The sequence below is a fragment of the Sporichthya brevicatena genome, from assembly GCF_039525035.1.
GTDB lineage: Bacteria > Actinomycetota > Actinomycetes > Sporichthyales > Sporichthyaceae > Sporichthya > Sporichthya brevicatena.
In genome coordinates this window covers 1-56,920 of sequence record NZ_BAAAHE010000026.1, presented here as the reverse complement: position 1 = coordinate 56,920, position 56,920 = coordinate 1, and the positions used below count along the sequence as shown (strand labels likewise).

Genomic DNA, 56,920 nt, shown 5'->3' with positions numbered 1-56,920 from the left:
CGCGTACACGGATCCGGGCAGGGTCATCCTCCGGTAGGGCGTGTTGGAACTCTTGGATGCGAGGGCGTGCGGGTCGACCGTCCAGGTGGTGCTCGGGTCGACGAGGGTGACGTTCGCCGGGGCACCGACCTCCAGGCCGCGGCCGTGGCCGTCGACCCGGCCGATGCGGGCCGGACGGGTGGACATGCGGTCCGCGACGTCGGCCCAGGACATCAGGCCGGTGTCGACCATGACCTGCTGCACGACCGACAGCGCGGTCTGCAGACCGAGCATGCCCATCGCGGCGGCGGCCCACTCACAGTCCTTGGCCTCGTCCGGGTGCGGGGCGTGGTCGGTCGCGACGGCGTCGATGGTGCCGTCGGCCAGACCGGCGCGCAGCGCCTCCACGTCGGCGGCGGTGCGCAGCGGCGGGTTCACCTTGTAGATCGGGTCGTAGCTGCTGACCAGGTCGTCGGTCAGGAGCAGGTGATGCGGCGTCACCTCGGCGGTGACGTCCCAGCCCTTGCTCTTCGCCCAGCGGATCAGCTCGACCGAGCCGGCCGTCGAGACATGGCAGACGTGCAACCGCGAGCCGACGTGCGCGGCCAGCAGGCAGTCGCGGGCGATGATCGCCTCCTCGGCCACCGCGGGCCAACCGCCGAGGCCGAGCATCGCGGACATCTCGCCCTCGTTCATCTGCGCACCCTCGGTGAGCCGGGGCTCCTGCGCGTGCTGGGCGATGACGCCGTCGAAGGCCTTCACGTACTCCAGCGCCCGGCGCATCAGGACCGCGTCGGAGACGCAGTGACCGTCGTCGGAGAAAACCCGCACGCCGGCGGGGCAGTCGGCCATCGCGCCGAGTTCCGCGAGCTGCTCCCCCGCGATCCCGACGGTGACGGCGCCGACCGGGCGCACGTCCGCATGGCCGTACTGCTGGCCGAGCCGCCAGACCTGCTCGACGACGCCGGCGGTGTCGGCGACCGGCGAGGTGTTCGCCATCGCGTGCACCGCGGTGAAGCCCCCGAGCGCCGCGGCCTGGGTGCCGGTCTCGACGGTCTCGGCGTCCTCGCGGCCGGGCTCGCGCAGGTGCGTGTGCAGGTCGACCAGACCCGGCAGGGCGATCAGCCCGTCGGCGTCGACCGTGTGGGCGCCGGCGACGGAGCCGACCACTCCCACGTCGGCGATTCGCCCGTCGGAGAGCAGCAGGTCGACCGGGTCGCCGCCGAGGGGCCGAACCCCCCGCAGCAGGAACGAACTCACGCCGACTCTCCTTCGATCGAACCGATTGCTGACTCGCTACCCGAGAGCAGCAGGTAGAGCACCGCCATCCGGACGCTGACGCCGTTGGTCACCTGCTCGACGATCGTCGAGCGCGGGGAGTCGGCGACCTCGGCGGTGATCTCCATGCCGCGGTTCATCGGGCCGGGGTGCATGACGATGGCGTGCTCGGGCATCGCCGCGAAGCGGCGGCCGTCGAGGCCGTAGCGGCGGCTGTACTCGCGCGCGCTCGGGAAGAACGCCGCATTCATCCGCTCGTGCTGGACGCGCAGCATCATCACCACGTCGCTCTTCGCCACCTCGGCGTCGAGGTCGTAGGAGACCGCGCACGGCCAGGTCTGCACCCCGACCGGCAGCAGCGTCGGCGGGGCGACCAGCGTCACCTGCGCGCCCAGGGTGTGCAGCAGCCGCACGTTCGAGCGGGCCACACGGCTGTGCAGGATGTCGCCGACGATTGTGACCCGGCGGCCGTCGAAGGAACCGAGCCGGCGGCGCATCGTGAACGCGTCGAGCAGCGCCTGCGTGGGGTGCTCGTGCGTGCCGTCACCGGCATTGACGACCGACCCGCGGATCCAGCCCGAGGTCGCGAGCCGGTGGGGCGCGCCCGAGGCCGAGTGGCGGACGACGACCGCGTCGGTGCCCATGGCTTCGAGCGTCAGCGCGGTGTCCTTCAGGCTCTCGCCCTTGGAGACCGAGGACCCCTTCGCGGAGAAGTTGATGACGTCCGCCGAGAGGCGCTTGGCCGCGGCCTCGAACGAGGTCCGGGTGCGCGTGGAGTCCTCGTAGAAGAGGTTGACCACGGTGCGACCGCGCAGCGTCGGCAGCTTCTTGATGGGGCGGTCGGCGAGCCGGGCGAGCTCCTCCGCGGTGTCGAGGATGAGCAGCGCCTCGTCGCGGGACAGGTCCGCCGCCGAGAGCAGGTGACGCTTCATGCGCGGTCCCCCTTCTTCGCACTCGCCGGCTTCGGTTCCTTCGAACCCAGCAGCACGACGTCGAGCCCGTCGAGCTCGGCGAGACGGACCGCGACGGTCTCGGACAGCGAGGTCGGCAGGTTCTTGCCGACGAAGTCGGCGCGGATCGGCAGCTCGCGGTGACCGCGGTCGACGAGGACCGCGAGCTGTACCGCGCGGGGCCGGCCGAGGTCCTTGATGGCGTCGAGGGCGGAGCTGATCGTGCGACCGGACATCAGGACGTCGTCGACCAGGACCACGACCCGGTCCCCGATGTCGCCCGGGATGTCGGTGCGGCCCAGACCCCGGGCGGGGCGCAGCGCGAGGTCGTCCCGGTACATCGTGACGTCGAGCGAGCCGGCGGGCGGCGTGACGCCCTCGACCTCACCGATGCGCGCGGCGAGCCGCTGCGCGAGGTGGACGCCGCGCGTCGGGATGCCGAGCAGGACCAGGTCCCGCGCACCCTTGTTGCGCTCGACGATCTCGTGCGCGATGCGCGTCAGCGCGCGGCGGACGTCGGAGGCCTCCAGCACGGGGCGACCGGGCGCGGTGGATTCGCCGGGGAGACTTGCGGGGACATCTGACGAGTTTTCGGACGTGTTCATACGCCGATCTCGGACCTCCTTACCCGCCTCTCGGGACGGGTGTTAAAGGACGCCTGGACGCTGCCGACATTAGCAGTGAGACCGACGTGCGCCGTGGGCGGCCACGCGCTCTCGAGCAAGCCCACGATCGGGTGATGGATATTGACTCACATTCTCACTCTGCGTAACGTTACACTGCGTAGTTCTCTCAGCAGACGCCCGGTACGCCCCGTGACGACCGGGGTGACCGTCCGTCCCGGTCAGGAGTAGCCCGTGCCCACCGAGTACGCGAAGGCCCTGGGTGCGCGGTTGCGCGCGATCCGCACCCAGCAGGGTCTGTCCCTGCACGGGGTCGAGGAGAAGTCCAAGGGCCGCTGGAAGGCGGTCGTGGTCGGCTCGTACGAGCGCGGCGACCGTGCCGTGACCGTCCAGAAGCTCGCCGAGCTCGCCAGCTTCTACGGCGTCCCCGTCGCCGAACTGCTGCCCGGCGGCGCCCCCAGCGGCGCGGCCGAGCCCCCGCCGCGCCTGGTCATCGACCTGGAGCGCCTCCAGCAGGTCCCGACCGAGAAGGCCGGCCCGCTGATGCGCTACGCCGCGACGATCCAGTCCCAGCGCGGCGACTACAACGGCAAGGTCCTCTCGATCCGCCAGGACGACCTGCGGACCCTCGCCGTCATCTACGACCAGCCGCCGTCGAGCCTGACCGAGGAGCTCATCAACTGGGGCGTCCTCGGCTCCGACGCCCGCGGCGCCCTCGACGTCTGAGGCCGCGCCTCTCTGTCAACAAAGGGTGACACCCCTTACTGCGCAGTAAGGGGTGTCACCCTTTTTTGACGTGGGCCTGGCAGGTCAGAGGGCGAGGGTCGGCTTGAGGTCGAGGATGCGGCCGAGGAGGCCGTTGACGAAGCCGGGTGACTCGTCGGTCGAGAGGTCGCGGGCGAGCTCGACGGCCTCGCTGACCGCGACCGCGTCCGGGACGTCGGGGGCGAAGAGCAGTTCGTAGACCCCGACACGCAGGACGTTCCGGTCCACCGCCGGCATGCGCTCGAGCGGCCAGCCGACCGAGTAGGTGGCGAGCAGTTCGTCGATGCGGGCGCGGTGCTCGGTGACGCCCTCGACGAGTGTCCGCGTGTACTCCGCCACCGGCGGGTCGCCGACGGTGACGCGTTCGGTCAGCGTCTCCAGGACGCCGCGACCGCGGAGCTCGGCCTCGAAGAGGATGTCGACCGCGCGTTTACGGGCTTTGCTTCTGGCGCTCAAGAACGGCTCAGTTGTTGATGCGGCCCAGGTACTCGCCGCTACGCGTGTCCACCTTGACCTTCTCGCCGGTGGTGATGAACAGCGGGACCTGGATCGAGGCGCCGGTCTCCAGCGTCGCCGGCTTGGTGCCGCCGGTGGAACGGTCGCCCTGCATGCCGGGCTCGGTGTAGGAGATGACGAGCTCGACCGCGGCGGGGAGCTCGACGTAGAGCGGCGCGCCCTCGTGGGTCGCGACGACGGCGACCTGGTTCTCCAGCATGAAGTTCGCGGCGTCACCGACGGTCGCGGCCGGCACGTGGATCTGGTCGTAGGTCTGCGTGTCCATGAACACGAAGTCCTCGCCGTCCTTGTACAGGTACTGCATGTCGCGCTTGTCGACGTTCGCTGTCTCGACCTTGATGCCGGCGTTGAAGGTCTTGTCGACGGTCTTGCCGGACAGGACGTTCTTCAGCTTGGTCCGCACGAAGGCCGGGCCCTTGCCGGGCTTGACGTGCTGGAACTCGACGACGGTCCACAGCTGGCCCTCGATGTTGAGGACCAGGCCGTTCTTCAGGTCGTTCGTGGTCGCCACGGCGGAATCTCCCCGGTTCTTCCTTGGTCGAGCGCCGCAGTCAGTCCAGGACCAGCAGCTCTTTGGTCGTCACGGTCAGTAGCTCAGGGCCGCCGTCAGCGGCGTCCCGGACGACGAGGGTGTCCTCGATGCGGATCCCGCCGACCCCGTCCAGGTAGACCCCGGGTTCGATCGTGACCGGCGTGAGCGCACGAAGTCTACCGGTGGCCGTGGCGGCGATCAGCGGTGCCTCGTGGATCTGCAGGCCCACGCCGTGCCCGAGTCCGTGCGGGAAATGCGGTCCGGAACCGGCCGCCTCGATCACCGAGCGTGCCGCCGCGTCCACCGCGGCGATCTCGACGCCGGGTGTCAGCGCCTCCCGGCCGGCCCGCTGAGCGGCGAACACGAGGTCGTAGAGCTCGACCTGCCAGGACGCAGGCTCGGAACCGACCACGAAGGTCCGGGTCATGTCCGAGTGGTACCCGGCGACACGGGCGCCGAAGTCGATCTTGAGCAGGTCGCCGTAGGCGATGCGCCGGTCGGTGGGCCGGTGGTGCGGGACGGCGGAGTTCTCCCCCGCCGCGACGATCGTCTCGAACGCCGGCGCCTCGGCGCCCTTGTCGAGCATGCGCCGTTCCAGCTCGCGGGCGACGTGCCGCTCGGTCCGTCCCATCACCAGGCCTTCGAGGATCTCGGCCAGCGCCGCGTCCGCGATCGCGGCGGCCTCACGCAGCGCGGAGATCTCGATCTCGTCCTTGACGGTGCGGAGTTCCTCGACGACCGGCCCGAGCGAGACCAGCTCGGCCTGGCCGCCCAGCTGGCCGTGCAGGTCCACGGTCACGTGGTGGGACTCGAACCCGAGCCGGCGCACGCGCAGCTTGTCGGCGCGGTTCGCCAGCGCGACCGCGCACGCCCGCTCCACGACGAGCTCGACGTCCGGCGCCTGCGCCCCGGCCTGGTTGACGTAGCGACCGTCGGTCGCGAGGAGGACCCCGGACGTCCGCGCGTCGGCGGTGAGCAGCAACGCCGCGTTCGACCCGGTGAACCCCGTCAGGTACCGGACGTTGACCAGGTTCGTGATCAGCGCCGCGTCGATGTCCGCCGCCCGGATCGACTCCCGCAACCGTTCCCGGCGAGCCTCGTGGATCTCCGGCATGTCTGCCAGCGTAGGCCGATCTCCCCCGCCCGATCCGGCGATCGGCCCAGTCGGCCGAATCGTGACCCGGGTCAGCGGCTCGCGAGGGCCCGGAGGGCGAGGCGGTAGGAGTCGATGCCGAAGCCGGCGATCGTGCCGGTGGCGACGCCGGCGACGACGGAGGTGTGGCGGAACGCCTCGCGGGTCGCCGGGTTGGAGATGTGCACCTCGATCAGCGGGGCGCGCAGCTGGGCGCAGGCGTCGCGGACCGCGTACGAGTAGTGGGTGAACGCGGCCGGGTTGAGGATCACCGGGATCGCGGCGTCGGCGGCCTCGTGGAGCCAGCGGACCAGCTCGGCCTCGTCGTCGGTCTGGCGGACCTCCACCGAGAGGCCGAGCTCCTTGCCCGTCTCCTGACAGGCCGTCACCAGGCCGGCGTGGTCCATCGACCCGTACACGTCGGGCTCGCGCGAACCCAGCCGGCCCAGGTTCGGCCCGTTCAGGACCCAGACCGCGCTCACGCCGACACCCGCCGGAACGCCTCGGTCAGCTCCTCCGGCGTCGGGGACTCCGCGATGACGGGGACGCCGAGGTCGTCGAGCACGACGAACCGCAGCCGGTCGCCGCGGGCCTTCTTGTCGACGCGCATCGCGGCCTGCAGCACGTCCCAGCGGTCGGCGCGGTACTGCGTCGGCAGGCCGAGTGCGGAGAACACCGAGCGGTGTCGCGCGACGAGGTCGGCGGAGATCCGGCCCTGGACGTGGGCGAGCTCCGCCACGAAGACCATGCCGACCGCGATGGCCTCGCCGTGGCGCCAGTGGTAGTCCTCGACCTTCTCGATCGCGTGGCCGAGGGTGTGGCCGTAGTTCAGCATCTCCCGGCCGATCGAACCGCCGGCACCGGTCTCCTTCAGGTCGACCGCGACCACGTCGGCCTTCACCTGGATCGCGCGGGTGATGAGCTCGCGCGTGTGCGGGCCCGACGCCACGGCAGCGCCGGCCGGATCGGACTCGACGAGGTCGAGGATCGTCGGGTCGGCGATGAAGCCGGCCTTCACGACCTCGGCCATGCCGGAGATCCACTCCGGCCCCGGCAGGGTGTCGAGCGCGGCGAGGCCGCAGAGGACACCCGCCGGCGGATGGAAGCTGCCGACCAGGTTCTTCCCCGCCGCGGTGTTGATGCCGGTCTTGCCCCCGACGGCGGCGTCGACCATCGCGAGCAGCGTCGTGGGGACGTGGACGACCTTCACCCCGCGCAGCCAGGTCGCGGCGACGAAGCCCGCCAGGTCGGTGGTCGCTCCCCCGCCGACGGAGACGATCGCGTCGGAGCGGGTGAAGTTGGCCTCGCCGAGGGCCTCCCAACAGGCGGCGGCGACACCGGCCGTCTTGGCCTCCTCGCCGTCGGGGACCTCCATGAGGCGCACCGCGTAACCCGCCTCGGTCAACTTCTCCGCGACCCCGGCGCCGAAGTCGTTCAACGACTGCGACGCGATCACCCCGACCTGGGCCACGCCCGGCCCGAGCAGGTCGGCGAGCTCGCGGGTGACCGCGTGGCCGACGAGGACGTCGTAGGGAGCCGGGCCGCCCACGGTGATGCGGGCCGCGGCCGCGTGCGCACCGCCGCTCACGCGCCCGCCTCCGGTCCGCTCGTCGGTCCGGACTGACGAGCCGTCAGTTCAGCGAGCACGGCGTCGGCGACGTCGTCCGCGGCGCCGTCGGCGGGAACGGTCACGGTGGCCACCTCGAGGTAGAAGGAGCGGCGGGCGTCCATCAGCTGCATCAGCTGGGCGCGGGGGTTGCCCAGCAGCAACGGCCGGTCGCGGTTGAAGCCGACGCGACGGGTCGCCGAGGCGAGCCCGACGTCGAGGAAGACGACTGCCCCGCCGGCGTCGGCGTACTCCCCCAGCCGCGCCCGCGTGTCCTCGGCGAGGATCGCGCCGCCCCCGAGAGCCAGCACACCGTCGTGGGTGGTCAGCGCGGTGGCCACGGCCGCGCGCTCGAGCGCGCGGAACGCGGCCTCACCGTCGTCGACGAAGATCTCGCTGATCGGCTTGCCGGCCGTGGCCTCGACGTCCGCGTCGGTGTCCCGCAACGGCAGGGCGAGGCGCTCGGCCACGAGCCGCCCCACGGTGGACTTCCCCGCGCCCGGTGGTCCGACCAGGACGACGCGGGGACGGACCCCGCTCACGCGAGCCCGCGCCGAGCCAGCTCGTCCCGGTACGCAGCGACGTTGCGGGCGGTCTCGGCGACGGAGTCTCCACCGAACTTCTCCAGCACCGCGTCGGCGAGGACGAGCGCGACCATCGCCTCGGCGACGACACCGGCGGCGGGGACCGCACAGGCGTCCGAGCGCTGGGCGATCGCGGTGGCCGGTTCGAGCGACCGGACGTCGACGGTGTCAAGGGCGCGCGGCACGGTCGAGATCGGCTTCATCGCCGCGCGGACGCGCAACGCCTCGCCGGTGCTCATGCCGCCCTCGGTGCCGCCGGCGCGGCCGGTGCGGCGACGGACGCCGTCGGGACCGGTCTCGATCTCGTCGTGGGCGGCCGAACCGCGGGTGGCGGCCAGGGCGAAGCCGTCGCCGACCTCGACGCCCTTGATCGCCTGAATGCCCATCAGCGCCCCGGCCAGCCGCGCGTCGAGGCGCCGGTCACCGTGCACGTGCGAGCCCAGGCCCGGCGGCAGGCCGTGGACGACGACCTCGACGATCCCGCCGAGCGTGTCGCCGTCGGTCTTCGCGGCGTCGATCTCGGCCACCATCGCGGCCGAGGCCTCGGGGTCGAGACAGCGCACGGGGTCGTTGTCGACGCGCTCGGAGTCGTCGGGGCCCGGGATCACGCCGTCCGGCGCCGCGGCGGTGCCGATCCGCACCACGTGGCTGATCACCACGGCCTCGACGGTCTGGGCGAGGAAGGCCTTCGCGACGGTGCCGAGCGCGACCCGGGCCGCGGTCTCCCGGGCGCTCGCGCGCTCCAGGACCGGGCGCGCGTCGTCGAAGCCGTACTTCTGCATGCCGGCCAGGTCCGCGTGACCGGGGCGCGGCCGGGTCAGGGGCGCGTTCCGGCCCGAGGTCCCGAGCGCGTCGAGCTCGTCGGCGCCCAGCGGGTCCGCGGCCATGACGCGCTCCCACTTCGGCCACTCGGTGTTGCCGACGCGGATCGCGACGGGGCCGCCCAGCGTGCTGCCGTGCCGCAGCCCGCCGAGGAACTCCACCTCGTCGGCCTCGAACTTCATGCGCGCGCCGCGTCCGTACCCGAGCCGGCGGCGCGCGAGTTCCGCGGCCACCTCCTTGGTGGAGGTGCGCACGCCGGCGGGCAGCCCCTCGAGAATCGCGACGAGGGCGGGGCCGTGGGACTCCCCGGCGGTCAACCAGCGCAACATGGGCCGAATTCTCCCACGGCGCCGTCGGCGCCCCGTCCACGTGCCGGTCCGGGCGTCACTCCACGTACCAGTCCGCCAGGTCCCCGCCCGCGACGATGCCGATCACCGCCCCGACCAGCATGAACGGCCCGAACGCGATCGACGAGGAGAGCCGGGCCCGCCGCGTGGCGAGCAGCACGAGGCCGGCCAGCGCGCCGGTGCTGAAGGCCGCCAGCGTCCCGACGACGAGGGCGTCCCACCCCGCCCAGCCCAGGTACAGGCCCAGGACGCCGGCGAACTTCACGTCGCCGTAGCCCATGCCGGCGGGGTTGATCCGGACGACGAGGTCGTAGAACGCGATGAGGATCGCCATCCCGGCGAGCGCGCGCCAGGCGGCGGCGGAGTCGTCCTCCGCGATCGAGGCCAGCCCCAGCAGGGCACCCGCGACGGGGTAGGCGGGCAGCGTCAGCCAGTTCGGGAGCCGGTGCTCGGCGAGATCGATGACGACCAGGGGCGCCCCCACGGCCGCCAGGAACAGGTGCGCAGGCAACGCCGCCGAGTTGCCGAGATGCCCCCAGAAGATGAGCGCGAGCGCCACCGCTCCGGCCGCTGCGGTGTCCCACCGGAAACGGGACGTCACGGTGTGGTGGCAAATCTCGAGTCAGGACCGTTCAATTTAGTCCCATCCGTAACTCGCGCCTCTTCCGTATTCACAGGTTCGCCAGAGATAGTGATCAAGGAGGCTCGTGCGGATACTGGGTCAGAGAACCCGACAATTGCTGACGATTCGGACCGGCTCCGCTCCGGCGGTGCCCGGTTGAACTGTGAGGACTGTCAGGTTCTGCCGACCCGTCAACCGCACATCGGGGGTCGGCGTCTTTTGTACGCGGCAACGGGGGCCGCGGAACAGGGCGCTACGAGGGTCGAGGACGGACCGCACCATGAATGAGATCTCGCGACGGACGGCACTGCTGGGCGCCGCGCTGCTGGCACTCACGGCCTGCGGGGGCAAGGAGGACAAACTCGCCCCGGTGGCCGCGCAGCGGACCATGGGTATCACGGTCTTCCCGGCCTACGGCGCCACCGACGTCAAGCCGGACAGCATCGTGACCGTCACCGGCACCTACGGGCGCCTCGACGACGTGCAGGTCTTCGACTCCGAGGGCACCGTCATCACGGGCGCCTTCAGCGACGACCGCACCGCCTGGGTCGCCGACCGTCGCCTCGCGCCGAGCGAGAAGTACACGGTCATCGTCCGCGCGACGAGCGAGCGGGGCGCCGCGGTCAGCCAGACCAGCAAGTTCTCCACGCTCGAGGTCACCGGCAAGAACGCCGTCGGCAGCACGCTGATCAGCCCGCCCGACGGCAGCACCGTCGGCGTCGCGCAGCCGATCGTCATCGCCTTCAACCAGCCGGTGATCAACCGCGAGGCCGCGCTCGCGGCGTTCAAGGTCGAGACCTCCGAGCCCGTCGAGGGCGGCTGGTACTGGATCGACTCCCGCGAGGTCCACTGGCGGCCCAAGGAGTTCTGGCCCTCAGGCGTGGAGGTCAAGGTCTCCGAGAGCCTCGTCGGCATGGACCTCGGTGACGGGCGCTGGGGCGTCAGCCGCCGCGAGAACAGCTTCACGGTCGGCCGCGAGCAGATCATCAAGGTCGACGTCCGCAAGCACCGCCTGCAGGTCGTCCGCAACGGCAAGGTGATCAAGACCTTCTCGGTCTCGACCGGCAAGCCGGGCTGGGAGACCCGCAACGGCATCAAGGTGATCATGGAGAAGGTCACCAACAAGAAGTGGACCAACACCGCGATCGACGCGCCGGAGAGCTACACGCTCTACTCCTCCTACGCGATGCGGATGACGAACTCCGGCGAGTTCATCCACGACGCCACCTGGAACGGCCGGATCGGGTCCGCGAACACCAGCCACGGCTGCGTCGGGATGCGCCTGTCGGACATGCGCTGGATGTTCAACAACACGATCATGGGCGACCCGGTCGTCACCACCGGCTCCCCGCGCAAGTTCCGCGAGCTGTGGAACCGCTACCAGGACTGGAACGTGGACTGGGACCAGTGGCAGACCGGGAACTTCGACCTGTCCGACGGCTGATCAGCGGGCGCTGAGGGCCGCCTCGCCGGCCGCGGTCATCGCACGGACGACCGCGGCCCGGTCGACGCTCTGACCCGTCATCAGTTCCACCTGGAGCAGGGCCTGGTGGACGAGCAGGTCCAGGCCGCCGAGGACCCGGCCGCCGGCCGAGGACCAGGCGGCGGCCAGCGGCGTCGGCCACGGGTCGTAGAGGACGTCGAACAGGACCCCGGGGGTCTCCGGCAGTTTCGACCCGAGCGCGTCCGCGGCGCCCTTGGGGGTCGTCGCGACGACGAGCGGGGCGGCGAGGGCGTGCGCGGCGTCGTCCCAGGCGCGGACCTCCAGCCGCAGGCCGTAGTGGTCCGCCACGGGGCGCAGTTCGGCGGCGCGGTCCGGGGTCCGGACGTACACCTCGACGGTGCCGCGGCACAGCGACCCGAGCGCGGCGACCGCGGCCGCGGCCGTCGCTCCCCCGCCGAGGACGGCCGCGCGCTCGACTCCTCCGACGCCCGCCGCGGCGAGCGCGTTGCGCATCCCGGGGACGTCGGTGTTCGCGCCGTGCACCTCGCCGGGCGCCGGGAAGGTCAGCGTGTTGGCCGCGGTGGTCACCCGGGCGACCTCGTCGAGCTCGGTGCACAGCGGGATCGCGGCGCGCTTGAGCGGCATCGTCAACGACAGGCCCGCCCAGGCCCCCGGGAGCTCCGGTCCGCCCAGCCGGGCCAGGAACTCGCCCAGGCCGTCCTCGGCGACCTCGTGGGCGTCGTAGGTCCAGTCCAGGCCGAGGACGCCGTACGCGGCGGCGTGCAGCACGGGCGAGAGCGAGTGGCGGATCGGCGAGCCGAGTACGGCCGCGCGGCGAACCGGAGCGGGAGGGCGGGACAGCACGGTCACCGGCCGGGGTTCGCCCGGAGCCAGGCGCGGAACTCCTCGACGTTCCGGGCGTGGTCGGCGGCCGTGACGCCGTACTTGGTCTCCCCGGTGTCGGGGTTCACCGCGACGAAGTAGATCCACGGCCCCTCGGCGGGGCTGAGCGCCGCCTCGATGGCCGCCTCGCCCGGCGAGGCGATCGGACCCGGCGGGAGCCCTTCGTAGCGGTAGGTGTTGTACGGGGAGTCGACCGCGCGCTGCTCCGCCGTCGTCGTGACGACCTCGGCCCCGCCGACGGCGTAGTGGACGGTGGAGTCGAGCTGCAGGCGCATGTTCTTCTCGAGGCGGTTGTAGATCACCCGCGCGACCTTGGGCTGGTCGTCGGCGAGCTTCGCCTCCTTCTCGATCAGGCTCGCGATCGTGAGCACCTCGAGCGGCGTCCTCCCGACGATCGCCGAGCGGGCGACCAGGTCGGTGGCCGTCGCGGCCACGTTGAAGCGCGTCACCATCTGCTTGAGGATCGACTCGGCCGTCGCGTTCGGCTCGACGTCGTAGGTCGCCGGGAACAGGAAGCCCTCGACCTTGTTCCGCGCCCACCCGGGCAGGCCCAGCCCCTTCGGGTTGGCGAGGACCTTCTCGAAGTCCTCCTGGGGGATGCCGGACTCCTTGCTCAGCTTGGCGACCGCCTGGGCGGCACTGCGGCCCTCGGGGATCGCGATCCGCGCCAGGATGCGGGAGGTGGGATCGAGCATCTTCGCCAGCGCCTCGCGGGCCGGCATGTTCAGGTTCAGCCGGTAGAAGCCGGGCTGCAGGGACGCGGCCCGGGAGTCCTTGCGCGCCGCGGCGACGAAGGAGCCCTCGGTGCGGACCACGCCGGCCTCCTCGAGCATCCGGCCGATCGCGCGGATGCTGGAGCCCTGCGTGACCTGGACGACCTTCTCCGCCCCGGGCGGGCCGGAGAAGTCGGCCGTGCCCTCGGTGAGGCGTTCGTAGATCCGGTTGATGCCGACCGTCGCGCCGATGCCGATCGACCCGAGCACGACCAGCGAGATCACCACCGCGATCAGCGCCTTGCGGCGGGTGCGGCGGTGCGCCTTCCGGGGTCGGCGCGCGGGCCCCGGGACCGGCTCGTCGGCAGGGGGGTACGGGGGCGGGCTGGTGTCACTCACTGGTTCAGCATTATCCCAGACCGGAGGGGACAACCGGCTCTCCCGGCGCGCCGCCCGTCGCCCGTTCGGAGTCCAGGGCCGCCTGCAGGAACACCACGGCGGCCGCCTGGTCGATCGCGGAGCGGCCCTTCCGGCTGTTCACCCCGGCGGCGCGCATCTGCGACCCGGCCGCCACCGTGCTCAACCGCTCGTCGACCAGCCGCAGCGGGCAGGGCAGGGCCGTCGCCAGTCGCTCGGCGAACTCCCGCACGATCCGGGCCGCCTCCCCCTCGCGCCCGGACAGCCCCCGGGGCAGCCCGAGGAGGACCTCCAGCACGTCGTGCTCCACCGCGAGCGCGGCGAGCCGCTCGACGTCCCCGGCCCCCCGGCGGACGGTCTCCACCGGGAACGCCAGCAGCCCGGACGGGTCCGACGCCGCCACCCCGATCCGGACCGACCCCAGGTCGACCGCGAGCCGAACTCCGGTCCGCACCTTCACCCCTCCCCGGGATGACGTCCCGCCGAGGGGCGTGTCAGCCCTCCGGCGGGCCGACAGGCGCCCGTGCGGGACGTCATCCCGCGGTGTCGGCGACGGCCTTGGCGACCGCGGCGAGGGCGTCGTCGATCTTCGAGGCGTCCTGGCCACCGCCCTGGGCGACGTCGTCCTTGCCGCCACCGCCGCCGCCGAGGACCCCGGCGGCGACCTTGACCAGCGCGCCGGCCTTGAGCCCGCGGGCCCGGCCGGCCTCGTTGGTGGCGATCACCAGCGCCGGCCGGCCGTTCGCGGCCGCGACGGCGACCACGACCGACGGACGGGACTCGCCGATGCGGCCGCGGACGTCGAGGACGAGCTTGCGCAGGTCGTCGGCCTTGGTCTCGTCGGGCAGGCGGGTGCCGACGTAGGCGACGCCGTTGACGTCGGTCGGGTTCGCCGCGAGCTCCCCGGCCGCGGCCAGCACGGCCCCGGCGCGGACGCCCTCGAGCTCCTTCTCGACTTCCTTAAGGCGGGCGAGCACGCCGGCGATCCGGTCGGGCAGTTCCTCGGGCCGGGCCTTGAACGTGTCCGCCAGCTGCGAGACCAGCACGTGCTCGCGGGCGAGGAACCGGTAGGCGTCGGTGCCGACCAGCGCCTCGACGCGGCGCACGCCGGCGCCGATCGAGGACTCGCCGAGCAGTTTGATCAGGCCGAGCTGGCCCGAGCGCGCGACGTGGGTACCACCGCAGAGCTCGCGGGAGTAGTCGCCGACCGAGACGACGCGGACGGTGTCGCCGTACTTCTCGCCGAACATGGCGATGGCGCCGGAGCGCTTCGCCTCCTCCTGGCTCATCAGCTCCGCGACGACCGGGTGGTCCTCGATCAGGACCTGGTTCACGCGGTCCTCGACGTCGGCGAGGACGGACGAGGGCACCGCGGTCGGCGAGGAGAAGTCGAAGCGGAACCGGCCGGCGGAGTTCTCGGAACCCGCCTGCGCCGCGGTCTCCCCCAGCGCCTCGCGCAGACCCTTGTGGACCAGGTGCGTCGCGGTGTGGGAGCGGGAGATCGCGCCACGGCGCGCCACGTCGACCTCGGCACGGACGCTCTCACCGACCGTCACCTGACCCGCAATCACGCGGGCCCGGTGCACGATCAGGCCGGTGAGCGGCGACTGCACGTCGTGCACCGCGATGCGCGCACCGTTGGCGGTCACAATCACGCCCTGGTCGGCGAGCTGGCCACCGCCCTCGGCGTAGAACGGGGTGCGGTTGAGGACGACCTCGACCTCGTCGCCCTCGCTCGCGGCCGGCACCGGGGTGCCGCCGGCGATCAGGCCGAGGACGCTCGCCTCGGAGACGACCTCCGTGTAACCGAGGAAGTCGACCGGCGAGCCGGCCGCCGCCAGCGCGTCCCGGTAGACCGAGACGTCGACGTGGCCGGTCTTCTTGGCCTTCGCGTCCGCCTTGCCGCGGGCGCGCTGCTCGGCCATCAGACGCGTGAACGCCTCGCGGTCGACCTCGATGCCCTGCTCCGCCGCCATCTCCAGCGTCAGGTCGATCGGGAAGCCGTAGGTGTCGTGCAGTGTGAACGCCTGCTCGCCGGAGAGCTTGGTCGATCCGGCCTTCTTCGTCTCGGCGACCGCGGTGTCGAGGATCGTCGTCCCCGCGCGCAGCGTCCGCAGGAACGCCGCCTCCTCGGCCTCCGCAACCGCGTGGATGCGGCTCGCCTCGGTCAGCAGCTCGGGGTACTGCGGCGCCATCGCCGCGATCGTCGCGTCGATCAGCTCGCGCATGTTGGTCTCGGGCCCGCCGAGGATCCGCATGTTCCGCGTGACGCGGCGCATGATCCGGCGCAGCACGTAGCCGCGGCCCTCGTTGCCCGGGGTGACGCCGTCACCGATGAGCATCGCCGCGGTCCGCGAGTGGTCCGCGATGACGCGCAGCGAGACGTCCTTGCGCTCGTCCTGGCCGTACTTGACGCCGGTGAGTTCGGTGGCGCGGTCGAGGATCTTCCGCGTCGTGTCGATCTCGTAGATGTTCTCGACGCCCTGCAGGATCGCGGCCATCCGCTCGCAGCCCATGCCGGTGTCGATGTTCTTCGCCGGCAGGTCGCCGTGGATGTCGAAGTCGACCTTCGTGCGGACCTCGGACAGCTCGGACTGCATGAAGACGAGGTTCCAGACCTCGAGGTAGCGGTCCTCGTCCGCGACGGGCCCGCCCTCCTTGCCGTACTCCGGGCCGCGGTCGAAGTAGATCTCCGAGCACGGGCCACCCGGGCCGGGGACGCCCATGTGCCAGTAGTTGTCGGCCAGGCCGCGGCGCTGGATGCGCTCGAGCGGGACCCCGACGCTCTTGTGCCAGATGTCGATGGCCTCGTCGTCGTCCTGATAGACCGTCACCCAGAGGCGGTCCCCGTCGAAGCCGTACCCGCCGTCGGCGACCGAGGACGTCAGCAGTTCCCACGCCAGTGGGATCGCGCCGGCCTTGAAGTAGTCGCCGAACGAGAAATTGCCCGCCATCTGGAAGAACGTCGCGTGCCGGGTCGTCTTGCCGACCTCGTCGATGTCCGGGGTCCGGACGCACTTCTGCACGCTCGTCGCCCGCTTCCACGGCGGCGTCTGCTCGCCCAGGAAGTACGGCTTGAACGGCACCATGCCGGCCGGCACCAGCAGCAGCGTCGGGTCGTCGGCGATCAGCGAGGCCGACGGGACGATGGTGTGCCCGTTCTTCTCGAAGAACTTCAAGAAGCGGTTGCGGATGTCAGCGGAGTCCATGGGAGCCAGTTCCTGTGAGCGTGTCTGCGTCGTTCGAGGGCGCCGGATCGAGGGTACGTGGGCGACGCGCCGACCCTCGACGCAGTAACTCCCGGTCGAGGATCAGCGCGCGGTAGCTCGCGAGCCCGGCTCGGGCTCCAGGTCGTCGTTCAGCCCGAAGGCGTCGCGGATCTCGTCCTCGCGGTCCCACATCGCCTCGCGGACGTCCATCCCGAACTGCCGGATCGCGTCCCCCAGGTCGGTGATGCTCTCCGCCAGACGGTCCGAGATCCCCGCCGGCGTCAGCTGCTCCAGGGCGCGCGAGGCCTTCCGCGTCACCATCACCCCGGCCGCGACGCCCAGGCCGGTCCAGAACAGGCGCTTCACTTCGACGCCGTCCGTCGTGCCTTGCCGGCGGCCTTCGCCGAGCGCCGCTTCCCGCGGCGCTTGCGGTGCGCCTCACGGCGCATCTCGTCCCGGACCCGCTTCTGGACCTCGCGCTGCTTCTTGGTCCCCATCGCCCGGCGCACGCCGTAGGTGAACGACACCGCCTTGATCAGCGGGTTCCCCATCCCGACCGTGGCGATCGCCGTCAGGGCCTTCGCGTTCCGCGTGATCGAGGAGACGTTGTCGGTGATTTGCTCCACCGACGCCAGCGTCACGTTCGTCGTCGCGACCGTCGCCGTCACCTCGGTGAGCACCGGGACGGTCGAGTCCCCGACCTCGCCGACGACCCGCGTGAGCTCCTTGAGCGCCCCACCGAGCTTGAGGAGCACGTACGACAGGAACAGGACGAGGACCGCCCACGCCACGGCCACGATCAGGCCCGCGAGCTCTCCAGCTGACACCTGGGTCCGCCTTCCTCTGGTTCGACGGCGACCTTATCGGGAGCTTCCGGACCCCGCCGGGGGTGCCCCGGGCGCCCACCCCGGGTCAGCCCGCATCGCCCCGGAGGATGGCGCGCAACCGCGACAGCCGGTCGGACAGGCCACGCTCGGCGCCGTTGTCGGTCGGCGCGTAGTAGTCCTTCCCGTGGACGGCGTCGGGGGCGTACTGCTGCTCGACGACGCCGTGGGGGTAGTCGTGCGAGTACTTGTAGCCCTTGCCGTGGCCCATGCCCTTCGCGCCGGGGTAGTGCGAGTCCCGCAGATGGCTCGGGACCGGGCCCGCGACCCCGGCCCGCAGGTCGGCCACCGCGGCGCCCAGAGCGGTCGTGACCGCGTTGGACTTCGGCGCCAGGGCCAGGTGGACGGTGGCGTGCGCCAGGTTCAGCTGAGCCTCCGGCATCCCGATCAGCTGCACCGCCTGGGCCGCCGCCACCGCCGTCGGCAGCGCGGTCGGATCGGCCATGCCGATGTCCTCGCTCGCGAGAATCACCAGCCGGCGGGCGATGAACCGGGGGTCCTCGCCGGCCTCCACCATGCGCGCCAGGTAGTGCAGCGCGGCGTCGACGTCGCTCCCCCGCAGTGACTTGATGAACGCGCTGATGACGTCGTAGTGCTGGTCCCCGTCCCGGTCGTAGCGCGCCGCGGCCTGGGCGACCGCGTGCTCGACGAGCTCGAGCGAGACCTCCGTCTGCTCCAGGTCCAGGGCGGCCCCGGCGGCGGCCTCCAGCGCCGTCAGCGCGCGGCGGGCGTCGCCGCCGGCGATCCGGAGCAGGTGCTCCCGCGCCGCCGGCGCCAGCGTCACCGCGCCGGCCAGGCCGTGCGCGGCGGTCAGCGCCCGGTCGATCAACACGCCGACGTCGGCATCGGTGAGCGGCCGCAGCGTCAGCAGCAGCGATCGCGAGAGCAGCGGCGAGATCACCGAGAAGTGCGGGTTCTCGGTCGTCGCGGCGACCAGGGTGACGGTCCGGTCCTCCACCCCGTGCAGCAGCGAGTCCTGCTGCGCCTTCGAGAACCGGTGCACCTCGTCGAGGAACAGGACGGTCTCCGGGCCCCCGACCGAGAGGTCCTTCTTCGCGGCGGCCAGGGCGTCCCGGACGTCCTTCACCCCGGCCGTGACCGCGGAGAGTTCCACGAACTTGCGGCCGGTCGCCGCGGAGATGATGCGGGCCAGCGTCGTCTTCCCCGTCCCGGGCGGGCCCCAGAGCAGCACGGACGACGGCGCCGCCGGTCCCGACCTCCCCGCACCGTCGACGAGACGCCGCAGCGGAGCCCCCGGGGCCAGCAGGTGGTCCTGACCGACGACGTCGTCGAGCGTCCGCGGCCGCATCCGGGCCGCCAACGGCGCGGGCCGGTGCGCCCGCCCCGCGGACTCGAACAGGGTCTCCGGTTCGCTCACGCCGCCGACCTTAGTTCGCGCCGGGCGTTAGGCCGCTCGGGTGACGCCCGGTATCGCCGCGCGCGGGCCCGGGTATGCGGCGGGCGTGAGCGGGTCCATCCGGCCGGGCCGCGTTCCCGTCGCGGCCGCCGCCGTTGCCCTCGTCGTGGGCATCGTCGGCGGCCTCGGCGCGGGAACGGTCTCGGCGCGCGCCCGGTCCGAGCCGGCCCCGGCGGCGGATCCCACCCGGCCCGTCTCGGACTGGGCCGAGGCGAGGGTGACCTGCCGCTTCCAGCAGGTCGGCGACCCGGTTCGGCTGACCGGCGCGCCCGGGTCGGTCGCGGTCGCCCGCGGGACCTGGCGCCCGGGGACCTGCCCGGTCCCGCAGGCGAAGGTGAAGGTCCGGCTCCAGGCCCGGCATGACGGCGACTGGTACGACATCGAGGACACCGCCGGCCTCGTCCGCAGCGGCACCCGGGTCCAGGCCACCTTCGACTGTCACAACACGCTCGCCACGAAGTGGCGCAGCGTCGTCGACGTCGACCTGCCCGACGCCGCCGACGACCCGCAGCAGTTGATCACCCCGGCCCGGACCCTGAAGTGCTGTCCGGACCCGGCCGAGCTCAGGCGGAGCCGGCGGGCCTGACCCGCCCGCCGCGCAGCCGAGCGACCGTCAGGCCGGCGGCGGCGCGTCGATGCCGGCGTCCTTGCGCTGGGCCGGCGTGATCGGCGACGGGGCCCCGGTGAGGGGGTCGCCACCCGAGGCGGTCTTCGGGAACGCGATGACGTCGCGGATCGACTCGGCGCCGGTGAGCAGGGCGCACATGCGGTCGAGGCCGAGCGCGATACCGCCGTGCGGCGGCGGACCGAACTGGAAGGCCTCCAGGAGGAACCCGAACTGGTCCTCCGCCTGGTCCTTCGTCAGCCCGATGAACTCGAAGACCCGCGACTGGACGTCGCTGCGGTGGATACGGATCGACCCGCCGCCGAGCTCGGTGCCGTTCAGGACGATGTCGTAGGCGTCCGAGAGCGCGTGCTCGGGGTCGGTGTCGAAGGTGTCGACGTACTCGGGCGTCGGCGAGGTGAACGGGTGGTGCACGGGGCTCCACCCACCGGCGGTGGTCTTCTCGAACATCGGCGCGTCGACGATCCAGACGAACTCCCAGCGGGAGGTGTCGATCAGGTCGCAGCGGCGGCCGATCTCGAGGCGGGCCGCGCCCAGCAGCGCCAGCGTCGCGGTGCGCTCGCCGGCGCCGAGGAAGATGCAGTCGCCCGGGTTGGCGCCCACGGCCGCGACGAGACCGTCGCGCTCGGCGTCGGACAGGTTCTTCGCGACACCGCCGAGCGTCCCGTCCTGACCCACCGTCACGTACGCGAGGCCCTTGGCCCCTCGGGCCTTGGCCCAGTCCTGCCAGTTGTCGAGCTCGCGTCGGGTCTGCGCGGCACCGCCGGGCATGACGACCGCACCGACGTGCTCGGCCTGGAACACCCGGAACTCGGTGCCCTGGAAGTACTCGGTCAGGTCGACCAGCTCGCACCCGAAGCGCAGGTCGGGCTTGTCCGACCCGAATCGGCGCTCGGCCTCGTGCCAGGTCATCTGCGGGATCTCGGCCGGGATCTCGTAACCCACGAGCTCCGACCACACCGCGCGGAGCACCTTCTCGGTGACGGCGCGGACGTCGGCCTGCGTGCAGAACGACATCTCGACGTCCAGCTGGGTGAACTCCGGCTGGCGGTCGGCGCGGAAGTCCTCGTCCCGGAAGCAGCGCGCGATCTGGTAGTACCGCTCCAGGCCGGCCACCATCAGCAGCTGCTTGAACAGCTGCGGCGACTGGGGCAGCGCGTACCAGGTACCCGGCTGCAGACGCACCGGCACGAGGAAGTCGCGCGCACCCTCCGGCGTGGACCGGGTCAGGTACGGGGTCTCGACGTCGAGGAAGCCCTCGGACTCCATCACCGACCGGATGATGTGGTTGACCTTCGACCGCAGCCGCATGTTCTCGGCCATCGTCGTGCGGCGCAGGTCGAGGTAGCGGTACTTGAGCCGCGCCTCCTCGCTGATGTTGCCCACGCCGTGGTCGTCGATCGGGAACGGCAGCGGCGCCGCCTCGGAGAGGACGACCACCTCGCTCGCGATGACCTCGATCTCGCCGGTCGCGAGGTTCGGGTTCGCGTTGCCCTCCGGCCGCAGGGAGACCTCGCCGGTGATTTTGAGGCAGTACTCGTTGCGCAGCCCGTGCGCGACCGACTCGTCCCGGACGACGACCTGGACGACGCCCGAGGCGTCCCGCAGGTCGAGGAAGGCGACCCCGCCGTGGTCCCGTCGGTGCGCGACCCAGCCGGCCAGCGTGACGGTGGTGCCGGCGTCGCTCGCGCGCAGCGAGCCCCCGGTGTGCGTGCGGATCATCGGGCTACATCCCACGGTTGGGGCCGGCCAGCGGAGCTGCCTCGGCCAGGTACGGGTTGGTGGCACGCTCGTTGCCGATGGTCGTCGCCCCGCCGTGACCGGGCAGGACGATCGTGCCGTCGTCGAGCGGCAGGATCTTGCGGGCCAGACTGTCGAGCATCTGCTCGTAGCTGCCGCCGGGCAGGTCGGTCCGCCCGATCGAGCCCTGGAACAGGACGTCGCCGGAGAGCAACACCTGCTCGGGGACCGCCCACTGCCCCGCGTCGGGGTCGGGCGGCAGCCGGAACATCACGGACCCCCGGGTGTGGCCGGGTGCGTGGTCCACGGTGAACGTCAGCCCCGCCAGCTCGAGCGTCCCCCCGTCCGTCAGCAGCTTCACGTCGTCGGGCTCGGTGTAGGTCCGTCGCCCGCCGAACAGCTGGTCGAGCGACATCGACAGGGCCTTGCCCGGGTCGTGCAGCAGTTCCTCGTCGTCGGGGTGGATCCAGGCCGGAATCCCTCGCGCGCCGCAGACGGGCTGCACGGAGAACGTGTGGTCGAGGTGCCCGTGCGTGAGCAGGACGGCCACCGGCTGGAGCTTGTGCTCCGCCAGGACGGCGTCCAGCTGCGGGACCACGTCGATCCCGGGATCCACGACGACGCACTGCTCCCCCGGCGCCGGAGCCAGGACGAAACAGTTGGTCGCGAACATCGCGGACGGGAACCCCGTGACGAACAAGCGACCTCCCCAGCGGATCTGACGCCGCGAGACTACCCGTGCGGGCGTGTCGCCCCGCCGCGTGCGGTGCGGGAGGCCCGGAGCCCTCTTATCTAGACTGTGCGACGCCGACGCCGCGAAACGAGCGGGGATCGATCACAGCGCAAGGACCGACGAGGAGCAGTGCGTGGCCGGGCAGGGGAAGAAGACCAGCGCCGAACGGCGGCGTGAGCTGCAGGCACAGCGCCGCGCAGCAGCCGCCGCGGCGGCACGCAAGCGCCGGATGCGCATGATCGCGGGCTTCACCGCCGTGGTCCTGGCGGGTGGTGCCATCGTCGGCGCCGTCATCGGGCTGAAGCAGCTCTTCGACGACGACTCGACGGTCGCCGCCGAGGCGACCCCGACCCCGTCGCCGACGCCGGAGCCGGCCCCTGAGGGCTTCGCGAACTGCACGTACACGCCGGACGGCCCGGGCTCCAAGGAGGTCGACCCGCCGCCGAGCCTGGCCGTCGCCAAGGGCAAGTTCACGGCCCAGCTGATGATCAACAACAAGCCGGTGGTGATGGAGCTCGACGCCGCGAAGGCACCGTGCGCCGTGAACAACTTCGTGCACCTGGTGAAGAACAAGTACTACGACAACACCGAGTGCCACCGGGAGCTGAACAGCCCGGGCACCTACGTGCTGCAGTGCGGCGACCCGGACGCCACCGGTCGCGGCGGCCCCGGCTGGTCGTTCCCCGACGAGAACCTCGACGGCGCGACCTACGAGGCCGGTGTCGTGGCCATGGCGAACGCCGGCCCGAACACCAACGGCAGCCAGTTCTTCATGATGTTCAAGGACTCGGACTTCCAGCCGGACTACGTGCCGTTCGGCAAGATCGTCTCCGGGCTGGACGTGCTGACCGAGATCGCCAAGGCCGGCACCAAGGTCAACCCGGACACCGGCGCGAACGACGCTCCGAAGAACAAGGTCAAGCTGAACAAGGTGACGATCACCAAGGAGCCGAAGGTCGCCTCCCCGAGCCCGAGCCCGACGGCCTCGAGCACGCCGAAGGCGACCAGCAGCCCCAAGGCGACCAGCACCCCGCGCTCGACCCCCAAGGCGAGCAGCACCCCGAAGGCGACGAGCACCCCGTAGCTTCGGCTGCACCACAGCCGGACCACAGCCGGCGACGGCGAGGAGGAACCGTGACTGAGACGCCCGAGCAGGTCGACGGCGATCAGCCCGGTGACGTGACACCCGCACCGGCGGCCGACGTCCCGACCCCGGCGGAGGTGCCGGCGGCGACGACGCCGCCGGTCGACCGGTCGGCGTGGGGGTACGTGGACGCGGAGGGGACGGTCTTCGTCCGGACCCCGGCGGGCGACCGGGCCATCGGGTCCTGGCAGGCCGGGACGCCCGAGGAGGCGCTGGAGTTCTACGGCCGCCGCTACGACGGGCTGGTCGTCGAGCTCGACCTGCTCGAGCACCGCATCCGCGAGACCGACGTCCCGGAGAAGGAGGCCCGCAGCGCGATCGAGCGCCTCAAGGCCTCGCTCGTGGACGTCGCCGCGGTCGGTGACCTCGCCCTGCTCGACACGCGCGTCGCCGCGCTGGAGGAGCTCGCCAAGGAGCGGGCCGTCGTGGCGCGGGCCGCTCGTGCGGCGGCGCAGGCCGAGGCGCGCGCGCTCAAGGAGCGCATCGTCGCCGACGTCGAGGCGATCGGCGCCGGGACCGAGTGGCGCGTCGGCGGCGACCGGATCCGCGCGCTGCTCGACGAGTGGAAGGCCGCGCCCCGGCTGGACCGCAAGTCCGACGACGAACTCTGGTCGCGGTTCTCCGCGGCCCGCTCGCAGTTCAGCAAGCGTCGCAAGGCGCACTACGCCGAGCTGTCCGCGACCCGGAACGCCGCCAAGGCCGCCAAGGAGGCACTGGTGGCGAAGGCCGAGTCGCTCGCGACCTCGACCGACTGGGGCGCCACGTCCGACGCGTTCCGCAACCTGATGAAGGAGTGGAAGGCCGCCGGTCGCGCCGCGCGCGACGTCGACGACGCCCTGTGGGAGCGGTTCAAGGCCGCGCAGGACCAGTTCTTCTCGGCCCGCAACGCGACGTTCGCCGCCAAGGACGCCGAGCTGGCCAACAACGCGAAGGCCAAGGAGGCCCTCGTCGAGGAGGCCGAGCGGCTGCTCCCGGTCACCGACGCCGCCTCGGCCCGCAAGGCGCTGCGGGGGATCCAGGAGCGCTGGGACAAGATCGGCTCGCTCCCCCGCGACTCCCGCGGCCGGATCGAGGGTCGGCTGTCCGCGGTCGAGTCCGCGGTCCGTGAGGCCGAGGACCTCGTCCGCCAGCGCAGCAACCCCGCCGCCAAGGCGCGCGCCCAGGAGACCGTCGACTCCCTCCTCGCCGCCATCGCCAAGTACGAGAAGCAGGCGGAGAAGGCCCGGGCGGCCAACAACGCCAAGGCCCTCGCCGACGCGGAGGCCGCCGTGGCCGCGCGCCGGGAGTGGCTGGTCGAGGCCGAGAAGCTCCTCGCCGAGTTCATCTGATCGACGCCGGGGGCCCTGCGGCCCTGGCGCCGACGACCCGTCAGTTCCGGGGCAGGGTGAGGATCTCCGCGCCGTCCTCCGTGATCGCGATCGTGTGCTCGCTGTGGGCGGTGCGGCAGCCGGTGGCGCTGCGGAGCGTCCAGCCGTCGTCGTCGAAGACGAGTTCGTCGGTGTCCGCCATCACCCACGGCTCGAGCGCGAGCAGCAGGCCGGGGCGCAGCCGGTAGCCACGGCCCGGTTCGCCGATGTTCGAGATGTGCGGGTCCTGGTGCATGGTCGTCCCGACGCCGTGGCCGCCGAACTCGGTGTTCACCGGGTAGCCCGCGCCGCTCAGGACGGCCCCGATCGCGAAGGAGATGTCGCCGACGCGCGCGTCCGGCTTCGCGGCCGCGATCCCCGCCGCGAGGGCCCGCTCGGTCGCCTCGATCAGCGCGACCTCCGCCGGTGGCCGCCGGTCCCCCACGTGGAAGCTGATCGCCGAGTCGGCGACCACGCCTCCGAGGGAGACGGCAAGGTCGAGCGAGAGCAGGTCGCCGTCGGCGAGCGTGTAGTCGTACGGCCGGCCGTGCAGCACCGCGTCGTTGACCGATGTGCAGATGTAGTGCCCGAACGGACCGCGCCCGAACGAGGGCGCGTAGTCGACGTAGCAGGAGACGGCGCCGGCGTCGAAGATCATCTCCTTCGTCCAGGCGTCGATCTCGAGGAGGTTGACGCCGACCGCCGCACGGCTGCGGACGGTCTGCAGGATGTGCGCGACCAGGGCACCGGTCTCCCGGGCGCGCGCGATCTCGGACGGGCTGAGGATCTCGATCATGCGGTCAGGTCCGTGCTTTCGGAGTTCAGGGCGTTCAGGAGCCGGAGCCGTTGTTGGTGCCGGTGACGCGGTAGGCGTCGAAGACGCCGTCGATGCCGCGCACCGCCTTGAGGATGTGGCCCAGGTGCTTCGGGTCGCCCATCTCGAAGGTGAACTTGCTGATCGCGATCCGGTCGCGCGTGGTCGCCACGGTCGCGGACAGGATGTTGACGTGCTGGTCGGACAGCACCCGCGTGATGTCCGAGAGCAGGCGGGCGCGGTCGAGCGCCTCGACCTGGATCGAGACCAGGAACACCGACGAGGACGTCGGGGCCCACTCGACCTCGACCATGCGCTCGGTCTGCGTGCCGATCGAGGCGACGTTCGTGCAGTCCGTGCGGTGCACCGAGACGCCGCTGCCGCGGGTGACGAATCCGAGGATCTCGTCGCCCGGCACCGGGGTGCAGCAGCGCGCGAGTTTCACCCACACGTCGTCGACGCCCTTGACCACGACACCGGGATCGCCGTGCGGGCGGATCTTGCCGCGGGCGCGCGTCGGTGTGGTGGCCTCCGCGACGTCCTCGGTCGTGGAGTCGGTGCCGCCGAGGGACTGCACGAGCCGCTGCACGACCGCCTGCGCGGAGTTGTGGCCCTCGCCGACCGCGGCGTACAGCGCGGAGATGTCGGCGAGGCGCATCTCGTGCGCGATGGCGGTGAGCGACTCCGAGGTCAGCAGGCGCTGGATCGGCAGGCCCTGCTTGCGCATCGCGCGGGCGAGCTGTTCCTTGCCCCGCTCGATGGCCTCCTCGCGGCGCTCCTTCGAGAACCACTGCTTGATCTTGTTGCGGGCCCGCGGGCTGGCGACGAAGTCGAGCCAGTCCCGGCTCGGCCCTGACCCCGAGCCGGTGCCCTTGGCGGTGAGGATCTCGACCACGTCGCCGTTGGCGAGCTTGCTCTCCAGCGGGACGAGACGGCCGTTGACCCGCGCGCCGATGCAGCGGTGGCCGACCTCGGTGTGGACGGCGTAGGCGAGGTCGACCGGCGTCGAGCCCAGGGGCAGCGCGATCGCGTCACCGGCCGGGGTGAAGACGTACACCTCGGCGGTGCCGAGGTCGAAACGCAGCGTCTCGAGGAACTCGCCGGGGTCGGCGGTCTCCTTCTGCCAGTCGAGCAACTGACGTAGCCACAGCATGTCCTCGCCGGCGCTCTTCTCGCCGCTCGTGGCCGCCAGGGTGCCCGGCGCACCGGACTGGTCGCCGTTCACCTCGGCCTTGTACTTCCAGTGCGCGGCGACGCCGTACTCGGCGCGGCGGTGCATCGCGTGCGTGCGGATCTGCAGCTCGACGGGCTTGCCCTCCGGACCGATCACCGTCGTGTGCAGCGACTGGTACATGTTGAACTTCGGCATCGCGATGTAGTCCTTGAACCGGCCCGGGACCGGGTTCCACCGCGCGTGCACGGCGCCGAGGGTCGCGTAGCAGTCACGGACCGACTCGACGAGGATGCGAATGCCGACGAGGTCGTAGATGTCGGCGAAGTCGCGACCGCGCACGATCATCTTCTGGTAGATCGAGTAGTAGTGCTTCGGACGCCCCGTCACGCGCGCCTTGATCCGGGCCGCCTTGAGGTCGGCGTCGACCTGGTCGATGACGACGGCGAGGTAGTCGTCGCGGGACGGCGCGCGGTCGGCGACCAGGCGCACGATCTCGTCGTACATCTTCGGGTACAGCGTCGCGAACGAGAGGTCCTCGAGCTCCCACTTCACGGTGTTCATACCGAGGCGGTGGGCCAGCGGCGCGTAGATCTCGAGCGTCTCGCGCGCGGTGCGCTCCTGCTTCGCCTGCGGCATGTAGCGCAGCGTCCGCATGTTGTGGAGCCGGTCCGCGAGCTTGATGACGAGCACGCGGATGTCGCGCGCCATCGCGATGACCATCTTGCGGACGGTCTCGGCCTGGGCCGCGTCGCCGTAGTGGACCTTGTCGAGCTTGGTGACGCCGTCGACGAGCGAGGCGATCTCCGAGCCGAAGTCCGCCGCGACGGCCTCGAGCGTGTAGTCCGTGTCCTCGACGGTGTCGTGGAGCAGGGCCGCGCACAGGGTCGGCGGCTCCATGCCGAGCTCGGCGAGGATCGTCGCGACCGACAGTGGGTGGGTGATGTACGGGTCGCCCGAGCGGCGGAGCTGGCCGCGGTGGCACTCCTCTGCGACCTGGTAGGCCCGCTCCAGGATCCGGAGGTCCGCCTTGGGGTGCGACTGCCGGACGCTGCGGAACAGCGGCTCCAGGACCGGGTTGCCCGAGGGCGCCCGCGTGCCACCGAGACGCGCCAGCCGCGCCCGCACGCGGCGGGTGGGCGGTGGGGCGTCCGGCGTCGTGGTGGGTACCGCCGGGTCGCTCATCAATTCATGTTAACGGTGTTGAGCGGCGCCGTCTTACCGCTGATCAGACGCCCTGGAGCGAGGTCAGCGGCAGGTCGGGCAGCCGCTCCCGGCCGCCGAGGGCCCCCAGCTCGAGGGCCACGAGCGCCCCGACCGGGATCGCGCCGGCCTCCCGGACCAGCTGGGCGGTCGCCGCGAGCGTCCCGCCGGTCGCCAGGACGTCGTCGACGATCACCGCCCGGGCGCCGGGCGTGAGGGCGTCGGTGTGCATGTGCAGCACCGCCTCGCCGTACTCCAGCGCGTACGCCACCGAACGGGTGGTGAAGGGCAGTTTGCCGGGCTTGCGGACCGGGACGAACCCGACGCCGAGCGCGAGTGCGAGCGGCGAGCCCAGGATGAAGCCCCGCGCCTCGATCGCGACGACGACGTCCGGGCTCATCGCCCGGGCCGCGTCGGTCAGCTCCCCCGTGACCGCCGCGAGCGCACCCGCGTCGGCCAGCACCGGGGCGATGTCCTTGAACTGGATCCCCGGCACCGGGAAGTCCGGCACGTTCCGGACCAGGGCCCGCCAGTCGGCGCCCAAGGACCTGCCTACCGCGCTGCCCACGCTCACTTCCTCTTCGGTCGCGTGTTCCGGCCGCCCCGCGGCCCGCCGCGCTTGGGCTGCACCCGCTCCCCCGGCGCTCGGGGGGTCGCGACCGCGGTCCGAGCGGGCGCCGGCTCCGGGGCGGGCTCGGTCGATCCGTCGGCGCGCCGGCCGGCCGGCGCCTTCTTGGCCAGCGCGGCCTCGCGGACGGCGACGCGCTTGGCGAGCTCCTGCATCTCCGGCTCGCGCTCCTTGAGGAACGCGACCATCGGAGTCGCGAGGCAGATCGAGGAGTACGCACCCACCGCCATGCCGATGAACAGGACGAGCGACAGGTCCTTCAGCGTACCCGCCCCGAGCAGGCCGGCACCGACGAAGAGAAGACCGCTCACCGGCAGCAGCGCGATCACCGTGGTGTTGATCGAGCGGACCAGCGTCTGATTGACCGCCAGGTTCGCGGCCTTGCTGTACGTGGACTTGTTCGTCTTCTTCAGGTCCCCGGTGTTCTCGCGGACCTTGTCGAACACGACGACCGTGTCGTAGAGGGAGTAGCCCAGGATCGTCAGCAGACCGATCACGGTGGCCGGCGTGACGACGAACCCGACGATCGCGTAGATGCCGACCGTGATGACGAGGTCGTGCAGCAGCGCGAGCAGTGCACCGATCGCCATCTTGAACTCGAAGACGATGGCGAGGTAGACCGCCACCAGCGCGAGGAAGATCAGCAGCGAGGTCAGGGCCTTGTTGGTGACGTCGTCACCCCAGCTCGGACCGACCACGTTCGTGGTGATGTCCGCGGGCGGGACGTTGAGCTCCTTGGACAGCGCCTCCGTGATCGGCTGCGCCTCCTCGGCGCTGACCGCGGTCGTCTCGATCCGGTAGCGGTCGCTGCCGAGCTTCTGAACCTTGGGTTCCTCGGCGCCCGCCCCCTCGACGATGTCGCGGACCTCGCCGACACTCGTCGTCGCGGACGACACCTCGAACACCGAGCCGCCGTCGAACTCCACGCCGAGGTCGAGCCCCCGGAAGCCCAGCCCCAGTGCGGAGACGACGAGAACCGCACAGCTGATCAGGAACCACAGGCGGCGGCGTCCGACGAAGTCGAAGGAGCGCTCGCCCCGCTGCAGCTGACCACCGAGGTCGGCAAGTCGCGACATCTCAGGCCTCCCCGCCGGCCGGCGTGGCTGCGGCCGGGCGCACGCCGAGGCTCGCCCGGTTCACCCCGGAGAACTTCTGTGCCCGGTAGAAGTACGGATGGCGGAAGGCCAGGCTGATCAGCGGCTTGGTGAAGAACACGATCACCACGACGTCGATGACCGTCATGACACCGAGGGTGAACGCGAAGCCCTTCACGTCCGCGACCGAGAAGTAGTACAGGACGCCCGCCGCGAGCAGCGAGACGAAGTTCGCCGACAGGATCGTGCGCCGCGCCCGGAGCCAGCCGTACTCGGCCGCGGTCCGCGGACTGCGGCCCTCCCGGATCTCGTCGCGCAGTCGCTCGAAGTACACGACGAAGGAGTCCGCGGTGATGCCGATGGACACGATCAGACCGGCGACGCCGGCGAGCGAGAGCCGGTAGCCCATCGCCTCGCCGAGCAGGGACACCGTGATCCAGGCCATCGCGGCCGCGACCACGAGGCCGGCGAGCGCCATCAGGCCGAGGCCCCGGTAGTAGAAGACGCTGTAGACGACGACGAGCACCATGCCGATCGCGCCGGCGATCAGGCCGCCCTTGAGCTGGTCGTCGCCGACCGTCGCCGAGATCGTCGTGATCGTGCTCTTCTCGAAGGCCAGCGGGAGCGCGCCGTACTTCAGGACGTTCGCGAGGTCCTTGGCCTCCTGCGCCTTGAAGTTGCCGGTGATCTCCGCCTGGCCGCTCGGGATCTCGTAGGTGACCCGGGGGGCCGAGTACACGACGCCGTCGAGCACGATCGCCAGCTGGTTGTTCGGCTCCCCCTGACTGGCCAGCGTCCGCGTCAGGCGGGCGAACCCCGACGTTCCGGCGCCGTCGAACTCCATCTGGACCAGCCAGTTGCCGACGCCCGCGCCCTGCGGGAGCCCCGCCTCGGCCTTGGTGACCTGCGTGCCCTGCACCTCGCTCGGACCGAGGATGTACTTGGCCGTGCCGTCCTTGTCGCACGCCACGACGACGGCGTTGGCCGGCGCCTGGTCACCACCCTGACGAGCCGCGGGGTCCAGGCAGTTCAGCGCGTTGAACTCGTCCCGGATCGCCTGCGTGATCGTCCCGGGCGCGTCTGACGCGTCGTCAGCCTTGCCGTCCTTCTTGTCCCCGTCCTTCTTGCCGTCGTCCTTCTTGCCGTCCGCCTTCGGGCTGGCCGACGGCTTGGCGGACGGGGACGGGTCGTCGGCCGCCCGCAGGGCGTCGGCGACGGCGCGGTTCGAGTCCGCGCCGGCCGAGGGCTTCGCGGACGCCTTCGGGCTCGCCGAGGCCTTCGGGGACGGGCTGGGGGTCTTGCCCAGGCCTTCCGTGAGCTCACCGAGGTCCGGCAGCCCGGTCGAGGGCGTCGGGGCGCCGAGCTGCAGCACCGGGCGGAACCGCAGCAGCGCCGTCTGGCCGACCTGGTCGACGATGCGGTTGTTGTTCTGGCCCGGGACGCTGACGACGATGTTGTCCGAGCCGAGGGTGGTGACCTGAGCCTCCGAGACGCCGAAGCCATTGACGCGCTGGCGGATGATCGCCACCGCCTGGCTCATCGCCTCACCGGTGATGCCGCCGCCCTTGCCGCCCTCGGCCTCGGGCAGGGGCTTCGCGGTCAGGGTGACGCTCGTGCCGCCGGCGAGGTCGATCGCCAACTTCGGGGTCATCGCCCCGACGCCGATCATCGTGACCAGACCGGCGATCAGCAGGGCCAGGGTCACGGCCAGCAGACGCAACGGGTTGCCGGCGCCGCGCGCCGAACCCTTGGAAGTCGACACTGTCGAAACGTCTCTCTCGTCAGTGGGACGAGGACGGGCCGGAACCCGAACCGCTCTCGTCGGTCTTCTCACCCGGCAGCGCGGTGCTCGCGGAGCCGTCGGCGCCCGCGTCCGGGTCGAGGATCTTGCCGATCGCGCCCTTGAGGAGGCGGATCTCGACGCCGGGGGCGATCTCCAGGCGCACCTCCTCCTCGTCGATCCGCGTGACCGTGCCGAAGACACCGGCAGTGGTGATGAGCTCGACGCCGGGGCGGAGGTTCTTCTCGAGGTCGGCGGCGCGGCGCGCCTGTGCCCGGCGCGGCCCGAGGATCAGCAGGTAGAACGCCGCGAAGATGAGCAGGAAGGGCAGGATCAATTCCACGGGAACGCGAGGTCCTTCCGTCACATCGGGGGCGGCACGCTGGCCCGGCCGGAGCCGCGCCGAGTCTAATCCCGCGTTCTTTGCCGCCCCGTTAACGGCGACCCGGGAGCGCCGACCGCCCCGCTCGTCTCAGGGGCTGTTGTCGAACAGCACCGGCTGGGCCGCGCTGCTTCCGCTCCCGAGCGCCCCGTTTCCCGGCGGCGGAACGAGACCAAGATGTGACCAGGCGGCGGTCGTCGCGACCCGGCCGCGGGGCGTGCGGGCGAGCAGGCCGGCGCGGACCAGGAACGGCTCCGCGACCTCCTCGACGGTCTCGGTCTCCTCGCCGACCGCCACGGCCAGGGTCGAGAGCCCCACCGGGCCGCCGCCGAACCGGCGGACCAGGGCGTCGAGCACGGCGCGGTCGAGCCGGTCCAGCCCGGCCTCGTCGACGTCGTAGAGGGTCAGCGCAGCCGCCGCCACGTCGGCGGTGACGACGCCGTCGGCCCGGACCTGGGCGTAGTCGCGCACGCGGCGCAGGAGCCGGTTCGCGATGCGCGGGGTCCCGCGCGAGCGCCCGGCGATCTCGGCGCCCCCATCCCGGTCGAGCGGGACGTCGAGCAACCCGGCGGACCGGCGCAGCACCTGCTCCAGCTCCGCGGGCGAGTAGAAGTCCATGTGGGCGGTGAACCCGAACCGGTCGCGCAGCGGCCCGGGCAGCAGGCCGGCCCGCGTGGTCGCGCCGACGAGGGTGAACGGCGGGATCTCCAGCGGGATCGCGGTCGCCCCGGCTCCCTTGCCGACGACGACGTCGACGCGGAAGTCCTCCATCGCTATGTAGAGCATCTCCTCGGCGGGGCGGGCCATCCGGTGGATCTCGTCGAGGAACAGCACCTCCCCCTCGCTGAGGGAGGACAGCAGCGCCGCGAGGTCGCCGGCGTGCTGGATCGCCGGACCGCTGGTCACGCGCAGCGGCATGCCCAGCTCCGCGGCGACGATCATCGCCAGCGTCGTCTTGCCCAGCCCGGGCGGACCGGAGAGCAGCAGGTGGTCCGGCGGCCGGTTGCGCAGTTTCGCGGCGTCGAGCACCAGCGAGAGCTGCTCGCGCACGCGCTGCTGGCCGACGAACTCCCCGAGCCGCTTCGGCCGCAGTGCCGCCTCGATCTCCTGCTCGTCGACGGCAGCCTCGGCGGCGACGAGGCTCTCGGCCCCGGCCGGGTCGTCGTGACTCTGACGTGCCATCAGGTGGCCCGGCCGAGCGTCTTGAGCGCCATCCGCAGCAGCACCGCGACCTGGGTCGAGGCGATGTCGAGACCGGTCTCCTCCGCCTCGGCCTGCACGACGTCGAGCGCCGACTCGGCCTCCCGGGCCGACCAGCCCAGGTTGAGCAGCGCCCCGTGCACCTGCTCCCGCCAGCCGGACGCCGGCGGGCCGGCCTGCGCCGGCACGGACGCCGCGGTGCCGCGAGGCGGGCCGAGCCGGTCCTTGAGCTCCAGCACGATCCGCTGTGCGCCCTTGCGGCCGATGCCCGGCACCTTGGTCAGGGCGTTGAGGTCCTCGGTCGAGACGGCCCGGCGCAGGGCGTCCGGGTCGTGCACGGCGAGCATCGCCTGCGCGAGCCGCGGCCCGACGCCGCTGACCGACATCAGCTGCTCGAAGACGACGCGCTCGTCCTCGTCGGCGAAGCCGAACAGGGTGAGCGAGTCCTCCCGCACGATGAGCGCGGCCGGCAGGTGCGCGCGTTCCCCCAGCCGCAGGTTGGCCAGCGTGTTCGGCGTGCAGCTCAGCGAGAGGCCGACGCCCCCGACCTCGACCACGGCGGCGTCCGGGCCCAGGGCCGCGACCCGCCCGGCGACGAAGCTGATCATCGCCATCCTTTCTGTGCAGAGCCCTTCGGCAGCCGGGACACGGGTACCTTCGCCGCCGCCGCCGACAGGCGGGCGTTGGCCGCCCCGCGCCACAGGTGGCAGATCGCGAGCGCGAGGGCGTCAGCGGCGTCGGCCGGCTTCGGCATGGCGTCCAGGCGCAGCAGCCGGGTCACCATGACGCCGACCTGGTCCTTGTCCGCCCGGCCGCTGCCGGTGACCGCGGCCTTCACCTCGCTCGGGGTGTGCAGGGCGACCGGGATGCCGTGCCGGGCCGCGGCGACGATCGCCACCGCCCCGGCCTGGGCCGTGCCCATGACCGTGCGCACGTTGTGCTGGCTGAAGACCCGCTCCACGGCGACGGCGTCGGGCCGGTGCGTCGCGAGCATCCGCTCCAGCTCACGCTCGACGCCGAGCAGGCGCGCTCCGATGTCGTCGGTCGGCGGCGTGCGGACCACGAACACGTCGACGAGGGAGATGGGCCGGCCCGGCTGCCCGTCGACGACGCCGATGCCGCACCGGGTCAGCCCCGGGTCGACCCCCAGTACGCGCACGCCACCTCCGCCGCCCGAACATACGTTCGGAACCAACGGTACGGTGAACCGAGCCCGATTCCGGCGCCGACGCGCCGAGGCCGGCGCGGAAGCGTCAGGCGTCGATCAGCGCGAGGACGTCGTCGCTGACGTCGAAGTTCGCGTAGACGTTCTGGACGTCGTCGAGGTCCTCGAGGGCCTCGATCAGGCGGAAGACCTTGCGGGCACCGTCCTCGTCGAGCGGGATGGTCATGCTCGGGAGGAAGTTGGCGTCGGCGGAGTCGTAGTCGATCCCCGCCTCCTGGAGCGCGGTGCGGACCGCGACCATGTCGGTCGCCTCGCTGATCACCTCGAACGCCTCGCCGAGGTCGTTGACCTCCTCGGCGCCCGCGTCCAGCACGGCCCCCAGCACGTCGTCCTCGGACAAGTCACCCTTGGGCACGATGACGACGCCCTTGCGGGAGAACAGGTAGGCCACCGACCCGGGGTCGCCCATCGACCCGCCGTTGCGGGTGACCGCGACGCGGACCTCGGAGGCGGCGCGGTTGCGGTTGTCGGTGAGGCACTCGATGAGGATCGCCACGCCGTTCGGGCCGTAGCCCTCGTACATGATCGTCTGGTAGTCCGCGCCGCCCGCCTCGGCACCGGAGCCGCGCTTGACGGCGCGGTCGATGTTGTCGTTCGGGACCGAGGACTTCTTCGCCTTCTGGATGGCGTCGTACAGCGTCGGGTTGCCGGCGGGGTCACCGCCGCCCGTGCGGGCCGCGACCTCGATGTTCTTGATCAGCTTGGCGAACATCTTCCCGCGGCGGGCGTCGATGACGGCCTTCTTGTGCTTGGTCGTCGCCCACTTGGAATGACCCGACATGTTGCGTCTCCCGGTTGGCTCAGCTGGTTCGCACCAGGTCGACGAAGTACCGGTGCACGCGGTCGTCCCCGGTCAGTTCCGGGTGGAAGGACGTGGCCATCAGCTCGCCCTGACGGACGGCGACGATCCTATCGGCGCGGGGTTCACGGGCCAGGACCGTGACGTCCGGTCCGACCTCCTCGACCCACGGCGCACGGATGAACACGGCGTGGAACGGGCGCTCCGGCTCGGGGAGCCCGGGGGCGTCGAGGTGGGACTCGAACGAGTCGACCTGGCGCCCGAAGGCGTTGCGCCGGACCAGGACGTCCAGGCCGCCGATGGTCGGCTGGCCGTCGATCCCGTCGGCGCCGCCACCGTTGGTGAGGCGGTCGGCGAGCAGGATCATCCCCGCACAGGAGCCGTAGACCGGCAGCCCGCCCTTGATCGCGGCCCGCAGCGGCTCGAGCAGGTCGAACGCGACGGCCAACTTGACGATCGTGGTCGACTCCCCGCCCGGGAGGACGAGCCCGTCGACGCCGGCGAGCTCGGACTCGCGGCGCACCGGGAGCGCCCGGGCGCCGAGGGAGGACAGGATCCGGACGTGCTCGCGGACGTCACCCTGCAGAGCGAGGACCCCGATGCGGGGCCCGCCGGCCGGGTTCGGGCTCACCAGCCCCGCTCGGCGAGCCGGTGCGGCACGGGGATGTCGGCGACGCTGATGCCGACCATCGCCTCGCCGAGCCCGCGCGAGACCTTCGCGATGACGTCCGGGTCGTCGTAGAAGGTCGTGGCCTTCACGATCGCCTCGGCGCGCTGCGCCGGGTTGCCGGACTTGAAGATGCCGGAGCCGACGAAGACACCGTCCGCGCCGAGCTGCATCATCATCGCCGCGTCGGCCGGGGTCGCGATGCCGCCGGCGGTGAACAGGACGACGGGCAGGCGGCCGGCCTCGGCCACCTCGCGGACCAGCTCGTACGGCGCCTGCAGCTCCTTGGCGGCCACGTACAGCTCGTCGGGGCGCAGGGAGGACAGGCGGCGGATCTCCGCCGTGATCGTGCGCATGTGCGTGACGGCGTTGGAGACGTCACCGGTGCCGGCCTCGCCCTTGGAGCGGATCATCGCCGCGCCCTCGGTGATGCGGCGCAGGGCCTCGCCCAGGTTCGTCGCGCCGCACACGAACGGCACGGTGAACTGCCACTTGTCGATGTGGTGGGCGTAGTCGGCCGGGGTGAGGACCTCGGACTCGTCGATGTAGTCGACGCCGAGGCTCTGCACGACCTGCGCCTCGACGAAGTGCCCGATCCGGGTCTTGGCCATCACGGGGATCGAGACCGCCGAGATGATGCCGTCGATCATGTCCGGGTCGGACATGCGCGCGACGCCGCCCTGGGCCCGGATGTCGGCGGGGACGCGCTCCAGCGCCATGACCGCGACCGCGCCGGCGTCCTCGGCGATCTTGGCCTGCTCCGGCGTGACGACGTCCATGATCACGCCGCCCTTGAGCATCTCGGCCATGCCGCGCTTCACGCGCGCGGTGCCGTGCACAGGAGTGGTCGGGGGGTTCTCGGGGCTGGACAACGCGGGTCCTTCGTGTCGCGGTGGGGCTTGCTCCCTGATCGGCTGATCGGCGTCATTCTAGGCGCGCTGGTCAGGCACGACGTCCGCGCGGCGGCCGCGGACGACGTGACGGCCGACGCTTTCGGTTAGCGTGGCTCTGGCCGACTTGTCCATGAGCGGCAAAAATGCGTTCGCGAAATCCTGAACGCCCTGCGGCGGCGCTCCCGGCCACGGTTACCGTCGGTCCTCGGGAGTCCGCTCGGGTCCCGGTCCGTCCGACGAGAGGTTCCTGCCCCGGTGTTCGCGTCCGAGCGCAGCTTTCGCCCGGACATCGAGGGGCTCCGGGCTGTCGCCGTCCTCCTGGTCCTCTGCTACCACGCGGACCTGCTGTGGATGACGGGCGGTTTCGTCGGCGTCGACGTGTTCTTCGTCATCTCGGGCTTCCTGATCACCCGCCTGCTGTTCGAGTCCCAGCGCAAGCACGGCCGGGTTCAGTTGGTCGAGTTCTACGTGCGCCGCATGAAGCGGCTGCTCCCCGCGGCCGCGCTGGTCACGCTGTGCGTCCTGGTGGCGGCCCGGCTGTGGAGCAACTCGCTGCACGCCGAGGACATCTCGACCGACGCCGTCTTCAGCGCGCTGTACGTGATGAACTTTCACCTCGCCGCCGAGGGCGAGGACTACCTGCGCTCCGACAACGCCGCGTCCCCCCTGACGCACTACTGGTCGCTGTCGATCGAGGAGCAGTTCTACATCGGGCTCCCGATGCTCGTGCTGGCGCTGGTGCTGGTGAACCGGACCTACCGCCGCGTCGCGCTGATCGGCGCGTTGTGCCTGGTGGTGGCGGTCTCGCTGCTGCGCTCGATCACGATGACGCCGGACAACGCCGTCGACGCCTACTACTCGCTGAGCACCCGCGCCTGGGAGTTCGGGGTCGGCGGCCTGATCGCGCTGTTCGCCCCGGCGATGCTGAAGGTGCCACGGGCGGCCGCGGTCGCGGCGTCCTGGGCCGGGCTGGCGATGATCGGCGCCGCCGGCTTCCTCTTCGACGACCGCACGGCGTTCCCGGGCAGCGCGGCGCTGCTGCCCGTCCTCGGCGCGGGCCTGGTCATCGCCGGTGGCGCGCGCCGGCACACCGCCGGGGCGGAGGCGCTGCTCGGCACCACCCCGGCGCAGTGGGTCGGCAAGCTGTCCTACTCGCTGTACCTGTGGCACTGGCCGGTGCTGGTCTTCCTGCCGCTCGCCGTCGACAAGCCGCTGACCACGCAGTGGACGCTGGTGGCGGTCGCCATCTCCGTCGGGCTCTCGGTCGTCTCCTTCGTGCTCGTCGAGCGGCCGATCCGCCGGCTCTCGCTGCGCAAGCCGATCTGGCTCGCGCCGGGGCTGGGCCTGTCGGCCGCCACCGCCCTCGCGGCGGTCGTCTTCGCCGCGACCCTGCCCGCGCTGAACGGGACCGGCGAGCCCGCGGAGGCGGCACCGGTGACGACGGCCGCCGGGAAGTCCCAGGCAACGACGGTCACCGCGGCCCTGGAGGCCGGGTTGGGCGTGGAGCGGGTGCCGAGCAACCTCACGCCCCGTCTGGAGAAGGCCGAGTCCGACAACGACTACGCCAACGGCTGTCACCTCGACTTCCGCACAGTCGCCCACCCGGCGAACTGCGCCTTCGGCAAGACCGACGCCCCGGCCGCGCGCACGATGGTGCTGCTCGGCGACTCCCACGCCGCGCAGTGGTTCGCGCCGCTGAACGACCTGGCCACCGCCCGCGGGTGGAAGCTGCTCCAGCGCACCAAGTCCGCCTGCCCGGTCGCCGCCGTCACCCCGCACTCCGAGGTGCTCCGCCGCGCGTACACCGAGTGCCCCACCTGGCGGAAGGAACGGGTCGAGGAGATCGTCAAGCTGAAGCCGGCGCTCGTCGTCGTCGGCCAGGCGAACCTGAACGTCGGCGTCAAGGAGAAGGACGCCGAGTGGGCCAAGGCCACGGTCGACACGCTGACGGCGCTGCGCGCGAGCGGCGCGCTCGTCGTCGTCCTCGGCGACAACCCCACCGCCCCGCACGACCCGGTCGACTGCGTCGCGGACAACCTCAAGGACGTCCGGCGCTGCGCGTACAGCCGCGACGCCGGGTACAAGGCGACCGCGACGCGGGCGACCACCCTCGCCTCCGCGCTGCGGACCGCCGGGTTCGACCTGCTGCCGACCACCGACTGGATCTGCGCCCGCGAGAAGTGCCCGGCGATCGTCGGCAACATGCTCGTCTACCGCGACGACAACCACATCACGAAGACGTTCTCCAAGTGGCTGGCCCCGCTGCTCGAGCCGATCGTCGTCTACGCCGAGGCCCGGAGCCCCGTCGCGGCCCCCGCGCCGACGCCGACACCCGCTCCCTCACCGACCCCGGCCCCGGAGACCCCGGCATCCACCCCGGCCCCGGAGACCCCCGCGCCCACCCCGGTGCCGGAGACACCGGCGCCACCGCCGCCGACGCCGACCCCGGTCCCGACCATCGAGTCCGACGTCCCGGCGGGCGGGTCCTCGGACTGACCGTCGGCCCGGTCCTCCGTCGGGTCAGAGCACGCGCGCGAGGCACTCCGGCGGGGCGTCGTCGCACTCGAACGTCAGCGGGGGCGGCGCGTGGCCGGCCAGGCGCAGGTACCGGACGTGACGCTTCGCGCGCAGCGCCCGGGCCGCGGCGACGGCGTCGTTGTGGAAGCGCCGGGCCATCCCGACCCGGCGGGCCGCGGCCTCGAGCTCGTCGACGAGCTGACGGCCGTCGCCGGTGCTGGTGAGTTCCTCGAGCTGCTCGGGCTGGTCGAGCGCCGCGCGCAGGGCTCGTGACAGGTCACTCTCGGCCGGCGGCCGATCGTCCCCCTCGGCCTGCCGCGCGGCGTGCGCGGCGTCGGCGATGAGGAGCGCGGAGGCCGGGTCGAGCAGCCCGGAGGTGGCCAGCTCCATCGCGACCGCCGAGCGGCGCACGAGCTGGGCGTCCAGGGCGGCGCGGGAGCTGTCCACGCGGGCGTGCAGCCGGTCGAGTCGGCCCGCGGTCCAGCTCAGGTAGACCCCGGCCAGCACCAGGGCGAGGACGAACCAGAGGACGTCGGGGTGCACGGCTGCCCGCGTCAGGTGGTGGACAGCCCGACCAGGCGCGCGAGGCGCTGGGTCCGGGTGTCCTCGACGACGCCGGTGGTCCCGGCGGTCACCGTCTCGTAGACGGCGACGACGTCGGCCGCGACCTGGGCCCAGTCGTAGCGCGCCACGGCCCGGGAGGCCTCGCCGGCGAGCACGGCGCGGCGGGCGGGGTCGTCGAGGAGGTCGGCGAGGGTCGCGGCGAGGGCGTCGGCGTCCCCGACGGGGAACAGCGCGCCGCAGGTGCCGTCCTCCAGGACCCGGCGGAAGGCGTCGATGTCGCTGGCGACGACGGGCGTTCCGGCGGACATGGCCTCGGTGAGGATGATGCCGAAACTCTCGCCGCCCGTGTTCGGCGCGACGTAGAGGTCGACCGAGCGGAGCATGCGCTCCTTCGCGGGCTCGTCGACCAGGCCGAGCATCGTGACCCGCTCGCGAACCGCCGGGGACATCGCCGCGAGTGCGGCGTCGGTGTCACCGGGACCGGCGACCAGGAGTCGCAGCCCCGGCCGGGTGCGGACGAGCTGCTCCATCGCCGCGGCGAGGATGTCGAAGCCCTTGCGCGGCTCGTCGAAGCGGCCGAGGAACCCGATCGCACCGCCCTCCCCCGGCCAGCCGGGCATCGGCTCGGCGCGGGCGAACCGGGCGAGCGCCACCCCGTTGGGGATCAGCACGGGGTCGCCGCCGAGATGCTCGACCAGAGTCTGCCGGGCGGGCTCGGAGACGGCGATGCGGGCCGAGATCTTCTCCAGCGTCGGCTGCAGCACGCCGTGGGCGGCCGCCATCGCGCGGGAGCGGCCGTTGCTCATGTGGAACGTCGCGACGATCGGGCCGCTCGCCCCCCAGCAGGCCAGCGCGCTGATGCTCGGGACGGTCGGTTCGTGGACGTGCAGGACGTCGAACCCGCCGTCGCGCACCCACCGCCGGACGCGCTTCTTCGTGACCGGGCCGAACGCCACCCGGGCGACGGATCCGTTGTAGGGCACCGGAATCGCCCGGCCGGTGGGCACCAGGTAGGGCGGGAGGTCGGAGGGCTCCCCCGGCTCCGGGATCTCCGCGGGAGCGAGGACCGAGACCTCGTGGCCCAGCGCGATCAGCGCCTCGGCGAGGTCGCGGACGTGGGCCTGCACCCCACCCGGGACCTCCCAGGCGTAGGGGCAGACCAGGCCGACCCGCATCAGGCGGACCTCTCCCGGCCGGAGCCGGCGGGCTGGCGCCGTGGCGACGCAGCGTGATGACGCAGCCTCAGATCGTCGACCCACAGGCGTTGCAGCATGTGCCAGTCGGCGGGGTGGGCGCGGATCGCGGCCTCGAAGACACCCGCGAGCGACTGGGTCATCGCGGCGACGCGCTCCGGCCGGCGGCCGTGGGTCGGCTGGTGGATCTTGGGATGGATCCGCAGGTGCATGACGTCGCCGTCGTACCACTGCGTCACCGGGACCAGGCCCGCGCCGGTGCTCACCGACAGCGCCGCCGGCCCGCCCGGCATCCGCGCGGTGTGACCGAAGAACTCGACCTCGATGCCGGACTCGGTCAGGTCCCGGTCGGCAACCAGCGCGACGAGCTTGCCGTCGCGGAGCCGACGGGCCAGGGTCGCGAACACCTCGACGCCGGACGTCTTGTCGAGCGGGAGGACCTCCATGCCGAGGTTCTGCCGGTACGACACGAAGGCGTCGTAGAGCTGAGGCGGATTCAGCCGCTCCGCGACGGTGGTGAACGGCATCCCCGCGCCCACGACCCAGGCGCCGGCGTGGTCCCAGTTCGCGCAGTGCGGAAGCGCGAGGACGACCCCGACGCCGAGGTCCAGCTCGGCGCGCAGGCCCTCCTCGCCCTCGACGCGGATGCGGCGCAGGACCTCGTCGGCGTCCCACGAAGGCATCCGGAAGACCTCGGACCAGTAACGCAGGTACGAGCGCATCGCGTCCCGGGAGAGCTCCCGCACGGCCGGGGTGTCCGGCGCGACGCCGAGCACGCGGGCGAGATTGCGTTCCAGCTGGACGACCCCGCGGCCACGCCGCCGCCAGGCGACGTCGGCGGCGCGACGGAAGCCCGCCCGGGCCACCGGCTCGGGCAGGTGGCGGACAACCCGCCACCCCGTCAGGTAGGCAGCGGCGCCGACGCGTTGCGCCAGCCCGGTCACGCGGGGCCCGGGTCGGTCGCCACCGGGGCCGCGGTGTTCGCCGCCGCGGCCAGAGCCTGCTTGCGGACCATCAGCATGCGCTGGAACAGGGTGATCGTGCTGGCGACGGCGAGGATGATCAGCGCCGCCCGCTGGACGCCCGGCACACCGACGCCCTGGAAGCCGCTCGCGACGAGGATCAGCACGAGCCGGTCGGACCGCTCGGCGATGCCGACGTTCGCGGTCATCCCGAGGCCCTCGGCCCGGGCCTTGGCGTAGGAGACGACGGATCCGGCGGCCAGGTTGTACAGGCACAGCGCGCAGAGCAGGTCGTTGTCCCCGCCGCCGGCGAACCACATCGCCAGGCCACCGAAGACCGCGGCGTCGCCGAACCGGTCGAGCGTGGAGTCCAGGTACGCGCCCCAGGTGGACGACCGCTCGGTCATGCGGGCCATCAGGCCGTCGATAATGTCGGAGAAGACGAAGGCCGTGATCACCATCGTCCCCCAGAAGAACTCACCCCGGGGGAACAGGAGCAGGGCACCGGCCATCACACCGAGCGTGCCGACGATCGTCACCACGTCCGGGCTGATGCCGAGGCGCACCAGAGCGCGCGCGATCGGCGTGAAAATGCGGCCGAACAACGCTCGCGCGTACTTGTTGAGCATCGTTCTCCCGGTCCTCCGCTGCCGGGGGCAATGGTAGTCAGCGGCCCCCGGACCGCCCCGCGGGCCACGCGGGCCGCCCGGAAATCCCCCCGGACCCCCCTTGTCCCGTCCCCGAACTCGGAGGAAGCTGCCAGGACGCACGGGCGCGTGATCCGGACCGGAAACTGCCCCGAGAGCGACTTTGCGAGAGGACTGCGCGCCCCCTGGGTCACGAGGAGGTGGCGCATGGCCGACAAGTCCAACACTCCGAACGCCGGCAGGGCACCGGAGGCCGACCAGCCCGGACGCATCCGCAACGTGGTGCTGGTCGGCCACACGGGAGCCGGCAAGACGACGCTCGTGGAGTCCCTGCTACTCGCGACAGGCAATCTGACCCGGCTCGGCCGGGTCGAGGACGGCACCACCGTCAGCGACTTCGACGAGGCCGAGATCCGGCAGCAGCGGTCGGTCAACCTCTCGCTCGAACCGCTCGTGGTGAACGAGCCCGACGGGCCCATCAAGATCAACCTGCTCGACACCCCCGGGTACGCCGACTACGTCGGCGACCTGCGTGCGGGTCTCCGCGCCGCCGACGCCGCGCTGTTCATCATCTCCGCGGCCGAGGACATCGACGGCACGACCAAGATGCTGTGGGACGAGTGCGCCGCCGTGGGCATGCCCCGGGCGGTGGTCGTCACCAAGCTCGACAACGGGCGCACGAACTTCGACGGCGTCATCGCCATGTGCCAGGACGCGTTCGGCGACAACGTCCTGCCGGCGTACCTGCCGCAGCTCGGCGCCGACGGCGTCCAGACCGGTCTGGTCGGCCTGCTCTCGCAGTGCGTGTACGACTACTCGTCGGGGACGCGGAGCGAGTCGAAGGCCTCCGAGGAACTGCGGATGGAGATCGAGGACGCCCGGAACACGTTCATCGAGGGGATCATCGCCGAGAGCGAGGACGAGACCCTGATGGACCGTTACCTCGGCGGTGAGGACATCGACCTCAAGGTGTTCATCGACGACCTCGAGACCGCGGTCGCGCGCGGTTCCTTCTACCCGGTGCTGCCGGTCAACCCGATGAACGGCGTCGGGGTGACCGAGCTGCTCGAGGTCATGACCCAGGCCTTCCCGTCACCGCTGGAGCACCCGGTGCCCACGGTGACCACCATCGACGGGCAGCCCGGCCCGGCGCTGACGTGCGACCCGAACGGGCCGCTCGTCGCGGAGGTCGTGAAGACCACGTCGGACCCGTACGTCGGCAAGATCTCGCTGGTGCGCATCTTCTCCGGCACGATCCACGCCGACCAGACCGTCCACGTGTCGGGGCACTTCCTGGCGGACCGCGGCCACGACGACCACGACATCGACGAGAAGATCGGCGCCCTCACGTGCCCCTTGGGCAAGACCCAGCGCGCGATCCAGTCCGCCGTCGCGGGCGACGTGGTCGCGGTGGCGAAGCTGACGAAGGCGGAGACCGGCGACACCCTCTCCAGCAAGGAACAGCCGCTGCTCATGCAGCCCTGGACCATGCCGGAGCCGCTGCTGCCCGTCGCGGTCGTCGCGAAGTCGAAGGCCGACGAGGACAAGCTCTCCCAGGGCCTGAACCGGCTCCTGGCCGAGGACCCGACCCTGCGGCTGGAGCACAACACCGACACCCACCAGCTCGTCCTGTGGTGCATGGGTGAGGCGCACCTCGACGTTCTGATGGACCGTCTGACGAACCGGTACGGCGTGGCCGTCGACAGCGTCCCGTTGAAGGTGTCGCTGCGGGAGACGTTCGCGTCCAAGGGCGAGGGCCACGGCCGGCACGTCAAGCAGTCCGGCGGGCACGGCCAGTACGCGGTCTGCGACATCACCGTCGAGCCCCTGCCCTCGGGCTCCGGGTTCGAGTTCGTCGACAAGGTCGTCGGCGGCGCGGTCCCGCGGCAGTTCATCCCGTCGGTGGAGAAGGGCGTACGCACCCAGATGGAGCGCGGCGTCATCGCCGGCTACCCGGTGCAGGACATCCGCGTGACGCTCCACGACGGGAAGGCCCACAGCGTCGACTCCTCCGACATGGCGTTCCAGACCGCGGGCGCGCTCGCACTCAAGGACGCGGCGGAGAAGGCGCAGGTGACCCTGCTGGAGCCGGTGGACGAGGTGGCCGTTCTCGTCGCCGACGACTACGTCGGCGCGATCATGGGCGACTTCTCGACCCGTCGGGGCCGCGTGCTCGGCTCCGAACCCGTCGGGTCGAGTGGGCGGACGAAGATCCTGGCCGAGGTGCCGCAGATCGAGATCTGCCGCTACGCGATCGACCTCCGCTCCCTCTCCCACGGCACCGGCACGTTCAGCCGCAAGTACGTCCGCCACGAACCGATGCCGAGCCACATCGCGGAGAAGGTCCGCGCCGCGGAGTAGCCGCACCAGCCCCAGCGATACCACTGGGGGTGACACCCTTTCTGGCGCCAGAAAGGGTGTCACCCCTTCTTGTTACTGCGCAGTAAGGGGTGTCACCCTTTCTTCACATCGAGGGGGGCGTCAGCGCGGGGCGGGAACCTTCACCGCGGGGGCGCGGAGTCCGGCGACGGTGCGCAGGACGGCGAGCTCGGCGGGGACGGCGGCGGCGAGCTGCTCCGGGTTCGGGACGACGACCGGGTCGACGCTGAAGCCGACGTGCATCCGGCCGGCGTAGCTGGAGCACCCGATCGCGAGCGGCTGGTTGGGGCCGAGCGGGGCGAGCGGGTAGACCTCGATTATCGGGGCGCCGCCGAGGCGCAGCGGGCGCGGGACCGGGACGGTCGTGAGCAGCATGTCGAACAGCTTCGACGCGGTCTGGGCGACCGTGGGCCCCCCGAGCCGGACGACGGCCGGCGGGAGCAGGTTCGTCAGACCGGCCAGCGCGCCCGCGCCCCCCTCGGGTCCCACCGCGCGGTGCCGGCCCATCTCCTCGGAGACGGCGCGGATGCGCTCGACCGGGTCGGCGACGTGGACGGGGAGATCGAGCAGGAACGCCGAGAACGAGTTGCCCGAGCCGCTGCCGGGCTCGCGCTCACGGGCGACCGGCACGAGGGCGCGCAGGCGCAGGTCGTCGGGGCGGTAGTGGTGGTTCTGCAGCCAGGTCCGGAGCGCGCCGGCGACGACGCCGATCGCGATGTCGTTGACGCTCCCCCGCGCGACGCCGCGCAGGCCCCGCAGATCCTCGAGTGTGACGGTCGTGGTCGTGAACGCGCGCGCCGACGAGACGACGGTGTCGAACGGGAACCCCGGGCCGGCGGTGGTCATGTGGGTGATCACGCCGGTCGCGGTCGACAGCGCCCGGGCCGCGGTCCGCGCCAGAGCGGGCGGGTCGGCGAGCCCGGCCAGCGGGCCGAGCAGGCGCCGCGGGTCCAGGCCGGGCCGCGGAGTGGCGCCCGGGCCGGGCGCCGGGGCCGGGACGTGGTCGGGAGACCCGTTGTCGGAGAGGGCGTACGCCAGCCCGCCGGTGCCGAGTCCGTCGAGGAACGCGTGGTGCACCTTGAACAGGAGCCCCGCGCGTCCGTCGGCGAGGCCGTCGAGGAGGTGGACCTCCCACAGCGGGCGGTTCCGGTCGAGCTGCGTGGCCATCGTGCGCGCGACCCAGGCGTTCAGCTCCGCGGGCTCGCCCGAGCCCACCGCGTGGTGCAGACGCACGTGCTGCTCGACGCGGAAATCCGGGTCCTCGACCCAGCTCGCGCCGACCACCGGGAACAGTTCCGAGCGCAGCCGGCGGCGCAGGCGTGGGATGACGGCCGCCCGCTCGCGCAGCAGGGCGAGGAGGGTGGCCGAGTCGACGTCGGCGGCGTCGAGCACCGCAACGGCGCCGATGGTCATCGGCGTCGCGGGCGACTCCAGACTCAGGAACGAGATGTCGAGCGGACTCAGCGTCCAGGCGGCCACGGCGGCTTCCCCCCTTCCGTCGTCGTCGAGCTCAGCGTAGGACCGCGCCGTGACGACGCCGTAACAGCCGGGTGAACGTCGGCCCGATCTCACCCGGACGGGTCAGGAGCCCCAGGACGCGGTGTCGTCGGCCGGCCAGGCCTCGGTGAGCACGGTGCGGGTGTCGCCGAGGAGCTGCGGCAGCACCTTGGTGTGCCCGACGACCGGCATGAAGTTCGTGTCGCCACCCCAGCGCGGGACCACGTGCTGGTGGAGGTGCGCCGCGATGCCCGCGCCCGCCACCGTGCCCAGGTTCATGCCGACGTTGAAGCCGTGCGCCCCCGTGGCGGTGCGCAGCGCGACCAGGGCCTGCCGGGTCAACTCGGCGACCTCGGCCGACTCCGCGGCGGTCAGGTCCGCGTAGTCCGCGACGTGCCGGAACGGGACGATCATCAGGTGCCCGGGGTTGTACGGGTACAGGTTCAGGACGACGTAGGCCGACTTCCCCCGCCGCAGGATCAGGCCCTCGGCGTCGTCGAGGCTCGGGATCCGGCAGAACGGGCAGCCCGCGGCCTCGGTGCCCTCCGCCCGGTTCTCGCCCTTGATGTAGGCCATCCGGTGCGGGGTCCACAGGCGCGCGAACGAGTCCGCGATGCCGACGCCGTCCTGCTCCTCCGGCGCCGGCGCTCCCTGTTCCTGACCCCCCATCAGACCTGAATGCGGTCGCGGACCGCGGCGACGATCTCGGCGACGGCATCAGCCACCGGGACGGTGTTCTTCTGCTCGCCGTTGCGGTAGCGGAACGAGACCGCACCCGCCTCGACGTCCTCGTCGCCCGCGAGCAGCATGAAGGGGATCTTCTGCTTCTGGGCGTTGCGGATCTTCTTCTGCATCCGGTCGTCGGCCTCGTCGACCTCGGCGCGGATCCCCTGCGCCGTCAGCTGCGCCACGACCTCGCGCAGGTGCGGGACGTGCGCGTCACCGATCGGGATGCCGACGACCTGGACCGGCGCGAGCCAGGGAGGGAACGCGCCCGCGTAGTGCTCGACGAGGACGCCGAAGAAGCGCTCGATCGAGCCGAACAGCGCGCGGTGGATCATGACCGGCCGCTGGCGGGTGCCGTCGCCGGACTGGAACTCGAGCTCGAACCGCTCGGGCAGGTTGAAGTCGAGCTGGATGGTCGACATCTGCCAGGTGCGGCCGATCGCGTCCTTGGCCTGGACCGAGATCTTCGGGCCGTAGAACGCCGCCCCGCCCGGGTCCATGACGAGCTCGAGGCCCTCGGAGAGCGCGACCTCGCGCAGGACCTCGGTCGCCTCCTCCCAGTCCTCGTCGGTGCCGACGAACTTCACCGGGTCCTTCGTCGAGAGCTCGAGGTAGAAGTCGTCGAGGCCGTAGTCGCGGAGCAGATCGAGCACGAAGCGCAAAGTCGAGATCAGCTCGTCCCGCATCTGCTCGCGGGTGCAGTAGATGTGCGCGTCGTCCTGGGTGAATCCGCGGGCCCGGGTGAGGCCGTGCACCACACCGGACTTCTCGTTCCGGTACACGGTGCCGAACTCGAACAGCCGCAGCGGCAGCTCGCGGTAGGAACGCCCGCGGCTGCGGAAGATCAGGTTGTGGAACGGGCAGTTCATCGGCTTGAGGTAGTAGTCCGCGCCGTCCATCTCCATCGGCGCGAACATGCCCTCGGCGTACCAGTCGAGGTGCCCGGAGACCTCGAACAGGTGCCCCTTGGTGATGTGCGGGGTGTTGACGAACTCGTAGCCCGCCTCGACGTGCCGCTGCCGCGAGTAGTCCTCCATCACGCGGCGGATCACGCCGCCCTTCGGGTGGAAGACCGCGAGGCCGGACCCGATCTCGTCCGGGAACGAGAACAGGTCGAGCTCGACGCCGAGCTTGCGGTGGTCGCGCTTGGCGGCCTCCTCGAGCCGGGTCTGGTAGTCCTTCAGCGCATCGCGGGTGTCCCACGCGGTGCCGTAGACCCGCTGCAGCTGCGGGTTCTTCTCACTCCCCCGCCAGTACGCAGCGGCGCTGCGCATGAGCTTGAACGCGGGGATGTGCCCGGTGGTCGGGACGTGCGGACCCCGGCAGAGGTCCTTCCACGCCAGCGACCCGTCCTTGCGGTGGTTGTCGTAGATGGTGAGCTGGCCGGCGCCGACCTCGACGTTCGCGCCCTCGGCCGCCTCCCCGCCGCTGCCCTTGAGGCCGATCAGCTCGAGCTTGTACGGCTCGGTCGCCAGCTCAGTGCGTGCGTCGTCGTCGGAAACCTCGCGCCGGCTGAAGGTCTGACGCTCCTTCACCAACTCCTGCATGCGCTTCTCGAGGCGCTTGAGGTCCTCCGGGGTGAACGGGTTCTTGACGTCGAAGTCGTAGTAGAACCCGTTCTCGATCGGCGGACCGATGCCGAGCTTCGCCTCGGGGAACAGCTCCTGGACCGCCTGGGCGAGAACGTGGGCGCACGAGTGCCGGACGATCGCGAGACCCTCCGGGGAGTCGTTGCGGATGCCCTCGACCTCGTCCCCGGCGTCCACGACGTGGGTGAGGTCCCGGGCGACACCGTTCACCTTCGCCGCGATGACGGCCCGGTCCTCGGCGAACAGGTCGGCGGCCGTCGTCCCGGCCGGCACCGATCGCTGCGCTCCGGCAACGGTGATGCTGACCTCGGACACGATGAACTCCTGACCTGTTGTTCGGTGACTGGTTCGGTGCTCCCACGACGGCCGCGGGGCGGCCACCGATGCTATCCAGCGGTGATCGTCACGGCCGAGGCAGTTTCACCACACCGACGAAGAAGTCGTCGATCTGCCGGACGACCCGGATGAACTGCTCGAAGTCGACCGGCTTGGTCACGTACGCGTTCGCGTGGAGCCGGTAGCTCGAGAGGATGTCCTCGTTCGCGCCCGAGGTGGTCAGGACCACCACCGGGATGTGCGCGAGCTTCTCGTCCGCCTTGATCTCGGCGAGGACCTCCCGCCCGTCCTTCTTCGGCAGGTTGAGGTCGAGCAGGATCAGGTCGGGGTACGGGGCGTCGGCGTACTTGCCCTCCCGCCGGAGGAAGGCCAGGGCCTCCACGCCGTCGGTGACCACGTTGAGGTTGTTCTTCACCTTGTTGTCGGCGAAGGCCTCGCGCGTCATCAGCACGTCACCGGGGTCGTCCTCGACCAGCAGGACCTCGATCAGGTCGGCCACCATCACTCACACCTCTCCGTTGGCGGCTGCGATCGCGGCCGCCGTGCTGACGGGCGCCGGCTCCACCGGCAGGGTCCAGTGCACGACACTGCCCGGGGCACCGTTCCGATCGGTGTCCAGCCAGATCCGCCCACCGTGGTACTCGACGATCTTCTTGCACAGGGACAGGCCGATGCCGGTCCCCGTGTACTGATCCTTGCTGTGCAGCCGTTGGAAGATCACGAAGATCCGCTCGGCGTACTGGGGGTCGATCCCGATCCCGTTGTCCTCGCACCGGAAGTGCCAGAACTCCCCCTCGCGTTCGGCGCTGACCCGGATCCGGGCGGGCCGCTCGGGGGCGCGGAACTTGATCGCGTTGCCGATCAGGTTCTGGAACACCTGGGTCAGCAGCGCCTCGTCGCCCGGCACCGTCGGCAGCTCGCCGATCTCGATCTCGGCGCCCGCCTCCTCGCGGGTCTGGTCGAGGGCGTCCGCCGCGCGCCGGGCGACCTCGGCGGTGTCGACCGGGACCATCGCGTCGGTGAACCGACCGACGCGGGAGAAGGCGAGCAGGTCGTTGATCAGCTGCTGCATCCGCTTGGCGCCGTCGACGGCGAACTCGATGTACTGGTCGGCGCGCTCGTCGAGCTGCCCCTGGTACCGCCGTTGGAGCATCTGACAGAAACTCGCCACCTTGCGCAGCGGCTCCTGCAGGTCGTGGGAGGCGACGTAGGCGAACTGCTCGAGCTCCTCGTTGGAGCGCCGGAGGTCGTCGGCCTGCAGCGAGAGCACCTCGGCCTGGGCGCGGAGCTCGTCCTCCGCCCGACGGGCCTCGGCGAGAGCCTCGGCCAGCTGGCGGCGCATCTCCTCGACGTCGGTCCCGAGCCGGCGAATCTCGGCCGGTCCGCTGACGCTGACCGGCCGGCCGAACTCGCCGCGGGCCACGACCCGGGTCTCGCCGCCGAGCCGGTCGAGCGGGGTCAGCACGAGCCGCCGCAGCGCGAACCACACCGCGAACCCGGCGAGCACGGCGGCCGCCGCGGCCAGGAGGCCGAAGATCCGGAGCCGGCTCATCTCGTCGCTCACCCGGTCCCGGGCGAGGACGCGCTCGGTGCTGAGCGAGGCGTTGAGGTCGTCGAACTCCTGGCGGATCTCGTCGAAGCGCGCCTGCCCGACGTCCTCGTTCGGACGCTGCCCGGGCCGGCCGCTGCGGACCGCCGCGATCGCCTTGTCCGCGTACTCGGTCCGCCAGCGTTCCCCGGCCCGGTCGATCGCGTCGAGCGCCTCGGCCACCTGCGGACGGTCGCCGAGCAGCCGACGGATGTCCGCGGCGTCGGCCTCCGCGGTCCGGCGGCCCTCGGTGTACGGCCGCAGGGCGCTGTTCTCGCCCGAGAGCACGAAGCCGCGGACGCCGGTCTCCTGGTCCAGGTACGCCGCCGCAAGCGACTCGGCGCTGATACGAGCGGGTGAAATCTCGTCGACAAGTGCGTCGACGTCGTCGTTCACCCGATTCAGCTCACCGGCGACGATCGCCGCCCCGACGAGGACCAGCAGGAGAAGGACCAGGAGCACGAACCGCAGACCGGCGCGGAGGGTCCGCGGCCGCAGCCGGGCGGGGATCACGGGGCCGCCTCGCTCGCGCAGTCCGAGAGGACGAGCACGGCGAGGTCGTCGGCGAGCGCGCCGCGGTTCAACTCCCGGACGCGGTCGAGCAGCGCAGTGAGCCACTCGTCCGGCGGTCGCTCCCCCGCCCGGGCGTCCGCGAGCAGCGCCTTGAGGCCCTCGACGCCGAGCCGCTCACCGTCGGAGCCGGTCAGGCCCTCGATGAGACCGTCGGTGAACAGCATCAGCCGCCAGCCGGGTTCGAGCGAGAGCTCGCCCGGTACCCAGTGTTCGTCCTCGAGGACACCCAGCGGAGCGCCGACGGGCAGCTCGGACGCCGCTCCCCCGAGCGGAACCGGTGCCGGGTGCCCGGCGAGGTAGACCCGGGCACTGCGCCGATCGGGGGTGATGCACACCATGCAGGCGGTCGCGAAGACCTCCTCCGCGGAGCGCTCGTGGACGAGCACCTGGGCCGTCAGCGGCAGGATCCGGTCCTCGGCGGTGCCGGCCAGGACGAGGGTCCGCCACGCGACGCGCAGGCAGACCCCGAGTGCGGCCTCGTCCGGCCCGTGGCCGCTGACGTCGCCGATCATCGCGAACAGCGAGCCGTCCTCGCACTGGACGATGTCGTAGAAGTCGCCCCCGAGCAGCGCCCGGTCCCGGCCGGGGCGGTACCGCTGGCGGACCTCCACCGAGGCGTCGTGGACGAGCGGGGTCGGGAGCAGGCCGCGCTCCAGGCGGGTGTTCTCCGCCGCCCGGGCCTCGGCCTGGGCCAACTCGCGGGCGGTGTCCTGGGCGGCGCGCCGCTCGATCGCGTAGCGGACCGCCCGGCCGAGCAGCTCCGGGTCGACCTGGCTCTTGTTCAGGTAGTCCTGCGCGCCCCGGGAGACGGCCTCACTGCCCTTGGCCGAGTCGGAGAAGCCGGTCAGGACGATCACCGCCGCGCGCGGGGCCGCGGCGAGCACGCGTTCCAGACCGTCGAAGCCGGCCGTGTCGGGGAGCACCAGGTCGAGCAGAACGCAGCGGGTGTCCGCGCTGAGCACGTCCACGGCCTCGCCGATCGAGCGCACCCAGAGGACGGAGAGGTCGGGCTCGACCTCGTCGAGCATGTCCCGGACCAGCGTCGCGTCGCCCGGGTCGTCCTCGACCAGCACCAGCTGCATCTTGGGGTCGAAGGCCGGCGCGGCGGTCGGCGGTGTCAGCGCCGCGTCCACGTCATCTCCCGAGCCCTTCGATCCAGACAGACGGTCGGACGACCGAAGCCCGGGGCGGTCCTGGTGACCGTCGTGCTCGTTCGCGGGCCTCGGGACTGGGCCCCGGGGCGGAACCTCGGACTCGGCGTCACGGGGACGCTTCGTCGCGTGGGCGATACTGGGTTCGAACCAGTGACCTCCCCGGTGTGAGCGGGGCGCTCTCCCGCTGAGCTAATCGCCCGGGATGAGGAGCGCCACCATACCGGAGCCCCGCTCACCCGCGGAGAACCGCCCGGGTGCACCGCCGGGAGTGCTCCCGGCGGCCAGAAAGTGTCGGTCGGGCCCCCGCTGCTCATGACAATGGCACTGGATTCCACACGCCAAGCGGAGTTCAAACTTCGCTGGACCATGATCGACAACGGCCCAGGCCAAGTGCCCTATTAGCGCGCTGCGGGGGTGTTCGACCGCACCGCGTCCCGGCACCCTCCGCGAGCCCGTCATGCCAGGTGCGTCCGTATTCACGCAGGACAATGCGGCACAAATCGGACACGTTCGATTCCGCGCCGTAGCGGGAATAGATCTTGCTCGGGCCGACGCCGCCCGACGTTGCCCGGACATTGCGTTTCCGCGCGGCCGTTGCCCTCGAAGAATCATGGCGATACACAGTGACCTGAGGTTGCGACGGACGTTGTACAGCGTGAACCACCACAGCACGGCGAGGTTTGACTCCCCGGGGCCGGCAGCGGCAACGCAGCCCCCGTTCCGGAGAGGCCGGGCAAACCGCCGAGCACCATTCGAGAGAGGTACGGCACGCAGATGAAGGCAGAGTCTTCGGTCACCTGCGAGCTTCGCTTGCGCCTTCTGGTCGCAGGCGACGCAGCCCTGCCGGTCCCCGCGGCGCTGCGGTACGACCTTGCAGATCCCTACGCCATCCACGCCACGTTCCACGCGGCGGGCGACACGGTCGAGTGGGTCTTCGCCCGCGACCTGCTCGCGGCTGGTCTGCGCGACGACGCCGGTCTCGGCGACGTCCGCGTGTGGCCCTCCAGCGAGGCCGGTGTGCAGGTCGTCTACATCTCCCTGAGCTCGCCGGAGGGCGAGGCTCTGCTGGAGGCCCCCGCGCCCGAACTGTCCACCTTCCTGGACCGCACCTACGCGACGGTGCCGGCCGGCTCGGAGTCCATGCACCTGGACATCGACGCCGCGCTCACGCAGCTGATCGCCGAGAGCTGAGGCTCCGCGGGTCCGGCCCCGCGCGCAACGAACCCACGGTGGGGCGTCCTTCGGGACGCCCCACCGTCGTTGTGCCGGGCCAGATGATCTTGAACAGTCGATCTTGTGACGAATGATCAGATAATGATCTTTCAGATCGGATCGGGATCGTTCGCCGCATTCCGGGCGAACACCTCCGCGATCGCCGTCGTGACGGGCCCGGGCGCAGTCGGCAACTGACGGCCGTTCACGGCAGCGACGCCCTGGACGTCACGCGTCGACGAGGTCACGAAGACCTCGTCGGCGGTGTCGAGGTCGGCGGGCGTCAGGCGTTCCTCACGGACCTCCGGGCACCACGCGAGCACGAGTGCCCGGGTGACGCCGGCGAGGCAGCCGGAGGTCAGCGGAGGCGTGCGCACGACGCCGTCGTGGACGACGAAGACGTTCGTCGCGGTGCCCTCGCAGAGCTCGCCGATCGTGTTCGCGAACAGCGCCTCTCCGGCCCCCGCGGAGTGCGCGTGCGCGAGGGCGACGACGTTGTCGCCGTAGGACGTCGTCTTCACGCCGGCGACCGCCGAGCGTTCGTTGCGGACCCACGGGACGACCACGACCGACTCGGTCGGGGGCCACGGCGACATGGGTGACGCGGCGACCACAAGGGTCGGTTCGGCGTCCCCGCGCCCGGACCCGAGCGGGGCCTCGCCGCCGGTGAGCGTGATGCGCACTCTGCCCGGATTCGACCCGAGTTGTGCGCAAACGTCGGCCACCGCGGTCCGGACCACGGTGTCGTCGGGTACGGGCAGTCCCATCGCCGTGGCGGACGCGGCCAACCGGGTGAGATGCCGGGTGAGAGCGAACGGCGTTCCGTCGACGACCTTCGTCGTCTCGAACACCCCGTCGCCGACCGTGAAGCCGTGGTCGAAGACCGACACCGTCGCGGCGTCGCGATCGACCATCGCGCCGTTGACCCAGACCTTCACGTCACTCCTCCACGGATCGTGCCGACGACCTCCGGTGCGCCCGAGGCCAGGCCCAGGAGGCGCTCGGCCTTGAGTTCGGTCTCGGCCCACTCGGCGGCCGCGTCGGAGCCCCAGGTGATGCCGGCGCCGGTGCCGAAGCAGAGGACGTCGCCGGTGCGCCAGAACGTCCGGATGGCGACCGCGAGGGACCCGGTGCCGGCGTCGGCGTCCACCCACCCGAGGGCGCCGCAGTAGGGCCCGCGCGGCACCGGCTCGTAGTCGCGGATGACGTCGAGGGCGGCCAGCTTCGGGGCGCCGGTGACCGAGCCCGGGGGGAACGTCGCGGCGAGGAGGTCGGGCCACCCCGCGTCGGCCCGGAGACGGCCGCGGACGGTCGAGACGAGGTGGACGAGCCCGGGGTGCGGTTCGACCGCGCAGAGCGCCGGGACGGTCACGGAGCCGGTCTCGCAGACGCGGCCGAGGTCGTTGCGGACGAGGTCGACGATCATCACGTTCTCGGCCCGGTCCTTCTCGCGAAGGTCCGCGCTCCCCCGGCCGGTGCCCTTGATCGGGCTGGACTCGACGACGCGCCCCGAGCGGCGCAGGAACAGCTCCGGCGAGGCTCCGGCGACGTGGACGTCGTGGGCGGGCAGCCGGAGCAGCCCGGCGTGCGGGGCGGGGTTGCCGGAGGCCAGGCGGGCCGCCAGACCGGTGACGTCCGCCCGCGCGGGGTCGGGCAGCGGCGCGGAGACGATCCGGCAGAGGTTGGCCTGGTAGACCTCGCCCGTTGCGATGCGGGCGCGGATGGCGTCGACGGCGGCGGTGTAGGCCGGCTCGTCCAGCGAGGACGTCCAGCCCTCCCGGCGCGGGCCGACCCACGGGCCGGGTTCCGGGGCCCCCGGCCGGACGTCGGAGAACCGGGCGCAGGTGATCCGACCCTCGAAGGTCGCGAGCACCGCCCAGAAGCCCTCGGACTCCAGGGCCGCCGGGTCGTCGGTGACGTCGACGAGACCCCGGGCGACGACTCCACCACCACTGAACAGCGGTTCGTCCGCGGCGCTCACCTGCGGCAACCTACTCCGCTCCCCCGACCGGACGACTCAACGTGGAGGTTGTTGAGAACCAGTGCGACGGATGGGCTATTGTTCTGACCGCACCGCAGAGATCCCACCGGATCGAAGCGGATCGCGCGGACGTGGCTCAGTTGGTAGAGCATCACCTTGCCAAGGTGAGGGTCGCGGGTTCGAATCCCGTCGTCCGCTCGAAGGTGGCCGACGGGCTACCCCAGGGCAACACCCCTGGCCGGATGGCCGAGTGGCTTAGGCAAGGGCCTGCAAAGCCCTGTACGCGGGTTCGATTCCCGCTCCGGCCTCGTATCCACCATCCCGGGCGTTTAGCTCAGCGGGAGAGCGCTTCCCTGACACGGAAGAGGTCACTGGTTCAATCCCAGTAACGCCCACCAAAACATGCGTCAGCCCCGGTCCTCGACCGGGGCTGTCGCATTTCTCGGGTCAGACGCGGCGCGCGAGCAGGACGTCGTCGGGGATGTCGGGGCCGTCGTACCCGGGTGGTTGGCGGCGGGGGCGGAGGCCGCGGGTCTCGACGGTCCAGGTCTCGTCCAGGGCAGCGGCGAAGTCGGCCGGCAGCAGGTAGTCGTCGGGTTCCATGCCCTCCGGCAGACGGTTGTGCGCCCGGACGGCGGCCAGATCGTGGCCGACGACCAGGAGGCGGCCGTCCGGGACCACGAGGCCGAGGATCGTGGCCAGCAGGGCACCGTCCGCGTCCTTGCGGAGCGCCGGGTAGTGGAGCGAGACAAGGTCGAACGGGCCCGACGGCAGGTTCTCCGCGAGGTCGGCCACCACCCAGGTGATCGGCAGGTCGCCGGCCTTCTCCCGCGCCCGCGCGACCGCGACCTCGGAGATGTCCAGCGCAGTGACGTCCCACCCGCGGGCGGCGAGCCAGATCGCGTCGGCACCTTCGCCGCAGCCGGCGTCGAGGGCGCGGCCGGGCGGCAGGTCGGACACGAGGTCGACGAGCGCGGAGTTCGCGTGGCCGCTCCACCGCTGCTCGACCTCGCCGTAGCGGGCGTCCCAGGACTCCGCGGTGTCGTAGCTCTCCGGCGCCTCGCCATGATGGGTGCTCATGCCGTTGACGGTAAGAACCGCGCCGGCACGGCGGCAACCGATGTTGCGGGAACAGCAACACGACCAGGAGGACCAGTGTCAGAGGCTCGGCCCCGGTACACCGTGTGGATCGACGCCCCCGCCGGTTGGGTCCCCGTCCCCGCCGGCGGCACCGATCCCGGGCCCTGGGCCGCCGAGACCGCCCAGCAGTTCTGGGACGCCGCCGCCCCGGACCGCGCGACGCCGGGCGCGATCGCCGACACCGCCGCCGTCCTCGCCGCCCGCGCCCGCGACTGCCAGACCCGGACCTGGATCCACGCCCTGCTCCGCCTCACGAGCCCGGAGGCGCCGCCCGCGATGACGGCAGAGCTCCAGTTACTCGTCCCCGAGGGGCCCGACGACCCGTTCACCGTCGACGCGTTCTCCGCCGCCCTCGTGAAGCGCAACCGTCGGGCGGTCGTCAATCGCGAGCAGCTGCCGGCCGGCCCCGCCGTCCGGTGCCTGCGCCCGACCCGCGGACCTCGCGAAGGCCTCCGCCGCCCGACTCTCACCCAGGTCGTCCACGGCATCTTCCCGCCGCAGCTGCAGCGCGAAGGCCTCGTCCTCGTCACCACCGGCACCGGGCTGACCAAGGGCTCCCCCGCCCTCGCCGAGGTCGACGAGCTCGCCACGCGCATCAGCGTCGAGGTCCTCGCCTAGGACTCTCCTGAACAAAGCCGTTCTCGCGGTCTATTCGGAGCGCGGGCGACGCGCCGG

54 protein-coding genes and 4 tRNA genes (1 of these 58 cut by a window edge) are annotated in these 56,920 nt (G+C 71.9%); 12 read left to right on the top strand and 46 right to left on the bottom strand.

The window, feature by feature from the left end; all coding sequences use genetic code 11:
- The 3 genes in view from ABD401_RS15890 to pyrR are tightly spaced (each overlapping or abutting the next) and all read right to left on the bottom strand, a layout consistent with a single transcriptional unit that may run on beyond the window.
- Positions 1–1,239, bottom strand: the 5' portion of a protein-coding gene (locus ABD401_RS15890; RefSeq protein WP_344606449.1) for a dihydroorotase. The gene continues 48 nt to the left of window position 1, outside the view; only the first 1,239 of its 1,287 coding nucleotides appear in the window; the start codon lies at positions 1,237–1,239; its stop codon lies off the left edge, out of view.
- Positions 1,236–2,189, bottom strand: coding sequence for an aspartate carbamoyltransferase catalytic subunit (locus tag ABD401_RS15885; protein ID WP_344606447.1), 954 nt, complete (start codon positions 2,187–2,189; stop codon positions 1,236–1,238). Before ABD401_RS15885 ends, ABD401_RS15890 begins: the two co-directional genes overlap by 4 nt.
- Positions 2,186–2,812 carry a bifunctional pyr operon transcriptional regulator/uracil phosphoribosyltransferase PyrR gene (gene pyrR / locus ABD401_RS15880; RefSeq protein WP_344606445.1) on the bottom strand — a complete coding sequence of 209 codons (627 nt, stop codon included), beginning with the start codon at positions 2,810–2,812 and terminating at the stop codon, positions 2,186–2,188. Before pyrR ends, ABD401_RS15885 begins: the two co-directional genes overlap by 4 nt.
- A gap of 252 nt (positions 2,813–3,064) precedes the next feature.
- Between pyrR and bldD the strand changes: the two genes are divergently transcribed.
- Positions 3,065–3,556: a transcriptional regulator BldD gene (gene bldD / locus ABD401_RS15875; protein ID WP_019876963.1), complete on the top strand. Its 492-nt coding sequence runs from the start codon at positions 3,065–3,067 to the stop codon at positions 3,554–3,556.
- An 84-nt stretch (positions 3,557–3,640) separates the two neighbouring features.
- On the opposite strand, the gene nusB is transcribed toward bldD, so the two are convergent.
- The 8 genes from nusB to ABD401_RS15835 form a co-directional block, all read right to left on the bottom strand.
- Positions 3,641–4,051 (bottom strand): transcription antitermination factor NusB, encoded by a 411-nt coding sequence (gene nusB / locus ABD401_RS15870; protein ID WP_019876961.1) that lies wholly within the window; start codon positions 4,049–4,051, stop codon positions 3,641–3,643.
- A 7-nt stretch (positions 4,052–4,058) separates the two neighbouring features.
- Positions 4,059–4,622, bottom strand: a complete 564-nt coding sequence (efp, locus tag ABD401_RS15865) for an elongation factor P (RefSeq protein WP_344606441.1) — start codon at positions 4,620–4,622, stop codon at positions 4,059–4,061.
- 40 nt (positions 4,623–4,662) lie between these two features.
- Positions 4,663–5,757, bottom strand: coding sequence for a M24 family metallopeptidase (locus ABD401_RS15860; protein WP_344606439.1), 1,095 nt, complete (start codon positions 5,755–5,757; stop codon positions 4,663–4,665).
- A 71-nt stretch (positions 5,758–5,828) separates the two neighbouring features.
- Entirely contained in the window at positions 5,829–6,257 is a 429-nt protein-coding gene (aroQ, locus tag ABD401_RS15855; RefSeq protein ID WP_344606437.1) for a type II 3-dehydroquinate dehydratase, read from the bottom strand.
- The gene (gene aroB / locus ABD401_RS15850; RefSeq protein ID WP_344606435.1) at positions 6,254–7,363 is read right to left on the bottom strand and encodes a 3-dehydroquinate synthase; all 1,110 of its coding nucleotides are present in this window, start codon (positions 7,361–7,363) and stop codon (positions 6,254–6,256) included. Before aroB ends, aroQ begins: the two co-directional genes overlap by 4 nt.
- Complete coding sequence (locus ABD401_RS15845) at positions 7,360–7,923, bottom strand: shikimate kinase (protein ID WP_344606433.1); 564 nt, start codon at positions 7,921–7,923, stop codon at positions 7,360–7,362. Before ABD401_RS15845 ends, aroB begins: the two co-directional genes overlap by 4 nt.
- Positions 7,920–9,116 carry a chorismate synthase gene (gene aroC / locus ABD401_RS15840; RefSeq protein WP_344606431.1) on the bottom strand — a complete coding sequence of 399 codons (1,197 nt, stop codon included), beginning with the start codon at positions 9,114–9,116 and terminating at the stop codon, positions 7,920–7,922. Before aroC ends, ABD401_RS15845 begins: the two co-directional genes overlap by 4 nt.
- A 55-nt stretch (positions 9,117–9,171) precedes the next feature.
- On the bottom strand, positions 9,172–9,735 hold the full coding sequence (locus ABD401_RS15835; RefSeq protein ID WP_344606429.1) for a prepilin peptidase: 564 nt from the start codon (positions 9,733–9,735) through the stop codon (positions 9,172–9,174).
- Positions 9,736–10,036: 301 nt separating this feature from the next.
- On the opposite strand from ABD401_RS15835, the gene ABD401_RS15830 reads away from it, so the two are divergent.
- Positions 10,037–11,200, top strand: a complete 1,164-nt coding sequence (locus ABD401_RS15830) for a L,D-transpeptidase (RefSeq protein WP_344606427.1) — start codon at positions 10,037–10,039, stop codon at positions 11,198–11,200.
- On the opposite strand, the gene ABD401_RS15825 is transcribed toward ABD401_RS15830, so the two are convergent.
- The 7 genes from ABD401_RS15825 to ABD401_RS15795 all read right to left on the bottom strand — a co-directional run bounded on the left by ABD401_RS15825 (position 11,201) and on the right by ABD401_RS15795 (position 18,704).
- Complete coding sequence (locus ABD401_RS15825; protein ID WP_344606425.1) at positions 11,201–12,070, bottom strand: shikimate dehydrogenase; 870 nt, start codon at positions 12,068–12,070, stop codon at positions 11,201–11,203.
- Positions 12,067–13,215 (bottom strand): endolytic transglycosylase MltG, encoded by a 1,149-nt coding sequence (gene mltG, locus ABD401_RS15820; protein ID WP_344606423.1) that lies wholly within the window; start codon positions 13,213–13,215, stop codon positions 12,067–12,069. The genes ABD401_RS15825 and mltG overlap by 4 nt, the downstream gene beginning before the upstream one ends.
- A 10-nt stretch (positions 13,216–13,225) precedes the next feature.
- A complete protein-coding gene (gene ruvX / locus ABD401_RS15815) occupies positions 13,226–13,687 on the bottom strand; it encodes a Holliday junction resolvase RuvX (RefSeq protein WP_344606421.1) in 462 nt (153 codons plus the stop codon).
- 79 nt (positions 13,688–13,766) lie between these two features.
- Positions 13,767–16,442 carry an alanine--tRNA ligase gene (alaS, locus tag ABD401_RS15810; protein WP_344606419.1) on the bottom strand — a complete coding sequence of 892 codons (2,676 nt, stop codon included), beginning with the start codon at positions 16,440–16,442 and terminating at the stop codon, positions 13,767–13,769.
- Positions 16,443–16,544: 102 nt separating this feature from the next.
- Positions 16,545–16,808, bottom strand: coding sequence for a hypothetical protein (locus ABD401_RS15805; protein ID WP_344606417.1), 264 nt, complete (start codon positions 16,806–16,808; stop codon positions 16,545–16,547).
- Entirely contained in the window at positions 16,805–17,269 is a 465-nt protein-coding gene (locus ABD401_RS15800; protein ID WP_344606415.1) for a DUF948 domain-containing protein, read from the bottom strand. The genes ABD401_RS15805 and ABD401_RS15800 overlap by 4 nt, the downstream gene beginning before the upstream one ends.
- Before the next feature lie 85 nt (positions 17,270–17,354).
- On the bottom strand, positions 17,355–18,704 hold the full coding sequence (locus ABD401_RS15795; protein ID WP_344606413.1) for a replication-associated recombination protein A: 1,350 nt from the start codon (positions 18,702–18,704) through the stop codon (positions 17,355–17,357).
- An 85-nt stretch (positions 18,705–18,789) separates the two neighbouring features.
- Here ABD401_RS15795 and ABD401_RS15790 point away from each other — a divergent pair, with 85 nt between their 5' ends.
- Positions 18,790–19,329, top strand: a complete 540-nt coding sequence (locus ABD401_RS15790) for a hypothetical protein (RefSeq protein ID WP_344606411.1) — start codon at positions 18,790–18,792, stop codon at positions 19,327–19,329.
- Positions 19,330–19,356: 27 nt separating this feature from the next.
- Here the strand turns inward: ABD401_RS15790 and aspS are convergent, their stop codons facing one another.
- The gene (gene aspS, locus ABD401_RS15785; RefSeq protein WP_344606409.1) at positions 19,357–21,090 is read right to left on the bottom strand and encodes an aspartate--tRNA ligase; all 1,734 of its coding nucleotides are present in this window, start codon (positions 21,088–21,090) and stop codon (positions 19,357–19,359) included.
- A gap of 4 nt (positions 21,091–21,094) precedes the next feature.
- Positions 21,095–21,808, bottom strand: coding sequence for an MBL fold metallo-hydrolase (locus tag ABD401_RS15780; RefSeq protein ID WP_344606407.1), 714 nt, complete (start codon positions 21,806–21,808; stop codon positions 21,095–21,097).
- A 166-nt stretch (positions 21,809–21,974) separates the two neighbouring features.
- On the opposite strand from ABD401_RS15780, the gene ABD401_RS15775 reads away from it, so the two are divergent.
- Positions 21,975–22,925 carry a peptidylprolyl isomerase gene (locus tag ABD401_RS15775; protein WP_344606405.1) on the top strand — a complete coding sequence of 317 codons (951 nt, stop codon included), beginning with the start codon at positions 21,975–21,977 and terminating at the stop codon, positions 22,923–22,925.
- Positions 22,926–22,975: 50 nt separating this feature from the next.
- Positions 22,976–24,313: a DUF349 domain-containing protein gene (locus ABD401_RS15770; RefSeq protein WP_344606403.1), complete on the top strand. Its 1,338-nt coding sequence runs from the start codon at positions 22,976–22,978 to the stop codon at positions 24,311–24,313.
- A gap of 40 nt (positions 24,314–24,353) precedes the next feature.
- Here the strand turns inward: ABD401_RS15770 and map are convergent, their stop codons facing one another.
- From map to pdxS, 12 genes are all read right to left on the bottom strand, one after another.
- Positions 24,354–25,127: a type I methionyl aminopeptidase gene (gene map / locus ABD401_RS15765; protein WP_344606401.1), complete on the bottom strand. Its 774-nt coding sequence runs from the start codon at positions 25,125–25,127 to the stop codon at positions 24,354–24,356.
- A gap of 34 nt (positions 25,128–25,161) precedes the next feature.
- Entirely contained in the window at positions 25,162–27,501 is a 2,340-nt protein-coding gene (locus ABD401_RS15760) for a RelA/SpoT family protein (protein WP_344606399.1), read from the bottom strand.
- Positions 27,502–27,544: 43 nt separating this feature from the next.
- Positions 27,545–28,087 carry an adenine phosphoribosyltransferase gene (locus ABD401_RS15755; RefSeq protein ID WP_344606397.1) on the bottom strand — a complete coding sequence of 181 codons (543 nt, stop codon included), beginning with the start codon at positions 28,085–28,087 and terminating at the stop codon, positions 27,545–27,547.
- Between the two features lie 2 nt (positions 28,088–28,089).
- Positions 28,090–29,223 carry a protein translocase subunit SecF gene (gene secF / locus ABD401_RS15750; RefSeq protein ID WP_344606395.1) on the bottom strand — a complete coding sequence of 378 codons (1,134 nt, stop codon included), beginning with the start codon at positions 29,221–29,223 and terminating at the stop codon, positions 28,090–28,092.
- A 1-nt stretch (position 29,224) separates the two neighbouring features.
- Positions 29,225–31,003, bottom strand: coding sequence for a protein translocase subunit SecD (gene secD / locus ABD401_RS15745; protein ID WP_344606393.1), 1,779 nt, complete (start codon positions 31,001–31,003; stop codon positions 29,225–29,227).
- Positions 31,004–31,022: 19 nt separating this feature from the next.
- Positions 31,023–31,364 carry a preprotein translocase subunit YajC gene (gene yajC / locus ABD401_RS15740; protein ID WP_344606391.1) on the bottom strand — a complete coding sequence of 114 codons (342 nt, stop codon included), beginning with the start codon at positions 31,362–31,364 and terminating at the stop codon, positions 31,023–31,025.
- 129 nt (positions 31,365–31,493) lie between these two features.
- Positions 31,494–32,585 carry a Holliday junction branch migration DNA helicase RuvB gene (gene ruvB / locus ABD401_RS15735; RefSeq protein ID WP_344606389.1) on the bottom strand — a complete coding sequence of 364 codons (1,092 nt, stop codon included), beginning with the start codon at positions 32,583–32,585 and terminating at the stop codon, positions 31,494–31,496.
- Positions 32,585–33,211, bottom strand: a complete 627-nt coding sequence (gene ruvA, locus ABD401_RS15730) for a Holliday junction branch migration protein RuvA (protein WP_344606387.1) — start codon at positions 33,209–33,211, stop codon at positions 32,585–32,587. Before ruvA ends, ruvB begins: the two co-directional genes overlap by 1 nt.
- Positions 33,208–33,762 carry a crossover junction endodeoxyribonuclease RuvC gene (gene ruvC / locus ABD401_RS15725; RefSeq protein WP_344606385.1) on the bottom strand — a complete coding sequence of 185 codons (555 nt, stop codon included), beginning with the start codon at positions 33,760–33,762 and terminating at the stop codon, positions 33,208–33,210. The genes ruvA and ruvC overlap by 4 nt, the downstream gene beginning before the upstream one ends.
- A gap of 94 nt (positions 33,763–33,856) precedes the next feature.
- Positions 33,857–34,609, bottom strand: a complete 753-nt coding sequence (locus tag ABD401_RS15720; RefSeq protein ID WP_344606384.1) for a YebC/PmpR family DNA-binding transcriptional regulator — start codon at positions 34,607–34,609, stop codon at positions 33,857–33,859.
- 19 nt (positions 34,610–34,628) lie between these two features.
- Positions 34,629–35,258 carry a pyridoxal 5'-phosphate synthase glutaminase subunit PdxT gene (gene pdxT / locus ABD401_RS15715; RefSeq protein ID WP_344606383.1) on the bottom strand — a complete coding sequence of 210 codons (630 nt, stop codon included), beginning with the start codon at positions 35,256–35,258 and terminating at the stop codon, positions 34,629–34,631.
- The gene (pdxS, locus tag ABD401_RS15710) at positions 35,255–36,166 is read right to left on the bottom strand and encodes a pyridoxal 5'-phosphate synthase lyase subunit PdxS (protein ID WP_344606382.1); all 912 of its coding nucleotides are present in this window, start codon (positions 36,164–36,166) and stop codon (positions 35,255–35,257) included. The genes pdxT and pdxS overlap by 4 nt, the downstream gene beginning before the upstream one ends.
- Positions 36,167–36,442: 276 nt before the next feature.
- On the opposite strand from pdxS, the gene ABD401_RS15705 reads away from it, so the two are divergent.
- On the top strand, positions 36,443–38,683 hold the full coding sequence (locus tag ABD401_RS15705; protein ID WP_344606380.1) for an acyltransferase family protein: 2,241 nt from the start codon (positions 36,443–36,445) through the stop codon (positions 38,681–38,683).
- 24 nt (positions 38,684–38,707) lie between these two features.
- Here ABD401_RS15705 and ABD401_RS15700 read toward each other — a convergent pair whose 3' ends face one another.
- From ABD401_RS15700 to pgsA, 4 genes are read right to left on the bottom strand one after another with little or no spacing between them, the layout of a single operon-like run.
- Positions 38,708–39,247, bottom strand: coding sequence for a LemA family protein (locus ABD401_RS15700; protein ID WP_344606378.1), 540 nt, complete (start codon positions 39,245–39,247; stop codon positions 38,708–38,710).
- 11 nt (positions 39,248–39,258) lie between these two features.
- The gene (locus ABD401_RS15695; RefSeq protein ID WP_344606376.1) at positions 39,259–40,443 is read right to left on the bottom strand and encodes a glycosyltransferase family 4 protein; all 1,185 of its coding nucleotides are present in this window, start codon (positions 40,441–40,443) and stop codon (positions 39,259–39,261) included.
- A complete protein-coding gene (locus ABD401_RS15690) occupies positions 40,443–41,405 on the bottom strand; it encodes a phosphatidylinositol mannoside acyltransferase (RefSeq protein ID WP_344606374.1) in 963 nt (320 codons plus the stop codon). Before ABD401_RS15690 ends, ABD401_RS15695 begins: the two co-directional genes overlap by 1 nt.
- The gene (gene pgsA, locus ABD401_RS15685) at positions 41,402–42,052 is read right to left on the bottom strand and encodes a phosphatidylinositol phosphate synthase (protein ID WP_344606372.1); all 651 of its coding nucleotides are present in this window, start codon (positions 42,050–42,052) and stop codon (positions 41,402–41,404) included. Before pgsA ends, ABD401_RS15690 begins: the two co-directional genes overlap by 4 nt.
- Positions 42,053–42,277: 225 nt before the next feature.
- Here pgsA and ABD401_RS15680 point away from each other — a divergent pair, with 225 nt between their 5' ends.
- Positions 42,278–44,431 carry an elongation factor G-like protein EF-G2 gene (locus ABD401_RS15680; RefSeq protein WP_344606371.1) on the top strand — a complete coding sequence of 718 codons (2,154 nt, stop codon included), beginning with the start codon at positions 42,278–42,280 and terminating at the stop codon, positions 44,429–44,431.
- Positions 44,432–44,551: 120 nt separating this feature from the next.
- On the opposite strand, the gene ABD401_RS15675 is transcribed toward ABD401_RS15680, so the two are convergent.
- From ABD401_RS15675 to ABD401_RS15645, 7 genes are all read right to left on the bottom strand, one after another.
- Positions 44,552–45,928, bottom strand: a complete 1,377-nt coding sequence (locus tag ABD401_RS15675; protein WP_344606369.1) for a wax ester/triacylglycerol synthase family O-acyltransferase — start codon at positions 45,926–45,928, stop codon at positions 44,552–44,554.
- Between the two features lie 102 nt (positions 45,929–46,030).
- Positions 46,031–46,615, bottom strand: a complete 585-nt coding sequence (locus ABD401_RS15670) for an HIT family protein (RefSeq protein WP_344606367.1) — start codon at positions 46,613–46,615, stop codon at positions 46,031–46,033.
- Positions 46,615–48,579: a threonine--tRNA ligase gene (thrS, locus tag ABD401_RS15665; protein ID WP_425566180.1), complete on the bottom strand. Its 1,965-nt coding sequence runs from the start codon at positions 48,577–48,579 to the stop codon at positions 46,615–46,617. The genes ABD401_RS15670 and thrS overlap by 1 nt, the downstream gene beginning before the upstream one ends.
- An 85-nt stretch (positions 48,580–48,664) precedes the next feature.
- Positions 48,665–49,099 carry a response regulator gene (locus ABD401_RS15660; protein ID WP_028984963.1) on the bottom strand — a complete coding sequence of 145 codons (435 nt, stop codon included), beginning with the start codon at positions 49,097–49,099 and terminating at the stop codon, positions 48,665–48,667.
- Positions 49,100–49,102: 3 nt separating this feature from the next.
- Positions 49,103–50,698 carry a sensor histidine kinase gene (locus ABD401_RS15655; RefSeq protein WP_344606362.1) on the bottom strand — a complete coding sequence of 532 codons (1,596 nt, stop codon included), beginning with the start codon at positions 50,696–50,698 and terminating at the stop codon, positions 49,103–49,105.
- Positions 50,695–51,891 carry a PP2C family protein-serine/threonine phosphatase gene (locus ABD401_RS15650; RefSeq protein WP_344606360.1) on the bottom strand — a complete coding sequence of 399 codons (1,197 nt, stop codon included), beginning with the start codon at positions 51,889–51,891 and terminating at the stop codon, positions 50,695–50,697. The genes ABD401_RS15655 and ABD401_RS15650 overlap by 4 nt, the downstream gene beginning before the upstream one ends.
- A 148-nt stretch (positions 51,892–52,039) precedes the next feature.
- Positions 52,040–52,111: transfer RNA gene (locus ABD401_RS15645), tRNA-Val, on the bottom strand.
- 575 nt (positions 52,112–52,686) lie between these two features.
- Between ABD401_RS15645 and ABD401_RS15640 the strand changes: the two genes are divergently transcribed.
- On the top strand, positions 52,687–53,103 hold the full coding sequence (locus ABD401_RS15640; RefSeq protein ID WP_033385126.1) for an SsgA family sporulation/cell division regulator: 417 nt from the start codon (positions 52,687–52,689) through the stop codon (positions 53,101–53,103).
- Positions 53,104–53,234: 131 nt separating this feature from the next.
- On the opposite strand, the gene ABD401_RS15635 is transcribed toward ABD401_RS15640, so the two are convergent.
- Both ABD401_RS15635 and ABD401_RS15630 read right to left on the bottom strand, forming a co-directional pair.
- Complete coding sequence (locus ABD401_RS15635; RefSeq protein ID WP_344606356.1) at positions 53,235–54,062, bottom strand: aminotransferase class IV; 828 nt, start codon at positions 54,060–54,062, stop codon at positions 53,235–53,237.
- The gene (locus tag ABD401_RS15630) at positions 54,059–55,105 is read right to left on the bottom strand and encodes a chorismate-binding protein (protein ID WP_425566168.1); all 1,047 of its coding nucleotides are present in this window, start codon (positions 55,103–55,105) and stop codon (positions 54,059–54,061) included. The genes ABD401_RS15635 and ABD401_RS15630 overlap by 4 nt, the downstream gene beginning before the upstream one ends.
- 125 nt (positions 55,106–55,230) lie before the next feature.
- Here ABD401_RS15630 and ABD401_RS15625 point away from each other — a divergent pair.
- From ABD401_RS15625 to ABD401_RS15615, 3 genes are all read left to right on the top strand, one after another.
- Positions 55,231–55,303, top strand: a tRNA-Gly gene (locus ABD401_RS15625).
- A 38-nt stretch (positions 55,304–55,341) separates the two neighbouring features.
- Positions 55,342–55,413, top strand: a tRNA-Cys gene (locus tag ABD401_RS15620).
- Positions 55,414–55,428: 15 nt separating this feature from the next.
- Positions 55,429–55,503: transfer RNA gene (locus ABD401_RS15615), tRNA-Val, on the top strand.
- A gap of 49 nt (positions 55,504–55,552) precedes the next feature.
- Here the strand turns inward: ABD401_RS15615 and ABD401_RS15610 are convergent.
- Complete coding sequence (locus tag ABD401_RS15610; protein ID WP_344606354.1) at positions 55,553–56,185, bottom strand: class I SAM-dependent methyltransferase; 633 nt, start codon at positions 56,183–56,185, stop codon at positions 55,553–55,555.
- Positions 56,186–56,260: 75 nt separating this feature from the next.
- Here ABD401_RS15610 and ABD401_RS15605 point away from each other — a divergent pair, with 75 nt between their 5' ends.
- The gene (locus ABD401_RS15605; RefSeq protein ID WP_344606352.1) at positions 56,261–56,863 is read left to right on the top strand and encodes a hypothetical protein; all 603 of its coding nucleotides are present in this window, start codon (positions 56,261–56,263) and stop codon (positions 56,861–56,863) included.
- Positions 56,864–56,920 lie beyond the last annotated feature (57 nt).

Excerpts from the sequence above, each read along its gene's own strand:
- ABD401_RS15885 (WP_344606447.1), bottom strand. The coding sequence starts at position 2,189 with ATGAAGCGTCACCTGCTCTCGGCGGCGGACCTGTCCCGCGACGAGGCG.
- pyrR (WP_344606445.1), bottom strand. The coding sequence starts at position 2,812 with ATGAACACGTCCGAAAACTCGTCAGATGTCCCCGCAAGTCTCCCCGGC.
- ABD401_RS15860 (WP_344606439.1), bottom strand. The coding sequence starts at position 5,757 with ATGCCGGAGATCCACGAGGCTCGCCGGGAACGGTTGCGGGAGTCGATC.
- aroC (WP_344606431.1), bottom strand. The coding sequence starts at position 9,116 with ATGTTGCGCTGGTTGACCGCCGGGGAGTCCCACGGCCCCGCCCTCGTC.
- ABD401_RS15830 (WP_344606427.1), top strand. The coding sequence starts at position 10,037 with ATGAATGAGATCTCGCGACGGACGGCACTGCTGGGCGCCGCGCTGCTG.
- alaS (WP_344606419.1), bottom strand. The coding sequence starts at position 16,442 with ATGGACTCCGCTGACATCCGCAACCGCTTCTTGAAGTTCTTCGAGAAG.
- aspS (WP_344606409.1), bottom strand. The coding sequence starts at position 21,090 with ATGATCCGCACGCACACCGGGGGCTCGCTGCGCGCGAGCGACGCCGGC.
- map (WP_344606401.1), bottom strand. The coding sequence starts at position 25,127 with ATGATCGAGATCCTCAGCCCGTCCGAGATCGCGCGCGCCCGGGAGACC.
- ABD401_RS15760 (WP_344606399.1), bottom strand. The coding sequence starts at position 27,501 with ATGAGCGACCCGGCGGTACCCACCACGACGCCGGACGCCCCACCGCCC.
- secF (WP_344606395.1), bottom strand. The coding sequence starts at position 29,223 with ATGTCGCGACTTGCCGACCTCGGTGGTCAGCTGCAGCGGGGCGAGCGC.
- ruvB (WP_344606389.1), bottom strand. The coding sequence starts at position 32,585 with ATGGCACGTCAGAGTCACGACGACCCGGCCGGGGCCGAGAGCCTCGTC.
- ruvA (WP_344606387.1), bottom strand. The coding sequence starts at position 33,211 with ATGATCAGCTTCGTCGCCGGGCGGGTCGCGGCCCTGGGCCCGGACGCC.
- ABD401_RS15720 (WP_344606384.1), bottom strand. The coding sequence starts at position 34,609 with ATGTCGGGTCATTCCAAGTGGGCGACGACCAAGCACAAGAAGGCCGTC.
- ABD401_RS15695 (WP_344606376.1), bottom strand. The coding sequence starts at position 40,443 with ATGCGGGTCGGCCTGGTCTGCCCCTACGCCTGGGAGGTCCCGGGTGGG.
- pgsA (WP_344606372.1), bottom strand. The coding sequence starts at position 42,052 with ATGCTCAACAAGTACGCGCGAGCGTTGTTCGGCCGCATTTTCACGCCG.
- ABD401_RS15680 (WP_344606371.1), top strand. The coding sequence starts at position 42,278 with ATGGCCGACAAGTCCAACACTCCGAACGCCGGCAGGGCACCGGAGGCC.
- ABD401_RS15670 (WP_344606367.1), bottom strand. The coding sequence starts at position 46,615 with ATGGGGGGTCAGGAACAGGGAGCGCCGGCGCCGGAGGAGCAGGACGGC.
- ABD401_RS15660 (WP_028984963.1), bottom strand. The coding sequence starts at position 49,099 with ATGGTGGCCGACCTGATCGAGGTCCTGCTGGTCGAGGACGACCCCGGT.
- ABD401_RS15640 (WP_033385126.1), top strand. The coding sequence starts at position 52,687 with ATGAAGGCAGAGTCTTCGGTCACCTGCGAGCTTCGCTTGCGCCTTCTG.
- ABD401_RS15610 (WP_344606354.1), bottom strand. The coding sequence starts at position 56,185 with ATGAGCACCCATCATGGCGAGGCGCCGGAGAGCTACGACACCGCGGAG.